The organism is Rhizobium esperanzae, assembly GCF_002204185.1.
GTDB lineage: Bacteria > Pseudomonadota > Alphaproteobacteria > Rhizobiales > Rhizobiaceae > Rhizobium > Rhizobium esperanzae.
On the sequence record NZ_MXPU01000017.1, the window covers coordinates 1 to 57671 of the forward strand.

Below are 57671 nucleotides of genomic sequence, written 5' to 3' on the forward strand. Positions count from 1 at the left end.
GCGCACCAACTGCCGCTCGGAGCGGATGCCGAACAGGTAGCCGATGAACAACGCCTTGAACATCAAGGTTGGATCGAGCGGTGGTCGGCCGTTGTCGGCGCAATACAATCCCGCAACGCGGTCGTGGATGAAGGAGAAGTCAATCACCGCCTCGATCTTGCGAAGCAGGTGATCCTTTGGCACCAGACTATCGAGCGTCACCATCTCGAGAGCTGTCTGTTCAGGGCTGGGTTTCTTCAACATGTCCCAGTGAATCACAAACCCCCAGCTCTCGCCAGGGGTTTGTCAGCAATCTGACGGCGCGGCGAAAGCCGCGCCGTTTTCCTTGCAAGTCGCAATCTCACGGTTCTCATCACTGTCCGCTTCGTCTCGACTCGCGCCGATTCCATTGCTGCCTCGAAAAAGCTAAGCTTTTGAAAGCATGCCGGGGCGCGAGCCGTAATCCCGGCCGTCCATTGACAGCGGAGGCGCGACCATGGCCGATTATCGTCTGGAAACAAGCTGGCGCCCGGTCGAAAGCAGTTTCGGGCGCTTGACCTTCACCCTCTTCAATCTTTCGGCCGAGCCGCTTTCCGGTTTCTCGCTCGCCTATACGTCGGAAACGCGGCTTGCCGACAAACACGTCTGCGCTGGCGGCAGCCTGAAGCGACAAGTCGCACATCTCCATGAATTCCGGCCGCCCGACGGGCTGAGTGTGCCGCCGGGCGGCCACTGGCGGTTCACCGTCGAGGGGCTGACCCGAGAGCCGAAACATGTGACATCAGGGGTCAAATCGGCCTATCTGACACTTGGCGACGGGCGCCATGTTCCTGTCGGTTTCGGCGATCTCCTTCTCGAAGGCCGGGATGGCGGCATTGCGCCGCCGCTTCTGCCGCCCGGCCGGGTAGAGGAGCCCTATTCGCTGCTGCCCTGGCCGCTGGCGCTCGCGCTGAAGGCGGGAGAGCTACCGGTCGTTCTTTATCCGGCCGAGGGCGCACGACCTGAAGCGGTCAAAGCGTTGTCTCTGGTTCTTTCGCTTTACCAGCGGCTCTATCCGGCTGAAAATCTGTTGTTCTCGCTCTGCGCCGTAAAGGGCGGGCGCGCTATTCGTTTCGTCACCGAATCATCGATCGCTGCGCTCGCCTATGAAATACGATTTACCGCGCATGAGGTCGTGCTTTCCAGCGCGGATGCGACGGGTCGGCACTATGGCCTGATCAGTCTGGCGCAAATCATGCACGGCGCGCGTGCCAATCGGGAGAGTTTCAGATTTCCTAATTTCGGCACGATCGCTGACCAGCCTCGTTATGACTGGCGCGGCTGCCATCTCGATGTGGCCAGGCAGTTCTACCCGGTGGCTGATGTTATGCGGCTGATCGATATCCTCGCCTGGAACAAGCTCAATATTTTCCATTGGCACCTGACCGACGACGAAGCCTGGCGGCTGGAGATCAAGGCCTATCCTCAGCTTACGGAAATCGGGGCGCGGCGTGGCCCGGACGAGGTGCTCGCGCCGCAGCTTGGTGACGGGGCGGAACCGCGCTCCGGCCATTACACGCAGGAGGATGTCAGGCGAATCGTCGCCCATGCCGCCTCTCTGCATATCGAGGTGGTGCCGGAAATCGATGTTCCAGGCCATAGCACCGCGACGCTGTTGTCGCTGCCCGCGCTCGTCGACGGGCAGGAGGCGCCGGACAGCTATCGCGCCGTGCAGGGTTATGCCAACAATGCCCTCAACCCGGCGATCGAATTCACCTATGAATTTCTCAGCAACGTGTTCGACGAGATGGTCACGATGTTCCCCGGTGAATATATTCATATCGGCGGCGACGAGGTGGCAAGCGGCGCCTGGCTTTCGTCGCCGCTTTGCAAGGCATTGATGCAGCGGGAGAAAATTGCCGGCACGGCCGAGCTGCAGTCCTATTTCCTGAAACGGATCAAAACCATGTTGTCGGCGCACGGCAAGAAGATCGCCGGCTGGAACGAAGTCTCGCATGGTGGCGGCGTCGACCGCGACGGCACTTTGCTGATGGCCTGGGAGAAGCCCGCTGTCGGCATCGCGCTGGCGCAGCAAGGTTACGATGTGGTGATGACGCCGGGCCAGGCCTATTATCTCGACATGGCGCAGGCGGAAGCCTGGGACGAGCCAGGCGCGAGCTGGGCGGGCCACGCACCGCCGGAATATACCTATGCTTACGAGGCCGAAGGCGAGTTGTCGAAGCGCTACGGGACAGAGTGCGTGGGGTTCAGGCTTGCATCTGGACCGAAAATTTCCTTTCTCGCGCCTACTTCAATCGGCTGGTCTTCCCGCGCCTTCCTGCAGTCGCCGAAGCCGCATGGACCCCATTGGAACGCAAAGACTGGAACCGGTTCGCAGCGATCGTGCGGATGTGGCCGGTGCTTTAGGATGCAGCGGCATCGGCTTTCAGTCCCAGTAGCGCTGCGCCGATCAGGCCCGGTTCGATGCGGCATTCGCTCGGCACCACCAGCGGCCGGTCGAACTCGCGCAGGGTGCGGCCACGCACCGCCTGGTCGAGCTTGACCAGCAGCGGCGCGACATTGGAAAGCCCGCCGCCGACGGGCACGATGGTGGCGCCTGTTATGTTGACCGTCAGGGCGAGCGGCGAGGCGACGAGATCGACATAGACGTCGATGGTGCGCATCGCCTTCTTCTCGCCGCGCCGCCACTGATCGATGATCTCTTCGCTCGCAAGGCCGAGATCATGCAGCGTCTTGTGCAGGCGCTCCAGCCCGCGGGCGCCGCCGACGGTGTCGACACAGCCTTTCTGTCCGCAGCCGCAGGCATAGGCGGGAATGGCGACGGGCGGATTGCCGGCCGCCGATGCGATGATCGGGCCATGACCCCATTCGCCGGCAAAACCTCCGGCCTCGTTGACGAGGCGCCCATCGGCGACCAGGCCGCCACCGACGCCGGTGCCGAGGATGGCGCCGAAGACGATACGATGGCCGCGGCCGGCGCCGAGACCGGCTTCAGCCATGGCGAAACAGTCAGCGTCATTGGCGATCAAAACAGGCAGAGCAAGTTCGGCTTCGAGGTCGGCTGCGAGCGTGCGGCCGTGAATGCAGGGAATGTTGGCGCAGGTCAGCCGCTGGGTATCGGGATCGACGACGCCGGCGATCGACAGAGCCACGCGGCTCGGCTGTTCGCCGATTTCGGCGATGATGTCGCGCAGGGTCTCGACGAAAGCGGCAAAATCATCCTTCGGCGTCGGCCGGCGGCCGAGGGGGACGATGTCTGTCTCGGAGCGGGCGATGCCGCCCTTGATGGCGGAGCCGCCGATGTCGAATGAAATAATCATTGCCTGCCTGCCGTTTCTCTGGCTTTCAGCGTCTGCTCGCACTGTTGGCCAAGAATTACAAGCCTTGATGCATCTGCCTGCCATGGGCTGGCGGCGCAAAGGAGCGATGGTCGAACGCAAATAGCCGCCGACAGGCCTTCTCATTGATTTCCTGTCCCTTAAGTCATTCAATTGGCATATTGCGCGGCCAAACTCGGACCCTGCATTTCCATCATCTACCGGTATCATGAGCATCGAAAACGCCGATTCCAACAGACGCAGAAGACCCCGTCCGCCACGTCCCAAAGGCCGCCGCCTCTCAGCGGTCCTGCGGCAGCTGGCAGGCGACCGAAGCCGGGAGTGGATTTCGATCGGCGATCTGTTCGAGACGATGGGTGACAGGGCGATCAGTGCTCTGATGCTGATCTTCGCGCTGCCGAACGCCTTTCCCACCCCGCCCGGCACCTCGGCCGTGCTCGGCGCGCCGCTGGTTTTTCTGGCGGTGCAATTGACCTTCGGGCTGAAACCATGGCTGCCGAAGGCGATCGCAAACCGCTCGATGCGGCGGGAAGACTTCGAGACCATCGTCGGCCGCATCCACCGCTGGCTCGCCTGGGCGGAGCGCATGCTGAAGCCGCGGCTTGCGATCTTCGCCGAGCCGCCGGCGGAATATTTCGCCGGCCTTGCCTGTCTTCTGCTTTCGATCGTGTTGGTTCTGCCGGTTCCGCTCGGCAACATCCTGCCGGCGATCACCATCTCGGTCTTCGCTTTCGGCATTATGGGGCGTGACGGGCTCTTCGCCCTCATCGGCTTTATCATGACGACCGTGTCGCTCGTCATTGCCGGCAGTGTGATTTACGGTCTCGCCAAGGCGTCGATTTATTTCGTCATGCAATGGTTCGCCTGAGCGGTGGCGTCAACAGGCTCGACATTTTCGGGAATTTTGTTTTGATCTGGCGCATAGAGACTCACATCAAGCCGGCGGCGACAAGCCGGCTCATTTTGCGCGGTAAGCAGTAGATGGCAAAAAGATCAGAGACCCCTGCACGGCTCGACGATGCAGCCCGTGCCGGCTGGCTTTATTACGTCGCCGGACGCACGCAGGATGAAATCGCCGCCGCGATGGGCATTTCACGGCAATCGGCGCAGCGGCTGGTGTCGCTTGCGGTCGCCGAGCGTCTGATCAAAGTGCGGCTCGACCATCCGATCGCTGCCTGCCTCGAGCTTGCCAACCAGCTGCGGCGAAAATTCGGGCTGAAACATGTGGAGGTGGTGCCGAGCGATGCGGGTTCCTCGTCGACCACCGTCGGCATCGCGGAGGCGGGTGCGGCCGAGATCGAGCGCTGGCTGAAGCGGCCGGAACCGATCGTGCTGGCGGTCGGCACCGGCCGCACGCTGAAGGCGGCGGTCGATCAGCTTCCGGCGATCGAATGTCCCAATCACCGGATCGTCTCGTTGACCGGCAATATCGCGCCGGACGGTTCGGCCGCCTATTACAACGTCATCTTCAGCATGGCGGATGCGGTCAAGGCGCGGCACTATCCGATGCCGCTGCCGGTGCTCGTCACCTCGGCCGAAGAACGGGAGCTGCTGCATGGCCAGCAACTGGTGCGCTCGACGCTCGACATGAGCGCGCAGGCAGATGTCACCTTCGTCGGCATCGGCGAGCTCGGCATCGACGGGCCCCTCTGCGTCGACGGATTCCTCGAGAAGGACGAAATGATGGAGCTTATGCGTGGGGGCGCCGTCGGTGAAATCTGCGGCTGGATCTTCGATGTCGACGGCAAGCTGCTCGACAACCCGATCAACGAGCGCGTCGCCTCGGCGCCGATCCCGTCCCGCGAGGCATCGATGGTCATCGGGCTCGCCAAAGGCAAACGCAAATTCAAGGCGATCAGAGCCGCCGTCGTCGGCCATCAAATAAACGCGCTGATCACCGACGAAGAGACGGCCGAATTTTTGCTCAAAAGCTGAGCAAAAAATATTGCAATTAAATCAAAGAGAAGACTGTGGTCTTCGGCATCGCAGCAACGATTGCCGATTGACTTTCTTTATGGAGTGATGAGTAATTGCTCATGAGCAAAGCGAATGCTCACATCTCGTCTTCTGGGAGGAAGATATGACATTGAGAACTTTTCTGCTGGGCGCCTGCTCAGCACTGGCGTTTGCCGGCATGGCTTCGGCCGAAACGCTGACAATCGCGACCGTCAACAACGGCGACATGATCCGGATGCAGAAGCTGACGGATGATTTCAAGGCGAAGAATCCCGGCATCGACCTCGAATGGGTCACCCTCGAAGAGAACGTGCTGCGCCAGAAGGTCACGACCGACATCGCGACCAAGGGCGGCCAGTACGACGTTCTGACGATCGGTACCTATGAAGTTCCGATCTGGGCAAAGCAGGGCTGGCTGCTGCCGCTCGACAATCTCGGTGCCAATTATGACGTCGACGACCTGCTGCCGGCGATCCGCAGCGGCCTGACCGTGGACGGCAAGCTTTATGCGGCGCCATTCTACGGCGAAAGCTCGATGGTGATGTACCGCAAGGACCTGTTCGACGCCGCCGGGCTAAAGATGCCCGACGCCCCGACCTGGGATTTCATCGCGGACGCAGCCCGCAAGGTTACCAACAAGGACAAGGAAATCTACGGCATCTGCCTGCGTGGAAAGGCCGGCTGGGGCGAGAACATGGCGTTCTTGACGGCCATGTCTAATTCCTTCGGCGCGCGCTGGTTCGACGAGAAGTGGAAGCCGCAGTTCGATCAGCCTGAGTGGAAGGACACGTTGGACTTCTACGTCAAGCTGATGAAGGATGCCGGCCCTCCGGGCGCCTCCTCCAACGGCTTCAACGAGAACCTGGCGCTCTTCCAGACCGGCAAGTGCGGCATGTGGATCGACGCAACGGTTGCCGCTTCCTTCGTCGCCGATCCGAAGCAGTCGCAGGTCGCCGATAAGGTCGGCTTTGCGCTCGCCCCGGACAAGGGCCTCGGCAAGCGCGGCAACTGGCTCTGGGCCTGGAGCCTCGCCGTCCCGGCAGGCTCGCAGAAGGTCGAAGCTGCCGAGAAGTTCGTCGCCTGGGCCACGAGCAAGGAATACACCAATCTCGTCGCCGAGAAGGAAGGCTGGCTGAACGCACCTCCGGGCACCCGCAAGTCGCTCTATGCGAATGCGGACTACCAGAAGGCGGCTTCGTTCGCCAAGATGACGCTCGACTCGATCAACTCGGCCGATCCGACCAAGCCGACCGTCAAGCCGGTCCCCTATGTCGGCGTCCAGTTCGTGGCGATCCCGGAATTCCAGGGCATCGGCACGGCGGTGGGCCAGCAGTTCTCGGCAGCCCTTGCCGGCCAGATTTCGGTCGACCAGGCGTTGAAGAGCGCACAGCAACTGGCAACCCGGGAAATGACCAAAGCGGGCTACATTAAATAAAACCTCCTGAGAAGAGGCGGATCCTTGACAATCCGCCCCTCTGGGCCGCCGATTGCCCGAACCGCATCGGCGGCCTCTTTTCCAGATTAAAGCTGCCTTGCGGCCGCTCCCTGCATCAGATCAGATCGGTGATTGCCATGGCAACAACACATACTCGCTCCGCGGCGCGCCTGATGATTGCGCCCTCCGTGCTGTTCCTCTTTGCGTGGATGATCGTCCCGCTCGCGATGACGATCTATTTCTCGCTGCTGAACTACAATCTGCTCAGCCCCGGCATGGAGAGCTTTGTCGGCCTGCTGAACTACGAATATTTCCTGTCCGATCCGGCCTTCATCGCCGCGCTGATCAATACGCTGCTGCTTGTTGCCGGCGTTCTTGTCGTCACCGTCGTCGGCGGCATCGCCTTTGCACTGCTGCTCGACCAGCCGATGTACGGCCAGGGCATCGTGCGCATCCTTGTCATCGCGCCGTTCTTCGTCATGCCGACAGTGGCTGCACTCGTCTGGAAGAACATGTTCATGAACCCGGTCAACGGCCTGTTTGCGCATCTTGCGAAGGCGCTGGGCCTGCAGCCGATCGACTGGCTGGCGAACGCGCCGCTGGTTTCCGTCATCCTCATCGTCGCCTGGCAATGGCTGCCCTTCGCCACCCTTATCCTGTTGACGGCGCTGCAGTCGCTGGACGAGGAGCAGAAGGAGGCGGCTGAAATGGACGGCGCCGGCGCGATCTCGAAATTCATTTACATCATCCTGCCGCACATGGCGCGCGCCATCACCGTGGTGATCCTGATCCAGACGATCTTCCTGCTTTCGGTCTTCGCCGAAATCCTTGTCACCACCAATGGCGGACCCGGCACCGACAGCACCAACCTCACCTATCTCGTCTATGCGCAGGCGCTCTTGCAGTTCGATATCGGCGGCGCTTCGGCGGGCGGCATCGTCGCGGTCGTGCTTGCCAATATCGTCGCGATCTTCCTCGTGCGCCTCGTCGGCAAGAATCTGGAGGCTTGAGATGGCCAGAAAAGTCACAACGCAGCACAAGGTCATCGTCACCGCGATTGCCTGGACGCTCGGCATCCTGATCTTCTTCCCGATCCTGTGGACCTTCCTGACGAGCTTCAAGTCGGAAGCCGACGCCATCGCCTCGCCGCCGCAGTTCCTGTTCTTCCACTGGACGACGGAGAACTACGCCGAGGTGCAGAGCCGGTCGAACTATCTCAGTCACTTCATGAACTCGGTGATCATATCCTTCGGCTCGACGCTGATCGGCCTGATTATCGCGATCCCGGCCGCCTGGGCGATGGCGTTTTCGCCGACCAAGCGGACCAAGGACGTGCTGATGTGGATGCTCTCGACCAAGATGATGCCGCCTGTGGGCGCGCTGATCCCGATCTATCTGATGTTCCGCAATTCGGGCCTGCTCGACACACGTATCGGGCTGGTGATCGTGCTGACGCTGATCAATCTGCCGATCATCGTCTGGATGCTCTACACCTATTTCAAGGAAATCCCTGGCGAGATCCTCGAGGCGGCCCGCATGGACGGGGCGTCGCTGATGAAGGAGATCGTCTACGTGCTGACGCCGATGGCGGTGCCCGGCATCGCCTCGACACTGCTTCTCAACATCATCCTTGCCTGGAACGAGGCTTTCTGGACGCTCAACCTCACCGCCTCCAAGGCGGCGCCGCTGACCGCCTTCATCGCCTCCTATTCCAGCCCGGAAGGCCTGTTCTACGCCAAGCTCTCGGCGGCATCGACGATGGCGATCGCGCCGATCCTGATCCTTGGCTGGTTCAGCCAGAAACAACTCGTCCGCGGCCTGACCTTCGGCGCAGTGAAATAAGAAAAGGGAGACAAACATGGGCAGCATTACCCTTCAGAAGGTTTCCAAGGTCTTCGGCGAAGCCAAGGTCATCCCCTCGATCGATCTCGACATCAGGGACGGCGAATTCGTCGTCTTCGTCGGTCCATCCGGCTGCGGCAAGTCCACGCTGCTGAGGTTGATCGCCGGTCTCGAGGACGTCTCCGGCGGCAAGATCGTCATCGACGGCAGGGACGCCACCGAAAAGGCGCCGTCGGAGCGCGGCCTTGCCATGGTGTTCCAGTCCTACGCGCTCTACCCGCATATGAGCGTGCGCAACAACATCGCCTTTCCGCTGAAGATGGCGGGCGTCGACAAGGCGGAGATCGACCGCAAGGTGGCGGATGCCGCCCGCGTACTCAATCTTACCGACTATTTGGAGCGCAAGCCGCGCCAGCTTTCCGGCGGTCAGCGCCAGCGCGTCGCCATCGGCCGCGCCATCGTGCGCCAGCCTTCGGCCTTCCTCTTCGACGAACCGTTGTCGAACCTCGATGCGGCGCTGCGCGTCAACATGCGCCTCGAAATCAGCGAACTGCATCAGCAGCTGAAGACGACGATGATCTACGTCACCCACGACCAGGTCGAGGCCATGACCATGGCCGACAAGATCGTCGTCTTGAACAGGGGCAATATCGAGCAGGTCGGCTCGCCGCTCGAGCTTTACAGCCGCCCGCGCAACCTTTTCGTCGCCGGCTTCATCGGTTCGCCGAAGATGAATTTCATCAAGGGCCAGAACGCGGCCGAGCTCGGCGCGCATACGATCGGCATCCGCCCAGAACATATCCTGCTGTCGATGGAGAGTGGCGACTGGAAGGGCAGGGTCGTGGTCGCCGAACATCTCGGCTCCGACACCTTCCTGCATATCGATGTCGAGGGGATCGGCATGCTGACGGCGCGCGGCAGCGGCGATTTTGCCGCCAAGGCGGGCGATACCGTCTACCTGACGCCGGACCGTTCGCGCATTCACAAATTCAACGAGGGCGGCCTTGCGATCTGAGCAGGCGGCCGGCTGGGGGCAGGCATGCGAGCCGGGCGATGGCGCCCGGCCGTCTCGGCAAGACCTTCAAGAGGACTGAAACATGACGTGCAAATTATCGCTGGCAACGCTTTCGGACGCGGCGCGCACTGCCGCAATCCCTTCCTATGACAGGGCGTCGCTGAAAGCCGGCATCGTGCACTTCGGCGTCGGCAACTTCCACCGCGCGCATCAGGCGATCTATCTCGACGATCTCTTCAATCAGGGCGCCGATCACGACTGGGCAATTATCGGTGCCGGCGTTCTGCCATCGGATGCCGCCATGCGCGAGAAGCTTGCGGCGCAGGATTTCCTGACGACGGTGGTGGAGCAGGACAACAACAAGACGGCGGCGCGGGTCACCGCCCCGATGATCGACATTCTGCCGGTCGGCAATCCCGCCGCCGTCATCGCCAGGCTTGCCGATCCCGAGATCCGCATCGTCTCGCTGACCATCACCGAGGGCGGTTATTTCATCGATGCCTCAGGCACGTTCAATCCGGCCCATCCTGCTATCGCCGCCGATGGACAAAATCCCGGTGCGCCGAAGACGGTCTTCGGTCTGATCGTTGCCGGCCTGAAGGCGCGCAAGAACAAGGGCATCGGACCCTTCACCGTGATGTCCTGCGATAACATTCCCCATAACGGCGTCGTCACCGCCAATGCCGTGATCGGCACGGCAGCCCTTTCGGATGCCGCCCTTGCCGACTGGATCAGGGCTAACGTCGCCTTTCCCAACGCGATGGTCGACCGTATTACGCCGGCGACCGGCCAGCGGGAGATCGATTTCCTCAGGGACAATTTCGGTATTGAGGACAACTGGCCGGTTTATTGCGAAGAATTCAAGCAGTGGGTGCTCGAAGACAAGTTCACGGCCGGCCGCCCGGCCTTGGAAAAGGTCGGCGTAACCTTTGTTCCGGATGTCACGCCCTACGAGCATATGAAGATCCGCATCCTCAACGGCGGGCATGCCGCGATCGCTTATCCGGCGGCGCTGATGGACATTCATTTCGTGCATGATGCGATGGAAGATCCGCTGATCCGAGCTTTCCTGGCCAAGCTCGAGAAGGACGAGATCATCCCGATCGTGCCGCCGGTGCCGAATACGTCGCTGCCGGATTATTTTGCCCTCATCGAGCATCGGCTTCTCAATCCGAAGATCGCCGACACCATCCCGCGTCTGGCGCAGGACGGCTCGAACCGCCAGCCGAAATTCATCCTGCCGTCGACGCTCGACAATCTGCGCCAGGGCAGGGATGTCATCGGCCTGGCGCTGGTCTCGGCGCTCTGGTGCCGTTATTTCGCCGGCAAGACCGACAGCGGCAAGGATATCGTCTTCAACGACGCCAGCGCCGAGCGCCTGCACGCGGCGGCGCTGGAGGCAAAGGACGATCCGTCGGCCTTCCTCGTCTTCGATGATATTTTCGGCGAGGTGGCGAAATCGGACCTTTTCCGAAAACGTTTCGCTCGTGCTCTTAAAACCTTGTGGGAAAAGGGCACGCGGGAAACGCTGCAGCTCTATCTCGACGGCAAGCTCGCAGTGTAAGGGAATGCGGGTGGCGGCATCGGCCGGCCATCCAATCACGTCTTGCGGACGAAGCGGGACAATCATGCGTCCGAATTGAAGTCAGGTTGGGTCTTTCATGGCTGATGCTGAACCACGGCTGGTCATTTTCGATTGCGACGGCGTGCTCGTCGACAGCGAACCGATCTCGATCAGCGTACTCGTCCGGGCAATGAGCGATCTCGGCGTTTCGATCACCGAAGACCAGGCCTATGAGCGTTTTCTCGGCCGCAGCCTGGCAACCCTCATCGATACGCTCGAAATCGAGTTCAATATTCACGCCGGCGAGGAATTCCTCGAGCGCATCCGCACCGATCTCTACGCGCGGTTCCGCACCGAGCTGAAGCCGATAGACGGCATCGCGGCGACGATAGACGGGCTCGGCATTCCCTGTTGTGTCGCTTCTTCAAGCCAGATGGAGCGAATCCGGCTGTCGCTTTCTGTCACCGGACTTCTCGACAAACTGCCCGACATCTTCAGCGCGACAATGGTCAAGCGCGGCAAACCGGCCCCCGATCTCTTCCTCCACGCGGCGCGGCAGATGCATGTCGAGCCCGGATCCTGCGTTGTCATCGAGGACAGTCCGGCCGGCATTGCCGCCGCCAAGGCGGCGGGCATGACGGTCTTTGCCTTCACCGGCGGATCGCATGCGAATTTCGCTGGATACCGCGCCGAACTCGACCGACTTTCGCCTGATGTGGTGTTTGACGCCATGCCGGATTTGATACACCTTGTCCGCAACCATAAGCTGGACGGGACTGCGATTTGATGCGTGATCATGTGGTTGCGGTGGATGTCGGCACCGGCAGTGCGCGCGCCGGCGTCTTCGATGGCAGCGGCCGTCTGCTGGCCAAGGCCGAACATCCGATCGTCATGAACCGGCCGCGTGAAAACCACGCCGAGCACGATTCCGAAGACATCTGGTCGGCCGCCTGCACCGCGGCGCGCAGGGCGATGGAGCAATCCGGTATCGCTGCCGCCTCGGTCGGAGCAATCGGCTTCGATGCGACTTGCTCGCTCGTCGTCCGCGACGTCGAGGGCCGGCAGATCAGTGTGTCCACAACAGGCGAGCGGCGTTTCGACACCATCGTGTGGCTCGATCATCGGGCGCTTAAGGAAGCCGACTTCTGCACGGCGACGGAGCACAGGGTGCTCGAACATTCCGGCCGCGTCATGTCGCCGGAAATGGAAATGCCGAAGCTGATGTGGCTGAAGAAGAAGCTGCCGGCGACGTGGGAAAAGGCGGGCTATTTCTTCGATCTCGCCGATTTCATGACCTGGAAATCAACTGGGTCGACTGCTCGTTCTCGTTGCACGCTGACGGCAAAATGGAACTATCTCGCCCATCTCGAAAAGGGATGGCAGAAGGATTTCCTGCAGCGGATCGGGCTCGACGATCTTCAGGCCCGCGGCGGGCTGCCGGACGAGACTGTGCCGGTCGGCGGCAGTATAGGCCGGCTGACGGCTGATGCGGCCGAGGCGCTGGGGCTGACAACGGAGTGCCATGTCTCCGCGGGAATGATCGACGCCTATGCCGGGGCACTCGGGGCGCTCGGCGGTTATGCCGCCGATCCTGTAGCACGTGAGCGCCAGCTGGCACTGATCGCCGGCACGTCGAGCTGCATCGTCGCCTTCTCGCAGGAGTGCAAGCCGAGCCACGGAATGTGGGGACCTTATTACGAGGTTGTCTTCCCGCGGTCCTGGCTGGTGGAGGCCGGGCAATCTGCGACCGGTGCGCTGCTCGACCATATCGTGCGCATGCATGCGGCCGGCGGTGAGCCGACGGCGGCGCTGCACCAGAAGATCGTCGCGCGCATCGCCGAATTGCGGGCAGAGGAGGGCGATGTTTTCGGCGAGCGCATTTTTGTGCTGCCGGATTTTCACGGCAATCGCTCGCCGCTTGCCGATCCGCATGCCGTCGGTGTGATCAGCGGGCTGACGCTCGACACCTCCTTCGACGGGCTCTGCGCACTCTATTGGCGGTCGGCGGTGGCGATCGCTCTCGGCATCCGCCATATCCTGGAGACGATGACGGAATATGGCTACGTGCCCGATACGCTGCATATCGCCGGCGGACACGTCAAGAACCCGGTGCTGATGGAACTCTATAGCGACGCCACCGGCTGCAAGGTCGTGGTGCCGAAGATGAACGAGGCGGTGTTGCTCGGCACGGCGATTGCGGCATCCGTGGCTTGCGGCCTGCACGAGGATCTGGCGGCAGCCGGCGAGGCGATGTATCCGGGCGGCGACGAACGGCTTCCCGACAAGGCGAAACAGGCGCTTTACGACCGCGACTATCGCCGTCTTCTGGCCATGCATCGGCACCGTGCCGAACTGGAAGCGATGTTCTGAAAGCTCACATCTAGTGGTTTGCGGTTTCACCGAGCACGGTCGCAAATTCCAGCATGCGGCGGCGGCGGAGGGCTGCCTCCTCTCCGACTTCGAGAATGACGGATTCGGACAGGCAATCGAGCAGCGCGATCAGCGGCGGAAGGTTGTCGAGATCGGGAGCGCGTGCCGGCGGCAAGGACAGCATGACGTTTGACTGATCCGCCATCCAGTCTGCTTGCTGAGGCGAAATCAGCACGACCTTGTAGCCGTAGCGCCGGGCGGTTCTGGCAAGCAGCCGTGCCTTGGCGAAACGGCGGCAGTCGATGATGACGAGCAAAGCGTCGTCGACGGCCTGCCGGGCGAAGAGTTCGGCAAAACGATTGTCGGTGGCATCGAGCGTGCGAACACCATCACGGGCTTGCGTCAGCCGCTGGCAGAAATGATTGGCAAGGCTTGCGAGCCGCGCATGCGTGGCGATCGATACTTCGCGGGCCGTGCTGATCAGGCGGACGGCTTCGGCCCAAAGCGGCTGCGCCGTCAGATGATAGATATGATGCAGGGCCTGGATCTGCTCGGCAACCAGCACGGCAAGCGGCTTGCCCTCCGCGGCGTCCGCGTGGAGTTCGCTCATGGCGCTCTGCAGCTGCGCCGGCGATGTGGTCACGGTCTCGCGAATTTCCACCTTGACGCTGTCCAAACCCTGGTAGCCGAGCGCGCGCAGGAAGCGCCCGACGGTCATCGGCGAGAGATCCAGCCTGTCGGCGACAGATGCTGCCGTCTCAAACGGCAGGTCGTTCAGGTGCTCGGAGAAATATTTCGCAATGCGACGCTCGGCCGGTGTGCCGCTTTTTACGTATTGCCTGAGTTTGTGCACAAAGTCTTCCACATCAGCCTCCCCGTATTTCCTCAGAGGCGTTCCGTGGATGCGCTAACGCGCCCCTTTGTCTTTGCAACTATTTTCGGAAGCTGCTTCTCAGGCTCGTATTTCTGCGTCTGATAATATTATATTCGTTCTAATATTGCGACAAGTTTCTATTAAAGCCTGCAATTTTATTCTCTCTTGTCGGTAGCATTCGCCTTTCCTACATCTTCTGCGTAACCGGAGACGCTGAAGAAATGATTCTTGATGCCGCACGCCTTTCGCTCGCCAATCTGTTCGCGCCGGAGACACGCTCGGTCTTCTGGAAAGTGCTCGGCCTGACGCTTCTCGTGCTCGTCGGCCTCTGGTTCGCGCTACGCGGGGCCTTCATGGCCTTTCTCTTTCCCTGGCTCACCAGCTTCTTTCCCGATATGCCGGATTGGGCCGGATGGTTTGCTCTGATCTTCGCAATCCTGGCCGGGATCGGCCTTGCGCTCGTGCTGGCGCTGCTGCTTTCTCCGGTCACGGCGCTGATAGCAGGCCTTTTCCTCGACGATGTCGCCGACGTTATCGAAAAACGTGACTATCCCGCCGACGCGCCGGGCGCCGCCATGCCGATCCGCCCGGCGATGGCGAGCTCGATCAAATTCCTCGGAGTGGTGATCCTTGGCAATATCGTGGCGTTGTTGCTGCTGTTCATTCCCGGCGTCAATCTGGTCGCTTTCTTTCTGGTGAACGGCTACCTGCTCGGGCGGGAATTCTTCGAATTCGCCGCCATGCGCTTCCGTCCGCCTCATGAGGCACGGCTCTTCCGCACCAAACATGCGCCGACGGTCTTTCTCGGCGGGTTGGTGATCGCCCTTTTTCTGGCCATCCCTGTGGTCAACCTGCTGACGCCCCTCTTTGCGGCGGGCATGATGGTGCATCTGCACAAGCTGATTTCGGCAAAGGACGCCGGTTTCCGCGCCTGAGGCCCGGGCAGCTAAGGCTTGATGTCTCGTACATTAGCGCGAACTTGGCGCGCTGTGGGATCGGCGTGATGATGTCGATCGAGGCGGGCGCGGAGCGGCGCAGTTACGAGCAGGCGATCACTGTTCTACTCGACAGCCTCGCCGATCACCTGCGGTGGCAGCTCGACGAGCGGGGCCGGCACGTCCGAGCTCTTCTCCGGCGATTTGCAAATATCGGCGATGATGCAGCGCTCGCATTCGGGGCGGCGTGCCTTGCAGGTGTAGCGCCCGTGCAGGATCAGCCAGTGATGAGCATGGTAGAGGTAGTGTTTCGGTACCACTTTCATCAGGCGCGCTTCGACCTCATCAGCCGTCTTGCCGGGAGCAAGCCTGATGCGATTGGCGATCCGGAAGATGTGGGTGTCGACGGCCATGGTGGCCTGGCCAAAGGCCATGGACAGCACCACATTGGCAGTCTTGCGGCCGACGCCGGGCAGGCGAACCAGTTCCTCGCGCGTTTCCGGCACCTTGCCGGCGAAGTCGTCGACCAGCATTTGCGAGAGCGCGATGACGTTTTTCGCCTTGTTGCGGTAAAGGCCGATCGTCTTGATGTAATCGCGAAGCTTGTCCTCGCCGAGATCGAGCATTTTCTGCGGCGTATCAGCCACCTTGAAGAGCGCCCGCGTCGCCTTGTTGACACCGGCATCGGTGGCCTGGGCGGAGAGAGCTACCGCCACGACAAGGGTGAAAGGGTTGGTGTGCTCCAGCTCGCCCCGCGGCTCCGGCCGCTGCACCGAAAAGCGACGGAAGATTTCCTCGCGTTCAGCCGGCGAATAGGCGGTCTTGATCGCCGCCGCCGGTTTGCGGCGGGGGATCACATTCGTGGCTTGCGGCAGGGATTTGAGTTTCGGATTCGCCATAGAAACTCTATACTCAGCGGTCATGACGGAAAGCAACGCCAACAGCTCCAATGAGCAGCCTGTTTTCGCCGCCGAGCTCTTCCCACATCGGTCGCTCGGCCGCCGGGGCTTCAAGGTGCTGCTCATTCTGTCCGGCGCCGTCTGCTTCCTTTATGGGATGTTCTTCATCGCCACCGGCGCCTGGCCGATTGGCTTCTTCTTCGGATTGGATTTCGCGCTTCTCTACGGCGCCTTCTGGCTGAATTACCGCTCCGGACGGGTGCACGAACAGGTCACCGTGTCGCGTACGGACGTATCGGTGCGCAAGTTTGCCCCATCGGGGCGGATGGTGGAGCATCATTTCAACCCGTTCTGGGCGCGGTTCCTCGTCCGAAGGCACCAGGAGATCGGGATCCTCTCCATGCATATTTTCGGCGAGGGCCGGCGCACGGATATCGGCTCCTTCCTCAATCCTGACGACCGCGAAAGTTTCGCCAAGGCCTTCAAGGGCGCGCTCGCCACCGTCAAGCAGCGTATCTGAGCCTATCAGGCGAGCGCGCAAGAATCGGGTGGTTTAGCCCGGGCCTATTGATTATCTCCTTGTTACAAGGAGAAAGACCATGGATATGATCGCGAACCAGCAGACCGACATCACGCCTGACGGCCCTGATTACGATATCGTCCGTCGGGTCATCGAACTCATCACCGAAGATTATCGCGACCAGCCGTCGCTGGAGGCGATCGCCGCTAGGCTCAACCAGTCGCCGACGCAGCTGCAGAAGACCTTCACCCGCTGGGCTGGCCTCTCGCCGAAAGGTTTCCTTCAGGCGGTGACGCTCGACCACGCCAAGCGGCTGCTGCGCAAGGAAGACATGCCGTTGCTCGAGACGTCGATCGAAGTCGGCCTCTCCGGGCCGAGCCGCCTGCACGACCTTTTCGTGACCCATGAGGCGATGTCACCCGGCGAATGGAAGGCAAAAGGCGGCGGCCTCACCATCCGCTACGGCTTTCACATCTGCCCCTTCGGCGTGGCGCTGATCATGGTGACCGATCGCGGTCTTGCCGGCCTTGCCTTCAGCGATTCCGGCGGTGAACGGGCTTGCCTCGAGGACATGACCTGCCGCTGGCCGAATGCCGAATACATCGAAGACCTGCAGGCGACGATGCCCTATGCCGCCCGCATCTTCCAACCCGGAAAATGGTCGTCCGAGCAGCCGCTCCGCGTCGTGCTGATCGGCACGGACTTTCAGGTGCGTGTCTGGCAGAGCCTCATGAAGATACCGTTCGGCAAGGCGGTCACCTATTCCGACATCGCCAATGATATCGGCCGGCCGACGGCGCAGCGCGCCGTGGGCGCTGCGGTCGGGGCAAATCCGATCTCCTTCGTGGTGCCTTGCCACCGGGCGCTTGGCAAGAACGGTGCGCTGACGGGCTACCACTGGGGCCTCACCCGCAAACGGGCGATGCTCGGCTGGGAATCGGCGCATGCGTAAGGCATGCCGTGCAAAAAGCACGGCATGAGGCACGACAAGCCAATCTGAAAGATCACGGCGCGCTTCAGGCCTGTTCGGCCAGATCAAGCAATGCTTGCGCGGCACCTTCATCGGTGATCAGGGTGTTGCAGCCGATGCGCTTGATCGTGGCGCGGATGGCGGTGGCCCGGTGGGCGCCGCCGGAGGAAAGCACGATGTGCTTGGCCTCTTTCAACATATCGAGGTCGACGGACATCACGCGCCGGTTGATCGAGTGATCGACCGAATTGCCGTCCTTGTCGAGGAAGTTGAACATGGTGTCGCAGACGCAGCCGGCATTGATCAGTTCCTGCAGCTCGGCCTTTGATATCCAGCCTTCCGATAGAGAGGTCGAGTGCGGCCCGATATCACCGCAGCTGACGATCGCGAGATCGAGGTTCTCGGCGAGACGGTAGATCGTGTCGAGCCCGCATTTGTCGATCAGGTTGCGTTTGGTTTCGATGGAATCGACGAGAAGCGGCGCCAGGAACATGTAGCATTCGGCGCCGAGCTGATTTGCCAGCCGCCAGGTGTAATCGATCGGATTCGTCTGGTGCACGGCAACGATACCGCCGAGCAGCGAGACGACCTTACAATTGGCGCGGCGTGGCGGCCGGAAGCTTGCCAGCGAAGCGGTCATGGTGCGGCCCCAGCCGACACCGATCGTATAGTCGTCGGGAATGGCTTCGGAGAGGAACTGGCCAAGCGCCAGACCGACGTTTTTTGCCAGCGAATCGACATCGCAATGAACCGGCGCAGGCACGACGATCGCCTCGTCGAGGCCATAGGCCCGCTCCAGCTTGACCGAAAGCTCGACGCAATCGCCGATCGAATCGTTGATCCAGATCTGGACTTCGCTGCGTTTCATCGACTCGTCGAGCAGGCGGATCACCGTCGTCCGGCTGATGCCGAGCTGTTCGGCGACGTCTTTCTGGGTCAGGCCTTCATTGTAATAGAGCCATGCGGCCCTCAGCCGCAGCGAGGATGCCTCGGAATAGGCGGTATGGGTGCCGCGTTTGAGCTTGACCACGTCTCCTCCCGCAGGATTTCGCCTAAATCCCTGGTGGGACGAAAGGCTGCGCCTGTGCGCTTGTCGCCGGGATAATGACGGGTGTGACACTTATGTCAATCAGAATGCACAAATGTCCTTGACTTTTCCTTGCGCGAACGGCGATAGTCCTCGCGACACGAAGTCGTCTCTGTTCCGTCCGAGGAGGACATAGTGCGGGCATGCCGAAAGTCACGATCGCTCTCCGAGCCGCAGGCGGCACCGCTTGCGTTCGAGGAGCCGTTCGACTGCATCAGGAACATGGCCAGTGTGCTTCACGTTTATGAATCATCCGTGACGGATGCGTCTGTTGTTCACTGAATGCAGGCGGTCTGTCCCTAGATCACCTTTGCCGGGCTGAACGCGCCGGCCCGCAGCCCAAGTTCAAACAAGGATTATTGACCATGACATCCAAGCTTGACCAACTTCGCGAGATCACCACCGTCGTCGCCGATACCGGTGACATCGAAGCCGTCGCGCGCCTGAAGCCGGTCGATTGCACGACGAACCCGAGCATCGTGCTGAAGGCGCTCGGCACGCCGATGTTTGCCGACGCCATCAAGGAAGCCGTCGTCTGGGGCAAGAAGCAGGGCGGCAATCCGGAATCCGTTTCCTCGGCTGTCGCCGATCGCCTCGCCATCTCCGTCGGCGCCGCGCTGGTGAAGCTCGTCCCAGGCCGCGTCTCGACCGAGGTCGACGCCGATCTCTCCTTCGATACCGAGGCTTCGCTTGCCAAGGCACGTTCGATCATCGCCGCCTACAAGGACCGCGGCATCGATCGGGACCGCATCCTCATCAAGCTCGCTTCCACCTGGGAAGGCATCCGCGCCGCGGAAGTGCTGCAGAAGGAAGGCATCGACTGCAATCTGACGCTTCTGTTCAGCAAGGCCCAGGCGATTGCTTGCGCCGACGCCAAGGTGTTCCTGATCTCGCCCTTCGTCGGCCGCATCCTCGACTGGTACAAGAAGTCGACCGGTAAGGACTACACTGCCGAGGAAGATCCGGGCGTCATCTCCGTCCGCGAGATCTACAATTACTACAAGGCGAACGATATCAAGACGATCGTCATGGGCGCCTCCTTCCGCAACGCCGGCGAAATTGAAGCCCTTGCCGGCTGCGACCGGCTGACCATCAGCCCGGCGCTGCTCGACGAACTTTCCAAGGATAGCGGCAAACTGGAGCGGAAGCTCTCGCCGGAAAGCCGCAAGCCCGATGCAAAGGTCTCCGTCGACGAAAAGACCTTCCGCTGGATGATGAACGAAGATGCGATGGCGACGGAAAAGCTCGCGGAAGGCATCCGCGCCTTCGCCAAGGACCTGTCGACGCTGCGCACCATGGTGCAGAAGGAACTGCAGCTCGCTGCCGCCTGATAGAGCACGCCAACAATCGAAGGCGCGGATGCCGGCTGGCAACCGCGCCTTTTTCATGCTCTTATCAATGACATATGCTGTCGGAGACCGATATGGCGGATGAGGAACCGGCAAGTTCGCTTGTGGCACTTGCACTTGCCCGCAAGCACGCAAGCTTCATCATTGCCGCTGTTGCCGGACTGGTGGTCTTCCTGTTTCTGACCTCGCGGGAGGTCAGCGCCGGCAATATCCTGTTCGGCTGGAATGTCAGCGCCATTGTTTTTGTCGCGCTCAGCTGGCGCAAGATGCTGCGGGCGACGGTCGAAACGATCCGGAAACGCTCCGCCGATCTCGATTTTTCCGATACCGTTTTGCTGGCCCTTTCGATCGGTGCTGCGCTTGCGAGCATTGCCGGCATCGGCACCGAGCTTCATTCGATCAAGGAGGCACCACCTGACGTCGCGCTGACGCGGGCGGGTGCCGCGGTGCTGACGATCCTGATTTCCTGGATTTTTCTGCATACGCTTTTCACCATCCACTATGCCCATTACTTTTATGGCGGGGCGGACGAAGGAAGCGGCCTCAAATTTCCCGACGGAATCGAAGAGCCCGGCTATTGGGACTTCCTCTATTTCTCCTTCACCATCGGCGTTGCCGCGCAGACCGCGGATGTCGCGGTCAGTTCGACCAGCATGCGCAAGCTAACACTGCTGCATGCCGTGCTGTCGTTCCTGTTCAACACGACGATCCTGGCGCTGGCGATTAATGTCGGCGCAAGCCTGCTATAATGCGCCGTAGCCGGCGACCGGGAGGTCTAGCCGATGGCATCCAGGAGACGACGGATATCAACGCAGGGGCCACACCGGTCCACCTGCTCTGCAAAGCGGAGGGTATGATGAAAAGCATCGCAAGCCGGTTTCGACCAGCCGACCTCGTGCTGCTTCTGGGCAGGCTGCTGCTGGCGCTGATTTTTCTGCACGAAGGCTCGTCTCTTGCGGCAGATCTCGCGACGACCATCGACACCTTCGCGAAATTAGGGCTGTCGGCGCCGGTAGCCTTCGCCACCATTGCTCTTCAAATCGGCGCCGGCATTTCCGTCGCGGCGGGGTTCCTCGGTCGGCTGGGTGCCACGGCGCTGGCGCTCTTCTGCCTTGCGACCGCCTTTCTCTTTCATACGAACTTTGCCAGCCAAAATGAACTCTTGCATTTCGAGAAGGACTTGGCGATTGCCGGCGGCATGTTCGTCCTCGCCGCTTCCGGAGCGGGTGCGATATCGGTGGACAATCTGCTGAAAAGCCGGGCTAGCAGCCTTCATCCCTGGCTGAGGGCGATAATGTAGCCAATTGGTTCGAAGCTTTTGCGCGCCATAAACACTCCGCGGCTTTCCCGAGCCGCGGAATTGCTTCGGCTAGTGCGGCGCTCGCTTACAAGACCGCCTGGCCGGCCATCAGCGCCAGAACCAGGAAGATCAGGAAGATCACCAGCGCGATACCGAAGAGCACGCGGGCGATGGTCGCGGTGGCGGCGGAAACGCCGGAGAAGCCGAAGAAGCCGGCGATGATCGAAATAACGAAGAATATCAGAGCCCATTTCAGCATGACACATCATCCTTTGCGTTTGTCTGAAAAGACGCGGCAACCGGGAAATTGTTCCACGTCGCGCGAAATTGGACGGCGTTATCTGCTGTCGGCGTTCTAAATCCTGCCGGTTTAACGGTCAGCCATGATTGATCATCACGTGACGCACGGCGGTATAATCTTCCAGCGCATAGACCGACATGTCCTTGCCGTAGCCCGACTGTTTGAGGCCGCCATGCGGCATCTCGTTGACCAGCATGAAATGGGTGTTGATCCAGGTGCAGCCATATTGCAGGCGGGCGGCGGTCTTCATGCCGCGGCCGATATCCCTGGTCCAGACCGAGGAGGCGAGGCCGTAATCGCTGTCGTTCGCCCAGGCGATGGCGTCATCTACTTCAGAGAAGCGGGTGACCGAGACGACCGGGCCGAAGACCTCACGGCGGACGATCTCGTCGTCCTGCAGGGCACCTGATATGACGGTCGGGGTGAAGAAGAAGCCCTTGTCGCCGGAGACCTTGCCGCCGGTGGTGATTTCCATGTGCTTGTGCTCGGAAGCGCGGGCGACGAAGCTTTCGACGCGGTCACGTTGGCGCCTGGAGATCAGCGGACCGATCTCGTTTTCGGTATCGTCGGCCTGGTTGAAGCGGATGCTGGCGACGGCCGAAGAGAGATCGGCAACGAAATTGTCGTAGACCTTGGCGTCGGCATAGATGCGGCAGGCCGCGGTGCAGTCCTGACCGGCATTGTAATAGCCGAAGGTGCGGATGCCGGCGACGACGGCATCGATATCGGCGTCGTCGAAGACGATGACCGGAGCCTTGCCGCCGAGTTCCAGATGAGTGCGCTTGACGGTCTTGGCGGCGGCCTGCAGCACCTTCTTGCCGGTGGCGACATCGCCTGTTATCGAGACCATGTTGACCTTGGCGTGGTTGATCAGCGCATTGCCGACGCTTTCGCCGCGGCCGAGGATGACGTTGACGACGCCTTCGGGAAGGATGTCGGAGAGCAGTTTCGCCATCTTCAGCGCCGTCAGCGGCGTCTGCTCCGAAGGCTTGAAGACGACGGTATTGCCGCCGGCGATTGCCGGCGCCAATTTCCAGGCCATCATCATCAACGGATAGTTCCACGGCGCGATCGAGCCGACGATGCCGATTGGATCACGGCGGATCATCGAGGTGTGGCCGGGCAGGTATTCGCCGGCGGCCGGTCCGTGCAGGTTGCGCACTGCCCCCGCGAAGAAGCGGTAACAATCGACGATCGCCGGGATTTCATCGTTCAGCACTGAATTGATCGGCTTGCCGCAGTTCAGCGCTTCCAGCGCGGCGAAAGCGGCGGCATCCTTCTCGATAGCGTCGGCGATCCTCAGCAGGTAACTCGAGCGTTCGGCGGGTGTCGTCTGCGACCAGCTCTTGAAGGCTTTTTCGGCGGCATCGACAGCGGCGTCGACCTGAGATAGCGAGGCTTCGGGAAGGTCGGTGACCGTCTCGCCGGTCTTCGGGTTCAGGATGTGCTCTTCCGTCTCCGTGCCTTTTTCGAAGCGGGAACCGATCAGCATTTGCGTATCCATGATGTTCTCCCTGTTATTTGCCGGCGCCGGCGATCTGGTCGCCATCGCGGGTGAGGTAATAGGCTGCCAGGATCGGCAGGAAGGTGACGAGCACCACGACCATGGCGACCACATTGGTGACGGGGCGCTGGCGCGGGCGGATAAGCTCTTCGAGCATCCAGATCGGCAGGGTCGATTGCTGGCCGCCGGTGAAGGTGGTGACGATGACCTCGTCGAAGGAAAGGGCAAAAGCGAGCATGCCGCCGGCAAGCAGGGCGGTGCCGATATTGGGCAGGATGACATGACGGAAGGTCTGGAAGCCGTCGGCGCCGAGATCCATCGAGGCCTCGATCAGCGAGCCGGAGGTGCGGCGGAAGCGTGCGACCGCATTGTTGTAAACGACCACCACGCAGAAGGTGGCGTGGCCGAGCACGATGGTCCAGACCGAGAACGGGATGTCGAAGAGACTGAAGGCGGAGCGCAGCGCAATGCCGGTGATGATGCCGGGAAGTGCGATCGGCAGGATGACCAGCAGCGAAATCGCCTCGCGGCCGAAGAATTTCGTCTGGCTGACGGCGGCCGCGCAGAGCGTGCCGAGAACCAGCGCGATCGCGGTGGCGATGACGGCGACCTGCACGGAGAGGCCGAGCGCCGACCAGACATCAGGCCGGTTCCAGGCAACGGTGAACCATTGCAGTGTCAGGCCGGGCGGCGGCCATTGATAGCTCTTCTCCTCCGTTGTGAAGGCATAGACGAAGATCAGCAGGATCGGCAGGTGCAGGAAGAACAGCCCGCCTGCGGCGGCAATCTTCAGGGGCAGCGGCGATGTCTTGAGGTCAGAGCGCATCGAAGGCCCCCAGTCTTTTGGCGAGCGACAGATAAAGCGCCATGATGACGATCGGCACGACCGAGAAGGCGGCCGCCAGCGGCACATTGCCGGCGGTTCCCTGCTGCGCATAGACCGCCTGGCCGATGAAGAGCCTGGAAGAGCCGATGATCTGCGGGATGATGTAATCGCCGAGTGTCAGCGAAAAAGTGAAAATCGAACCGGCGACGATGCCCGGGAGCGCCAGGGGCAGCAGCACGGTGCGGAAGGTCTGGCGCGGGGTGGCGCCGAGATCCGCCGAGGCCTCGATGAGGTTGCCGGGCACACGCTCGAGGGCCGCCTGCGTCGGCAGGATCATGTAGGGCAGCCAGATGTAGACGAAGACGATGAAGGTGCCGAGGTAGCTGACTGAAAGCGAATTGCCGCCGACGACGGGCAGGTTCAGGACGCCCTGGAGAAGCCAGGAGAGATGGAGCTGTTCGAAAATCCAGGTCAGGATGCCTTCCTTGGCGAGGATCAGCTTCCAGGCGTAGATCTTGACGAGATAGCTTGACCAGAGTGGCAGCATGACGCCGAGATAGAACAGCACTTTCCATTTGCCCTGCGCATAACGCGCCGCGTAGTAGGCGATCGGGAAGGCGATCAATGCAGAAGCGATGGTGACGAGCGCGGCCATGACGACAGTGCGGATGATGATGTCGAAATTCGTCGGGCTCAGAAGCTGGGCGTAGGTCGCAAGGGTGAATTCGTAGTTCACCAGTCCGGAAAAATCGTCGATCGAGAAGAAACTCTGCAGAAGCAGGGCGACCAGCGAGCCGATATAGATGATGCCGAGCCAGAGCAGGGGCGGTGTCAGCATCAGAAAGAGTAAGAGCTTCGGGTGCCGCCAGAAGGCATCCGACAGCCGGCCGAAGACGCCGCTGCGTCCCGGAAGGATCGATGTCTTGCCGTCGGAGATGATGAGTGCCGTCATGCCGCATCGTCCATGTAGTGGATATCGGCGGGCTGCCAGGCAAGGCGGACGCCGGCGCCGACATCCGGCACGGGCGCGCCTGCCGGCAGCGTGACATGCAGCCGGCTGCCCCTGAGGTCAACGCTGAGACGGGTCGCGGCGCCGAGGAAGCTCGCATGCTCGACCTTCGCCTCGATGCCGTCGCTTGTCAGCCGGATCGCTTCGGGGCGCAGGCTCGCCCAGCGTTTCTCGCCGCCGAGCGCGGCCATCAGATCAGGCGCGATCACATTGGACGAGCCGACAAAGTCGGCGACGAAGCGGGTCTTCGGGCAGCGATAGATATCCTGCGGCGTGCCGTGCTGGACGATATTGCCATTGTTGAAGACCGCGACGCGATCGGCCATCGACAGCGCTTCGCCCTGATCATGGGTGACGAAGACAAAGGTGATGCCGAGCGCGCGCTGCAGGCTCTTCAACTCCTCCTGCATCTGCTCACGCAGCTTCAGGTCCAGCGCACCGAGCGGCTCGTCGAGCAGCAGCACTTTCGGCTTATTGACGAGGGCGCGGGCGAGCGCCACGCGCTGCCGCTGGCCGCCGGAGAGCTGGCTGGGGCGGCGGCCGCCATAACCCGGCAGTTTGACGAGCTCGAGGGCATCGCCCGCCGCCTTCATCCGCTCCGCCCTGCCGACGCCCTTGACCATCAGCCCATAAGCGACGTTGTCGAGAATGTTCAGATGCGGGAAGAGTGCATAATCCTGGAATACGGTGTTGACGTTGCGGCGGTATGGCGGAACGCCGTCGGCCGTGTCGCCGAAGATCTGGATGTGGCCTGATGTCGGCTGTTCGAAACCGGCTATCAATCTGAGGCATGTCGTCTTGCCGGAACCGGACGGCCCGAGCATGGCGAAGAACTCGCCCGGCGCGATCTCGAGATCGACTCCGTCGACGGCGCGCACCTGGCCGAAATGGCGCGATACCTGCTGGAAACGGACGGCTGACGTCATTGGAGCGCTCCGGTCTTGCAATGTTTTGAGAGGGCTTCGGTTTTGGTTGATGAAGACCCCGCCCCAACCCCTCCCCACAAAGGGGAGGGGTTTAACCTGCCGCGCTCCAGGATACACATTACTGCAGGATGCGGCCTGGTTAGGCGCTGCCTCTTAAGCCCCTCCCCCTTGTAGGGAGGGGTTGGGGAGGGGATTTTACCCTCCAGGGCGAGTCGGCTCACCGCCCGCCGATCACGCCGATGTAATCCGATACCCAGCGATGATAGGGCACACATTCGCTTTGAGTGGCGCATTTGGCGACCGGGGTTTTCCAGAACTTGATCTTGTCGAAGTGATCGAAGCCGTTGGTGGCGCAGCCGGTATCGCCCATCAGCTCGTTGCCCTTGCAGGCGGTGGGAACCGAGGGAACGGCGCCGAACCAGGCGGCGGCATCGCCCTGGACCTTGGCCTGCAGCGAATGTTCCATCCACATATAGGCGCAGTTCGGGTGTTCGCTGTCGGCGTGCAGCATTGTCGTGTCGGCCCAGCCGGTGACGCCTTCATCCGGGAAGGTGGAGGCGATCTTCTGCTTGTCGGCCTGCAGCAGGTTCACCTGGAAGGGCCAGGAGCCGGAGGCAACGACGCCTTCGTTCTTGAAGTCGTCGATCTGGATCATCGCGTCGTGCCAGTAGCGCGAGACGAGCTTGCGCTGGCCGCGCAACAGATCGAGGGCCGCCTTGTACTGGTCTTCGGTGAGTTCGTACGGGTCTTTGATGCCGAGATCCGGCTTGTGGGCCATCAGATACATGGCCGCATCGGCGATATAGATCGCGCCGTCATAGGCCTGGACGCGGCCCTTGTTTGACTTGCCGTCCGGCAGGGTCTGCTCCTCGAAGACGACGCCCCAACTGGTCGGCGCCTTGTCCTTGAAGGCATCGGTATTGTACATCAGCACGTTCGGTCCCCAGAGATAGGGCACGCCGTAATGCACGCCGCCGACCGTGTACCACGGGCCGTCCTGCAGGCGCTTGTCGACATTTTTGAAACTCGGAATCAGATCGGTATTGATCGGCTGGACGCGCTTGCCGGCGATGAGGCGGAGCGATGCGTCGCCGGATGCGGTGACGAGATCGAAACCGCCCTCGTTCATCAGCGACACCATTTCATCGGACGTGGCGGCAGTCTTGACGGAAACCTTGCAGCCGGTCTCCTTTTCGAAGCCGGTGACCCAGTCGTAGTTCTTGTCGGTTTCACCGCGTTCGATGTAGCCGGCCCAGGCGACGATGCTGACTGCACCCTCGCCCTTGCCGAGCGCCTTCAGCGGTTCGGCGGCGCCCCCCTGTGTCGCGAAGCTCAGGCAGGCGATCGCTGCCGTGCAAGATTTCAAGAGATTCGTCATCATCCGTCTCCCGGTTTGGTGCCACTTCTGTGGCAATTTGTTCCCGGCTGAAAAGGTGACGCGAAAAGCCCGGTTTCGCAAATTCATTTATCAGAAAGGCGATATCGGAAATTCCGATATCAGCGAAGCCGGCCGGACCGCATGGTTTCGGCAATGCCGACGAAATCGCGCGCCGCCTGCGGCAGGCTGGAGCCCTTGCGCCAGACCATGCCCACCTGGACGACCGGCAGCGACCCGGAGACATCGCGGCTCTCGATGCGGTCGCCTTCGAGTGACCACGGCCGGTAGACGAGATCGGGAAGCAGCGCCACGCCGGCGCCCGTGGCCACCAGGCTGCGCACCGCTTCCACCGAACGGGTGCGGAAGGCGACATGCGGGCGGGCACCGAGTGCGGAGAGCAGTTTGCCGGTGTTCTCCTCGATCTCGTCGACCGTCAGCATGATCAGCGGTTCGCGGGCGATATCGGCGACGGAGATGATATCGGCCGACACCAGCGGGTGACCCATCGGCAGCCAGAGGCGATAGGGCGAGGTTTCGAGGATTTCCGCCTGCAGCGCCATGCGGTCGCGCAGATTGGATATCACCATCACCGCCACATCGAGTTCGCCGCCGACCAGGAGATGTTCGAGGTAGCCGCCATTGTCCTCGATGGCACTGACCTCGATGCCCGGACAGGCGCGCCGGTATCGCGCCAGCAGATCGGAGAGAACGTAGCCGGCGACAAGCGAGGTGACGCCGATGTTCAAGGTGCCGGAGAGAGCACTCTGCTGGCCCGCGAAGCTGGTTCGCGCATCGGAGACGGAGGCGAGAATCTTGGTCGCGTGACGGAGGAACTGATGTCCGTTGTGGGTGATCGTCAGGCCGCGCGGGTGGCGCTCGAAGAGTTCGACGCCAAGATCGGTTTCCAGCTCTTTCAGCGCTTCCGTCACCGAGGATTGCGAGATCGACAGGTTCTGTGCGGCGCGTGTCACCGAACCTTGTTCGGCGACGGCCACGAAATATTGGATCTGGCGGAGCGTGAAGGCCATGGGCGTATAGAGCATGGCGGGATGCGCCGTGGCAAGCGGTTGAAAAAGGCGGACCTTTTTTGGACTTTTTCAAAATGGGGCGGGCTTGGCTTGTTCACTTAAACTTTCGGAAACGTCATTTCCCTAGCATTCTCGGCACCTGTCCTGCGTTGGAGTTTGAGATGGCGGAGCAGTTGGCGTGAAGGCCTTACTGCGCATGTTCCGGCCTTCCCGGAAATTGGCAATGATCATCGGCGGAGTCGCGCTTCTGGCGGGCGTTTCCGGCGGTGCGGCCGTCTATGTCGGCAAGGACAGACTGATGGGTGTGGCCGGTGGCGGCTACGGGCTCGAATGCAGCGACGTCAACCTGGTGACGATCCGGAAGCAGGATCACGTCTGGGTGCGCAAATACATCAAGACCGAACCGACCGACGGGATGACACGCGTCAAGACTGCGCTTCGGGTCGCCCAGGCCGTTTATGCCGCGCAGAAGCCGGATCTGGTGCAGGTGGTGGTGCTCGACGAGAACGGTCCGACCCTCCGCTCCGACATTCGCGGCCGGGCGATCGGCGCCGACGTCGTCTATATCCCGCATCCCGACAAGGCCGTTCCCGGCCTCGACGACAAGCCCTATACGGCGCGCTACTATGACGGCAAGGCCAGCGAAAACGGACTGTTCTTCGGCGAGCGGATAGAGTTGCCTCTCGACGAAATCGCCACGATCAGCAGCGCATTCAAGGATCCTGAGGATTGCGTCGACCCGGTCGCCGTGGGCTCGACGAAGAACGGCGAAAAGGGCAAGGAAACGAAGGCTGCGGGCGGCGCGCACGGCGCAGCGCCGGCGGCCGAAAGCGAAACCGCGCCCGCTCATGAACCTGCCCCAGCCAAAGAAGGCGTGAGTGCCGATGTGGTAGCGGAGGCTCCGGCCGAAGAGCCACCGGCGGAAGGCGCCGAGACCCGCTGAATTGCCGGCATGAAAAAAGCGGAGCGCCGGCCGGCACTCCGCTTCGTTTTTCTCACGTTCTGTCTGTCAGTCTGCCTTGTTGCGGCGGGCCGGGAAGAGAATGACATCGCGGATCGACGGAGCGTTGGTCAGAAGCATGATCAGGCGGTCGACGCCGATGCCGAGGCCACCGGCCGGCGGCATGCCCTGGTCAATCGCGTCGAGGAATTCGTCGTCCAGCTGCTTTTCCTTTTCGCCGCGGGCATGCGCCTGTTCCAACTGCTCGACCATGCGGCGCCGCTGTTCCTCGGGATCGTTGAGTTCCGAGAAAGCGTTGCCGAGTTCCCAGGCGTTGCAATAGGTCTCGAAGCGCTCGACCAAACGCGGTTCGCCCGGCACTTCCTTGGCGAAGGGCGAGATGTCCTTCGGGAAATGTGTGACGTGCGACGGCTGGATCAGGGTGGATTCAACTTTTTCTTCGAAGATGAAGGCAAGGCACTCGCCCCAGGTCCAATCCTTCTCCACCGCGAAGCCGGCGGCCTTGGCGGCGGTGCGCGCTTCCTCATCGGTCTTGATGGCGAGGAAATCGATGCCGGTGGCTTCCTTGACGGCATCGGGCATCGGCACGCGCTTGAACGGCCCCTTGAAGGACAACCGCTTGTCGCCGAAGTCGAATTCCGTCGTGCCGTGAATGGAGAGAGCCAGGGTCTCGAACAGCCGCTCGACGAGGTCCATCATGTCCTCGTAATCCGCATAGGCCCAGTAACACTCCATCATCGTAAATTCGGGATTGTGCCGGGTGGAGACGCCTTCGTTGCGGAAGTTGCGGTTGATTTCAAAGACTTTGTCGGTGAGGCCGGAGACCAGCGTGCGCTTCAGGAACAGTTCCGGCGCGATGCGCAGATACATGTCGAGCTTCAGCGTGTTGTGATGCGTCTTGAACGGCTCGGCGGTGGCGCCGCCATAGATCGATTGCAGCATCGGCGTCTCGACTTCCATGAAGCCGTCATTTTCCATGAAGCGGCGGATGCCGGAGACGATCTTCGAGCGCTGCTGGAAGCGCAGCTTCGAATCCTCGTTGGTCATGATATCGAGATGGCGCTTGCGGTAGCGCAGCTCGATGTCGGAGAGGCCGTGCCACTTCTCGGGCATCGGCAGCAGCGACTTGGTCAACATCTCGATCTTCTGGGCGTTGATCGTCAGTTCGCCGCGCTTGGTGCGGCGCACGATGCCGGTGACGCCGATGATGTCGCCAATGTCGATCATCGGCAGCAGGGCGCGGGCTTCCTCGCCTGTTACATCCTTATGCGAAAAGATCTGGATCTTGCCGGAGGCGTCATGGATATCCATGAACATGCCCGAGTTGCGCGAGGAATAGACCCGGCCAGCGACGGTGACGATGTCCTGCGTCTCGACATCGGGTTCCAGACCCTCGTATTTCGTCGCAAGCTCGGTATTGGTCAGGCTCCGGTGAAAATGCGCCGGATAGACATCGCCGATCTGCTCGCGCAGCAGCTTCAGCTTCTGGGCGCGCACCTCGGTCGCGTCGGAGGAAAGGGTGTTTTCGGTCTTGTTGTCAGCCACTGTCGAAATCCTCTGACTATGCTTACTTAGAGCCGACGAGGGCGGCGACCGCCTGGGCCGCGAGCTTCAGGCGCTGGCGCACAACGGAGCGGCCGAGGAGCGCCATGGAATCGAAGAGCGGCAGCGAACGCGACGAGCCGGAGACGGCGACGAAGAGCGGTGCCACCACGACCTTCAGCTTCTTGCCCATGCGGTCGGCTATGGCGCGCAGCTCCGCCTCGATCGTCTCGACATTCCATTCCAGGATTTTTTCGAGATCCGGCTGGACGGTGTTGAGGATCTCCAGGATCTCTTCCGGCGGCGATTTGATCTTGGCGAAGTCGGACGGCTGCAGGCCGAGATCGGACTTCAGCAGGAAGCTGGCGAGATCGGGTAGCTCGCCGAGCTTGGAGATGCGCGTCTGAGACAGGCGTAGTCCCGCCATCAGGCGGTCGTTTTCCATCGCCCAAGTCAGTACGCGCGCCCGGAATTCCTCTTCGGAGAGCTTTTCACGGATCCAGCGGCCGTTCAGCCAATCGAGCTTCTGGACATCGAAGATCGCGCCTGCCTTGGAGAGATTATCCGGATCGAACTTTTCGGACAGTTCTTCCATCGTCAGAAGCTCTTCGCCCTCGGCGATCTGCATGAAGAACAGGCCGAGGAAATTCATCAGCGCTTCGGGGATATAACCGAGCGCGGAATAGTAGGAGATCGAGGTCGGGTTCTTGCGCTTCGACAGCTTCGATTTGTCGGCGTTGCGCATCAGCGACAGATGCATGAAGACCGGCTGCTCCCAGCCGAAATAGCGATAGAGCAGGATGTGCTTGGGCACCGAAGCCAGCCATTCCTCGCCGCGCGCCACATGGGTGATCTTCATCAGATGGTCGTCGATGACATTGGCCATGTGATAGGTCGGCATGCCGTCGGCCTTGATCAGCACCTGCATGTCGACGGAATCCCACGGGATGGAGACATCGCCATAGACGCCGTCAGTGAAGTCGCAGGAGCCTTCGGCAGGGATCTTCATGCGGATGACGGTCGTCTCGCCGGCTGCCACGCGCGAGGTGACTTCCTCGGCCGTCAGATTGAGGCAGAGGCCGTCGTATTTCGGCGGCTTGCCGGCGGCGCGCTGCGTCTCGCGCATCTGTTCGAGGCGGGCTGGCGTGCAGAAACAGCGGAAGGCATGGCCATTGTCCAGCAGTTCCTCAGCATAGGGCTGATACATCGGCTTGCGGTCGGACTGGCGATAGGGGCCGTAGGGGCCGCCGATATCGGGGCCTTCCTTCCATTCCAGCCCGCACCATTTCAGCGCATCCAGGACCTTCGTCTCGAATTCCGGCGTCGAGCGCGTCGCATCGGTATCCTCGATGCGCAGAATGAACTCGCCACCGTGCTTCTTGGCGAAGAGGTAGTTGAAGAGAGCGATGTAAGCGGTGCCGACATGCGGCTCGCCGGTCGGCGAGGGAGCGATGCGGACGCGGACGCCGGAAGCTGTCCCGGAATTTGTCATTGTATGTGCCCGTCAATGGATGCCGGACTGCTTTCACGGGAAAGCGAGGTTCGGCCGGAAGGATGCAGATATCTTCATCGGCAAACCGGCCGAAAAAGGGCATTCGCCCGCACCATTCGCCGATCGTCCGTTCGGCTGGCCTTAGGCCATATTCAACCGGGCGCGTCAAGAAAAACCGCGTCCGCAACGGCTTGCCGGCGCTTGAGAGGGTGCGCCGGTTGCGGCGCGCCCTCCCGCATCAGCCTCAATGCGCTGCTTCGCGTTTCCGCTTGCGGGCGTTGCGCGCGAACATGTTCAGCACCTCGACCAGCGCCGAGAAGGCCATGGCGGCGTAGACGTAGCCCTTCGGCACGTGGAAGCCCATGCCTTCGGCGATCAGCGTCGTGCCGATCATCAGCAGGAAGGCGAGCGCCAGCATGACGATCGTCGGATTTCGCTCGATGAAGTTGGCGAGCGGGGTCGCGGCAACGAGCATGACGGTCACCGCGGCGACGACGGCGATCACCATGATCGGCAGATGCGGCGTCATGCCGACGGCGGTGATGATGCTGTCGACGGAGAAGACCAGGTCAAGCAGCAGGATCTGGCCGATGGCCGATGCAAAGCCCGTCGTGACGGACTTCGCGATGAAATCCTCCTGATGATCCACTGGGTCGACCGTGTGGTGAATTTCCTTGGTGGCTTTCCAGACGAGGAATAGGCCGCCGGCGATCAGGATCAGGTCCTTCCAGGAGAAGCCGTGTCCGAAGGCCGTAAACAGCGGTTCGGTCAGCTGCACGATCCAGGCGACGGTGCCGAGTAGCGCCAGGCGCATGACGAGGGCAAGGCCGATGCCGATCCGGCGGGCTTTCTCGCGATGCTCGGGCGGCAGTTTGTTGGTGAGAATGGAAATGAAGATCAGGTTGTCGATGCCGAGAACGACCTCCATCACCACCAGTGTGATGAGCGCCACCCAGGCGGCCGGGTCCTGAATGAGCGTCATGATTTCCTGCATCAGCCTATACCCTCTTTGCGTCACATGATGAAACGACGCGCGCAATGTAATGGCGCCTGCCTGCCAGACAAGCGCCACAAGCCGGTATACGAAACTGATATGACTTTTATTCCCTAGAACAGGATGATTTAAGGCCGGGTCGGCCTTAAATTTGAATCCCATTCTAAATGAAGAGTTGGAGCATGACGTCGTCCGAAAACCGCTTACACGTTTCGGCATCATGCTCTAATCGGCAGCCAGATTTCGGTGACGCCCATGCCGGTATAGGGATCGAAGCGCTCGTCGTAGCGTTCGAACATGTCAGGGGTCTCGCCATGTTCCAGGCCTGACGTTGGCCACCATGTGCCGAAAATCCGGTGCATGGTCAGGGAAATGCCGGAGACATGGCCGCGATGGGTGAAGACGGCGTAGCGCTGTCCCGGAAGCTTGAGCGTCGTAAAATCCGCGGGCAAGTCGCCGGCGTCGGAAATCTCGGCTGCGGCCATGTAGCGGAATTTCTCCTCCTCGCCGATATGCCTGCAGATGCCATAGGCGACATTGCCTTTCTGGCCGGGAATATGCCCGAAATGGCTATTGAACTTCTGCCAAAGCGAGGGGATGGCGGCATTGTCGCCATAAGGGTAGGTCTCCTGCAGGCCGGCAAAGAGCATTGGTTGAAGAGTCTCGAAACGGGGTGGTTCGAGATCGTTGAGGTGGTCGGTATCCATTCGGATCGGCTCCAGTAAAACAAGGTTGCGGGCGTGTCCCTGTCTGCGCACGGCATCCGGCGTCATGCCGAACTGGTCGCGGAAGGCACGTGTGAAAGCTTCGTGCGAGCCGTAGCCCGCGCAAAGGGCAACCTCGAGAATGGTGGATGAGCCGCTTACCAATGCGGGCACGGCGCGACTGAGGCGCCGCCCTCTCATATAGCTGCTGATCGAGTGGCCGGTCACGAGCCCGAAGACGCGCGACAGATGGTAGCGCGACAATCCGGCTGCTTCCGATATCTCTTCCAGCGATATATCGCTTTCGAAATGGCTCTCTATGAACCAGATCGCCCGTGCGATGGCGTTCATCTTCATTTCCCTGGTTGCGGCTTCTTCTTTAGAGAAAAGCCGGCAGCCGGGTTTGATCGTTTTTGCGGAGTTTTGGCCGAAGGAGAGCGGCGGTCAAGGATGCGGGTTAGGCAGTCTCGTGCCGGCGCACGCCGTAGGCTGCCATGAAGACCTTGATCGCACCGCGGATGACGCGGTCGATTTCCTCGCGAGTCGGCGGTTCTTCCATGCTGCCGAACAGGCGGAGCTTGAAGAAGCTGCCGCTGGCAAGATCGAGAAACTGGCCGGCGGCAAGATCGATGTCGTCGATCTCGAGCCGGCCTTCGGCGATATGCTGTTCCAAAAAGTCGCGCATGATGGTGCGCAGGTTTACTGGGCCTTTGAAGAAGCGTTGACAGAGCACCGGCATGCGGTCGCGAACGCCGAGAACGGTGCGCATCGCGCTGATGACCTTTTCATCGGTCATGTGGGTGACGAAGCTTATCCCGAATTCGTACAGGCCGGATTCCGGGTCGTCATGCTCGGCAAGCGCTGTGCGCACGGCCGCCATGAAAGCGGCGCGCTCGTTCTCGATCATCGCCGAAAACAGCTCTTCCTTGTTGGTGAAATAGACGTAGAGCGTCCCCTTGGAGACTCCGGCTTCGCGCGTCACGTCGTTCATGCTGGCAGCGTCGAAACCCATCTTCATGAAGACGCGCTTGGCGCCGGCGAGGATTTGCTGGCGTTTTGCCGGATCTTCGCCAGCGGCAAATCGGCCTCCTCCAACGGGTGGGCTGAAGACGGCGGCATGGTCGGGCTTTAGCGTCATATCTCCTTAACCGTGTTCACGGTTTCGTACTTTCTTTAAAGAAATCGAACCGATTGGTTCTATACATCTTGATATGACGATAAAACAGGTTTATGTCAACTGAACCGAACCGTTCAGTTCGATTATTACTCCAAGATCGGTAAAGTGGCCATGTCGAGCAACCAGAAGAGCAACGTCGCGCGTATCGTCAGCGAAAACGCCGAAGCCGAAGAGGCAAAGGTCACGGTCATTGCCGAGGCGCCGACGGCGGAAGCCCTGGAAAAGCCGGCTGCTCCTGCACAATCTGCGCCGGCCCAGGCCCCGGTTGCTCCTCCTGCGGCGAAGAAGCGCCGCAGCCCGGTGCTGCCGATCGTCGTGCTTGCCCTGCTTGCGGGCGGCGGCTGGTATGGATACGAATGGTGGATGAACGGCCGGTTCATGGTGTCGACCGACGACGCCTATGTCGAAGGCGATATCGCGACCATCTCACCGAAGGTGACCGGCTATGTCGCGAAGGTGAATGTTGTCGCCAACCAGGAAGTCAAGGCAGGCGACGTTCTCGCCACCCTTGATAACGGCGACTACCAGAATGCCCTCGATCAGGCGAATGCCCAGATCGCGACCGAGCAGCTTTCGCTAAGCCGTATTGATGCGCAGATTGAAGGCGCCAAGGCGAGCCTCGTGCAGGCCCAGGCTCAGAAGACTGCCCTCGAAGCCACGGTTCGGGGCGCGGAAATCAAGCAGAAACGCCAGAGCGATCTGCAGGCAAAGTCGGTCGGCACCACCGCGGATCTCGATGATGCCAATACCGCACTCGATCAGGCCAAGGCCAATCTTGCCGGCGGCGACGCCAATATCGTGGCGGCGCAAGCCAATATCGCCATCCTCGAAGCCCAGCGCAGGGAAGCGGAAGGTTCCGTCCGCACGCTGGAAATCCAGCGCGACAAGGCCGCCCGCGACCTCTCCTTCACCGTGCTCAAGGCGCCATATGACGGCATCGTCGGCAACCGATCTGTCCAGGAAGGCGATCTGGTATCGCCCGGCCAGCGCCTGATGGCGCTCGTTCCGGTGCGCCAACTTTATATCGACGCCAATTTCAAGGAAACGCAGATTCAGCATCTCGTGCCGGGCTCGAAGGTCAACGTCCATGTCGATGCCTATGACGACCATCCGATCGTCGGCACCGTCGAATCGATCTCGCCGGCTTCCGGTTCGGTCTTTTCGCTGCTGCCGCCGGAAAATGCCACGGGCAACTTCACCAAGGTGATCCAGCGCGTGCCGGTGCGCATTGCGCTGCCGCAGGATGCGCTCGACACCGGGCGTCTGCGCGCGGGCCTCAGCGTCGTCGTCGACGTCGATACCCGCACGGCACCGAACAAGTAAACCTTCGGAGCGATTCCAGCAAAAGGAAAGGCGGAGGTGGTCCGATGGCCGGGAGCGCGACAGCAACAGCGGGAACGATGCCGGCGACGCCTGCCCACGCCGCGGATCGCATGGATCCGAGGAAGCTCATCGCCTTCTTCGCGATGGTGCTCGGCATGTTCATGTCGATTCTCGACATTCAGATCGTCTCTGCTTCGCTTGCCGAAATCCAGGCCGGCCTGTCGGCCGGTTCCGACGAAATCGGCTGGGTGCAGACGGCCTATCTGATCGCTGAAGTGATCATGATCCCGCTTTCGGGAACACTGGCGCGCATCATCTCGACGCGCTACCTCTTCGCGATCTCGGCCGCCGGCTTCACCATGGCGAGTGCGCTAGCGGCTACGGCGACGAATATCGACCAGATGATCGTCTACCGCGCCATCCAGGGTTTCATCGGCGGCGGCATGATCCCATCGGTCTTCGCGGCCGCCTTCACCATCTTCCCGCCGTCGAAGCGCAGCATCGTCTCGCCGATCATCGGCCTGATCGCCACGCTTGCGCCGACCATCGGCCCGACCGTCGGCGGCTATCTCAGCCACGCCTTCTCCTGGCACTGGCTGTTCCTCGTCAATATCGTTCCGGGCATCATCGTCACGCTGGTTACCTGGAACTTCATCGACTTCGACAAGCCGGAACTGTCGCTCTTCAAGAAGTTCGACTGGTGGGGGCTGATCTCGATGGGCGTCTTCCTCGGCGCGCTGGAATATGTACTCGAAGAGGGCAACTCAAACGATTGGTTCAACGACAATTCCATCGCGCTGGCTGCCGTCGCCTCCGGCGCCGCGGCCATCGTCTTCTTCTATCGCGCCTTCACGGTGGAGTTTCCCGTTGTCGACCTGAAGGCCTTTGCGAACCGGAATTTCTCCTTCGGCTCGGTCTTTTCCTTCGTCATGGGGATCGGGCTCTACGGCCTTACCTATATCTACCCAGTCTATCTCGGGCGTATCCGCGGCTATGATTCGCTGATGATCGGCGAGACGATGTTCGTCTCCGGGCTTGCGATGTTCTTCACCGCGCCGATCGCCGGGCGGCTGTCGACCAAGATGGACCTGCGCCTGATGATGGTGATCGGTTTTATCAGCTTCGCCGCCGGCACATACATCATGATCCACCTGACGGCGGATTGGGATTTCTACGAACTCTTCATTCCGCAGATCCTGCGTGGCTTCGGCCTGATGATGTGCATGGTGCCGATCAACAACATCGCGCTTGGCACGATGCCGCCGTCGCGCATCCGCGGCGCGTCCGGTCTGTTCAACCTGACCAGAAACCTCGGCGGCGCCGTCGGCCTCGCGGTCATCAACACCGTGCTCACCAGCCGGCAGGATGTGCACTACGAGCGGCTGCGGGAGAATGTGGACTGGGGCAATCCGGCGGCGATAGACCAGATGAACAACATGGCCGCCAATTTCAACAGCTACGGCATGGACGGCGCCTCTGTCGCCATCAAACAGATGGTCGGCCTCGCCACCAAGCAGGCGGTTATCCTCTCGTTCAGCGATGTCTTCTTGATCCTGACCGCGCTGTTCGTTGCGATGATCCTCGGTGTCGCGATGATCAAGAAACCCGCGCCGCAAGGCGGCGGAGGAGGTGGCGGCGGCCACTGACCTCCGGCCCCGTCCCTCGAAAAGGCCCTCTCCGGAGGGCCTTTTTGTTGTGGTTTCCCAGCCTCTGTGTCATCAGATGGGTGATCGCTCATCGAATCGGCGTCAGCGGACCAATGGCGGAAAAATAATGCCGCAATCGCCCCGCTGGTTTTTTTGATTTACGTACATCAGATTTGGCGCTAATGGTCTCGTCAGGAGGAATGATGAGGCCAACTGTTCACGATATCGCCGCTGCGGCGGGCGTTAGTCTCGCGACTGTCGACCGGGTTCTCAATCAGCGCCCTGGTGTGCGTCATGTCACGCGGGAGAAGGTCGAGACCGCAATCCGCGAGCTCGGCTATGTCAGGGACGTCGCCGCCGCCAATCTCGCCAAGGGTCGCACCTATCCGCTGGTCTTCATCCTGCCGGCCAGCGACAATTCCTTCATGCACGGGCTCAATGCCGAAATCCGGCAGGCGATCCTCCGCTCGCCGGCCGAACGCACCGATATTCGCACCATCGAGGTGCCTGCCTTCGATTCGGCCGCTCTCGTCGCCGTGCTCGAAGGGCTTTCCAGGGAAAAGCCTTGCGGCATCGCAATGGTTGCGACCGATGCGCCCGACGTGCGTGCCGTCGTCGACAGGCTGGTGCATGCGGGCTTTCCCATCGTCACGCTGGTGTCCGATCTTACCGGATCGCTGCGCCATCACTACGCCGGCGTCGACAATATCGCGGCAGGCCGCACGGCGGCCCGTCTGCTCGGCCGGTTCCTCGGGCCGCGAAAGGGCAAGATCGCCGTCCTCGCCGGCTCCATGCTGGTGCGCGACCATCGCGAGCGGCTGGAAGGGTTTACCTCGGTCATGACAGAGGAGTTTCCCGATCTTGCGATCCTTCCGGTTCTGGAAGGTCGCGACGATCCGGAGCTCGCCCATATGCTCGTCGCAGAGGCACTCGGGAATGCCGACATTATCGGCATCTATAGTCTCGGCGCCGGCAATCGCGGCCTTATCCGGGCGCTGAAGGAGAAGGCCGTCGATCGGACGCTGACAGTCATTGCCCACGAACTGACCGCCCACACGCGGGCGGCGCTCATCGACAACACGATCGATGCGATTCTCAATCAGAATGCCGGTCATGAGGTGCGCAGCGCCATCCGGGTGCTGAAGGCCAAGGCGGACGGGCTCGCCGTCATCGAAGCGCAGGAACGCATCCGCCTCGACATATTCCTGAAGGACAATCTGCCGTAACGGCAAAGGGAGAATGCCACATGTATCTCGGTCTCGATCTCGGTACCTCCGGCGTCAAGGCGATGCTGATCGACGACGACCAGAAGATCGTCGGTTCGGCCAACGGTGCGCTCGACGTCTCGCGCCCGCATTCCGGGTGGTCGGAACAGGAACCGGCTCACTGGGTGCGCGCGACCGAGGAGGCCGTCGCCGGGCTCAAGGCAAAACATTCAAAGGAGTTCGCTGCAGTCAAGGGCATCGGCCTTTCCGGCCAGATGCACGGCGCCACGCTGATCGATGCGAGCGACAAGGTATTGCGGCCCTGCATTCTTTGGAACGATACACGCAGCCACGTCGAAGCCGCCGCACTCGACGCCGACCCCCGTTTCCGGGCGCTGACCGGCAATATCGTGTTTCCCGGCTTTACGGCGCCCAAGCTCGCCTGGGTCAGGAAGCATGAGCCTGAGATTTTCGCGAAGGTTGCCAAGGTACTGCTGCCGAAGGATTATCTGCGTCTCTGGCTGACCGGCGAATATATTTCCGAAATGTCGGATTCCGCAGGCACCTCCTGGCTCGATACCGGCAAGCGCGGATGGTCGTCGGAACTGCTTGCCGCCACCGGCCTTTCGAGAGAGCAGATGCCTGCGCTTGTCGAAGGGACCGATCAGGCCGGCAGACTGCGATCCGACCTCGCGGCCCAGTGGGGCATATCAGGCTCGGTCGTCGTTGCCGGCGGCGCGGGCGATAATGCAGCCTCGGCCTGCGGCATGGGCACGGTCAGCGATGGCGCAGCCTTCGTCTCGCTCGGCACCTCGGGCGTGCTTTTTGCCGCCAACGGCTCCTATCTGCCGAAGCCGGAAAGCGCCGTACATGCCTTCTGCCATGCGCTGCCCAACACCTGGCATCAGATGGGCGTCATCCTCTCGGCCACCGATGCGCTCAACTGGCATTCCGGTGTGACCGGCAAATCGGCCGCCGATCTCACAGGCGAACTCGGCGAGACGCTGAAGGCGCCGACCGGCATCACCTTCCTGCCCTATCTCTCAGGCGAGCGTACGCCGCACAATGACGCTGTCATCCGCGGCGCCTTCATCGGCCTCGGACATGAGAGCAGCCGCGCGGTGCTAACCCAGGCCGTGCTCGAAGGTGTGGCTTTCGCCATCCGCGACAACCTCGAAGCGTTGCGTTCGGCCGGCACCGGCATCGCGCGCGTGACCGCAATCGGCGGCGGTTCGCGCTCGCACTATTGGCTGGCGTCGATCGCCACCGCGCTCGGCGTTCCGGTCGACCTGCCGGCTGACGGCGATTTCGGCGCGGCCTTCGGCGCTGCCCGTCTCGGTCTGATCGCGGCGACGGGTGCCGCTCCGATCGCCGTCTGCACGCCGCCGATGACAGCAGGCACGATCGAACCGGTCGCGGCGCTGAAGGACGCTTACGAGGACGCTTACAAGCGCTATCGGGCGCTCTATCCGGCGATCAAGTCGCTGGCGCGTTGAGAACTGGAGCCGGCGGCCCCCTCATCCGCCTGCCGGCACCCTCTCCCCCAGGGGAGAAGAGACTCGCTGGAGCGCCCCATTCCCCTTCTCCCCTCGGGGAGAAGGTGGCCCGAAGGGTCGGATGAGGGGGCTGGTGGCACGAACGATAAGACTGAACGACGAACCCAAGGAGACCCCAACATGAGCACCGGATTTTTCGGCGATATCCAGAAGATCAAATATGAGGGCCCGGACAGCACCAATCCGCTGGCCTTCCGCTATTACAAGCCGGACGAGATCGTCCTCGGCAAGCGCATGGAAGACCATTTGCGTTTTGCGGTGGCCTACTGGCACACCTTCACCTGGCCGGGCGGCGACCCCTTCGGCGGCCAGACCTTCCTGCGTCCCTGGTTCGAAGATACGATGAAGGCGGCCAAACTCAAAGCCGATGTCGCTTTCGAATTCTTTTCGCTGCTGGGCGCACCCTACTATTGCTTCCATGACGCCGATGTGCGCCCGGAGGGCAAGAATTTTGCCGAGAACACCAGGAACCTCAATGAGATCGTCGATTATTTCGCCGAGAAGCAGGCGGCGACCGGCGCCAAGCTGCTCTGGGGTACGGCGAACCTGTTCTCCAACCGCCGCTACATGTCGGGTGCGGCGACCAACCCCGATCCAGACGTCTTTGCCTTCGCCGCTGCAACGGTCAAGACCTGCATCGACGCCACGCAGAAGCTCGGCGGCGAGAACTACGTGCTCTGGGGCGGCCGCGAAGGTTACGAGACGCTGCTCAACACCGATCTCAAACGCGAGCTCGACCAGCTCGGCCGCTTCCTCAACCTCGTCGTCGAATACAAGCACAAGATCGGCTTCAAGGGCACGATCCTGATCGAGCCGAAGCCGCAGGAGCCGACCAAGCACCAGTATGATTACGACGTCGCGACCGTCTATGGCTTCCTCAAGAAGCACGGTCTCGAAAACGAAGTGAAGGTCAATATCGAGCAGGGCCATGCAATCCTTGCCGGCCATTCCTTCGAGCACGAGCTGGCGCTTGCCAATGCGCTTGGCATCTTCGGCTCGATCGACATGAACCGCAACGACTACCAGTCCGGCTGGGACACCGACCAGTTCCCGAACAATGTTCCGGAAATGGCGCTTGCCTATTATCACGTTCTGGCAGGCGGCGGCTTCAAGACCGGCGGCACCAACTTCGATGCGAAGCTGCGCCGCCAGTCACTCGACCCGGCAGACCTCCTGATCGGTCATATCGGCGGCATGGATTGCTGCGCCCGCGGCCTCAAGGCGGCTGCCAAGATGATCGAGGACAAGGCCCTGTCGCAGCCGCTCGCCGATCGTTACGCCGGCTGGGAATCGGCCGAGGCGCAGAAGCTCTTCCGCGGTGAGTATTCGCTGGATGAGATCACCAACTGGGTCGAGAGCCACGACGTCAACCCGCAGCCGAGATCCGGCAAGCAGGAACTGCTCGAAAACGTCGTCAACCGTTACGTTTGATAAAGCGCGCCGGCGGCCAGCGGTCGCCGGCGTCACCCTTCTAGATTATTCTCGGCTCATCGCTTCAACCAGTTGCGTGAGGGCGCGGAGACGGAGTTTCGCACCACCAGATCCGGCCTCAGCAGGATTTCCGTCTCGGCCGGGCGTCCGTCGGACAGAAGCTCCAATAGCAGCGCCATCGCCTGTTTGCCGATCGCGGTTCTCGGCTGGCGGATCGTCGTCAGCGATGGCGATATGAAGACGGCCTGCGGCACGTCGTCGAAGCCGGTCACCGAGAAATCTCGCGGAATATCATAGCCTCGCGCGCCGAGCCCGATCATGACGCCGATCGCCGTCTGGTCGTTCACGCACATGAAGGCTGTGGGAAGCGTGTCGCGCATGAAAAGCTGTTCGACCGCGTGCCGGCCGCTTTCGATCGTGCCGTCGCCCTCGAGCACGATCCGTAAGTCGGGCGGGACGCCAGCAGCGTCGAGACCGGCATCATAACCCATGCGGCGCCTGGTATAGGCGAGCCGGGTTCGGGAATCGCCGATGAAGGCGATCTTGCGATGCCCTTCGGCCAGCAGCAGGTCCACCGCTTTCCTGGCGCCCTCGGTATCGTCGACGCCGACATAGGGAATGCCGCCGTTGAAGACCGGTTCGAAAACCCCGACGCTCGGCGGCAGCCGCGCCGTCATGGTCTGATGACCGAAGGGGAGGATGCCGGTGAAGAGGATGAGCCCGGCCGCCTGGTTCGAGTTGAAGAATTTCAGATATTCCAGGCCGCGCTGGGCATCGTTCTGGGTGTGGCCGATCAGGACGCCGTAGCCGTGAGCGCGGGCCTCGTTCTCCAGTCCGACGAGAATATTGGAAAAATTGGGATCGCCGATATCGGGCGCCACCACGAGGATCATGTTGGAGCGGCCGAGCCTCAGGCTGCGCGCCATGGCATTGGTCGTATAACCGGTGATGGCGATCGCCTGATTGACCTTGAGCCGCGTCGAGTTGGCGACCTTTTCCGGCGTGTGGATTGCCCGGGAAACCGTGGCGATGGAGACCTCGGCGATCCGGGCGACGTCTTCGATGGTTGCGGGCGTGGAATTCGACACTGCGCTCTGCCTTGGGGCTGTCTTCGCCGCGACACTACACAGACTTGCCGAGAGGTCAAAGGCAAGCGTCAACTGATCTGTGTTAATCCACGATGTAAACCTTTACATGCCTCATGTAAAGGTTTACATAAGGCTCGAAGCGGACGGGAGCCGCGTGCGCGTGCCTGTTTGAGGGCCTGAGGCGGTTTTCAGAAGGAAAATGTGCGCAGTTCAAAACGCCGGAGTGCGGCGCTCTAGGGGGAGGGCATAATGACCGTGGAGATCGCCGACACCGCACCCGTGGTGCTGTCCGCCAGGCGCATATGCAAATCCTTCAGCGGCGTGCAGGTCCTCTTCAGCGTCAACTTCGATCTCCGCGCCGGCGAAATCCATGCGCTGATGGGTGAAAACGGCGCTGGCAAATCGACGCTCGTCAAGGTGCTCTCAGGTTTCGAACAGCCGAGTTCCGGCGAGATCCTGCTCGACGGCAAGCCTGTGGTGCTGCCGCCGAATGGTGCTGCGGAAGCGCTCGGCATCGTCATCATTCACCAGGAATTCAACCTCGCCGACCATCTGACCGTGACGGAGAGCCTTTTCCTCGGTCGCGAAGTGACGCGTCTCGGCGTGCTCGATCGCAAATATATGCGCGTCGAGACGCGCAAGGTTCTCGACGTGCTCGGTTCGCATGTCGATGAGAATGCTTTGATCAGCACGCTTTCCATCGCCGACAAACAAATGGTCGAGATCGCCAAGGCGATCAGCCGCGATGCGCGCGTCGTGTTCATGGACGAGCCGACCGCCGTGTTGTCGCGGGAAGAGACCAATATGCTGTTCAAGCAGGTCCGCAAGCTGCGCGACCAGGGCACAAGCTTCGTCTTCGTGTCCCACAAGCTCGACGAGGTGATGGAACTGACCGATCGGGTGACGGTGCTGCGCGACGGTCAGTGGATCAAGACGTCGCCGACCTCCATTCTGGACGGGGAATCGATTGCACAGTTGATGGTCGGCCGCGAACTTTCCAGCCTCTATCCTGCCAAGGTAGAGCCTGATGTCGACGAGGAGATCGTCTTGAGCGTCGCCTCGGTGTCAACCGGCTATGTCAGGGATGCGAGCTTCGAAGTACGCAAGGGCGAGATCATCGGGTTTTCCGGCCTGATCGGCTCCGGCCGTACCGAGTTGATGGAGGCGATTGCCGGGCTGCGGCCCCGCCTCGAGGGCGAGGTGGTCATCAAGGGGCAAGCGGTCCCCTCCGGCGACGTGCACGCGGCCAATCGCTGCGGTCTTGCCTATATGACCAAGGATCGCAAGTCGAAGGGTCTATTGCTGCGCTCCGGCATGGCGACCAATCTGACGCTGCAATCGCTCGGAAGACATTCGCGCCACGGCTATCTCAGCCCGAGCAGCGAGGCGGCCGCACTGGCGAAAGCCAAGCGTCGTTTCGACATTAGAGTTCGCGACACCAATATCGTCGCCGGTCGCATGTCGGGCGGAAACCAGCAGAAGCTGCTGCTCGCCAAAGTCATGGAGACGGATCCTGACATCATCATCATCGACGAGCCGACGCGCGGCATCGATGTCGGCACCAAGCAGCAGATCTATCATTTCATTTCGGCGCTCGCCCGGGACGGCCGGTCAATCATCGTCGTTTCGTCGGAAATGCCCGAAGTTATCGGTCTCTGCACAAGAGTGGCCGTGATGCGCGAAGGACGGATTGTCGGCGTGCTCGAGGGCGACGAGATTTCCGAGCAGGAGATCATGCGTTACGCCGCCGGGCTCAAAAAGAAGGTGGCTGCGTGAGGCCGGAGCGAGACTTCGCCGACGCGGACAATAGATAGGATGCCCAGACGAACTGGGACGGGAGGTTGGTTTTGGACATGAGCATTAACGAGGAGACCAGGGCGATCCGGCGCAGGTCCTGGCGTGACGTTGATCTGCGCGCGGTTGCACCGTTTGCCGCCTTGGCCTTGCTCCTGATCGTCGGCGCACTGGTCAACCCGAATTTCATCGGCATCACCAATCTTGCCAACGTCGCGACACGCTGCGCTTTCATCGCCATTATAGCGGTCGGCGCCACCTTCGTGATCTCGGCCGGAGATCTCGACCTTTCCGTTGGCTCGATGGTCGCCTTCGTCGCCAGCCTGATGATCCTGCTCATCAATTCGGGCGTCATTGCCGATCCGGTGCTGATGCTGACGGCCGCGGTGGTGTTTACGGTGATTGCGGGGGCTCTTTGCGGCCTCGCAAACGGCCTCATCACCACCGTCGGCAAGATCGAGCCTTTCATCGCCACACTCGGCACAATGGGCATTTATCGCGGCTTGACCACCTGGCTGTCGCAGGGGGGTGCGATCACCTTGCGCTCCACTGAAATCCAGACGCTCTACCGTCCGGCCTATTTCGGCAATATTCTCGCTATTCCCGTGCCGATCGTGGTGATCCTCGTCGTCACCGCGATTGCAGCCTTCATCCTCTACCGCACCCGTTACGGTCGCCATGTCGTGGCTGTCGGTTCGAACAGTGACGTCGCGCGCTATTCGGGCATTGCCGTCAACCGCGTGCGCACCATTGCCTTCGTCATCCAGGGCCTCTGTGTAGCGATTGCCGTGCTGCTCTATGTGCCGCGTCTCGGATCCACCTCGGCGACGACCGGCATCCTGTGGGAGTTGCAGGCCATTACCGCCGTCGTCGTCGGCGGCACGGCTCTCAAGGGTGGCGCCGGCCGGGTCTGGGGTACCATCTGCGGCGCCTTCATTCTCGAACTCGTCGGCAACATCATGCTGCTTTCGAACTTCATCAGCGAATATCTCATCGGTGCGATCCAGGGTGCAATCATCATCATCGCCATGCTGGTGCAGCGGTCGCTGGTTCGCAAATCCTAACGCAAAAAACTTCTCGGATCGGCCGGGCTTGACAGGGCACCCGGCTCGGATTGGACAAGTCCCTGATATTTTTGGGAGGAAATAGCATGCGCAAGCTCATGTTGGGTCTGGCGGTTGCGGGGGTGGCTTTTGCCGGTGCAGCCTACGCCCAGGACAAGAACTACACGATCGGTGTGTCCATTCCGGCCGCCGATCACGGCTGGACCTCCGGCGTCGTGTTCCATGCCGAGCGTATTGCCAAGAAGCTGATGGCCGAGCATCCGGGCCTGAACGTCATCGTCAAGACCTCGCCGGATGCCGCGACGCAGGCAAACGCCGTGCAGGACCTCGATACGCAAGGCATCGATGCACTCGTCATCCTGCCGTCGGATCCGGATCCGCTCGTCAACGCCATCAAGGAAGTCAAGGACAAGGGCAAGTTCGTCGCGCTTGTCGACCGCGCCCCGTCGAATAACGACAATTCCGTGCGCGATCTTTACGTTGCCGGCAACAACCCGGCGCTCGGCGAAGTCGCCGGCAAATATATTGCCGAAAAGACGCCAGAAGCCGAAGTTGTCGTTATCCGCGGTCTGCCGATCCCGATCGATCAGCAGCGCCAGGACGGTTTCGACAAGGGTATTGCCGGCTCCAAGGTCAAGGTTCTCGACCGCCAGTATGGCAACTGGAACCGCGACGACGCCTTCAAGGTGATGCAGGACTATCTGACGAAGTACCCGAAGATCGACGTCGTCTGGTGCCAGGACGATGATATGGCCGTCGGCGTTCTTCAGGCGATCGAGCAGGCCAAGCGCACCGACATTCAGTATGTCGTCGCCGGCGCCGGCTCCAAGGACATGGTCAAGAAGGTCATGGATGGCGACAAGCTGATCCCGGTCGACGTTCTCTATCCGCCGGCAATGGTCGGCACGGCAATGGAGTTGACGGCGGCGGCACTCTACGACCAGGTCCCGGTTCACGGCAACTACATCCTTGACGCGACGCTCGTTACCAAGGAGAATGCCAAGAACTTCTACTTCCCGGATTCTCCGTTCTGATCACCCATCAAGAGGGTGCGCCCATTCGCAAGGATGGGCGCATTTTTTATGCCCTCACGTGGCGGACGGCGAAAATGCTGCACGTACCTCTTGCCCGCCACAGCCCATCATGATTAGGTCGCAGCCATACCGCATCTGGACTCGCGCCAAATCCGGCGGCAAGGGCGAGGAGGCACCTTGCTCCCGCAGAAATGCGTGCTACAAGTTCTTCAGAAACGTTTACGGTCGATATTCAGGGAGGAATCTGACATGAAGACGATCAAGGGTCCCGGCCTTTTCCTTGGCCAGTTCGCGGGCGATACCGCGCCTTTCAATTCTTGGGACGCGATCACCAAATGGGCGGCCGACATCGGTTACAAGGGCGTTCAGGTTCCGACCTGGGCGAGCCAGCTGATCGATCTGAAGAAGGCCGCAACCTCCAAGGATTATTGTGACGAGTTCGCCGGCAAGGCCCGCGAAAACGGCATCGAAATCACCGAGCTTTCGACCCATCTGCAAGGCCAGCTGGTTGCCGTTCACCCCGCCTATGACGAAGCATTCGACGGCTTTGCGGCGCCCGAGGTGCGCGGCAATCCGAAAGCCCGTCAGGAATGGGCGGTCGAGCAGGTCAAGATGGCGCTGACAGCATCGAAAAACCTCGGCCTCAAGGCGCATGCGACCTTCTCCGGCGCGCTTGCCTGGCCCTTCATCTATCCCTGGCCGCAGCGTCCCGCCGGTCTGGTCGAGACCGCCTTCGACGAGCTTGCCCGCCGCTGGACGCCGATCCTCAACCATGCCGATGAGAACGGCATCGATGTCTGCTACGAGATCCATCCGGGCGAGGACCTGCATGACGGCATCACCTTCGAGATGTTCCTGGAGCGCGTGAAGAACCATCCGCGCGCTAACATGCTCTACGATCCCTCGCATTACATCCTGCAATGCCTCGACTATCTCGAGAACATCGATATCTACAAGGACCGCATCAAGATGTTCCACGTCAAGGATGCTGAGTTCAATCCCACCGGGCGCCAAGGCGTCTACGGTGGTTACCAGGGCTGGGTGGAACGCGCCGGCCGCTTCCGATCGCTCGGTGACGGTCAGGTCGATTTCGGTGCGGTCTTCTCGAAGATGACGGCCAATAATTTCGACGGCTGGGCCGTGGTCGAATGGGAATGCGCGCTGAAACATCCGGAGGACGGCGCCCGCGAAGGAGCAGAATTCGTCGCCGCCCATATCATCCGCGTCACGGAAAAGGCTTTCGACGATTTTGCCGGCAGCGGCACCGATCAGGCGGCCAATCGGCGGATGCTCGGGCTTTAAATAAAAGGCCTGCCGTGAGGCTGCCCCTCACCCTAACCCTCTCCCCGTTTTGACGGGGAGAGGGGACTTGCCACGCCGGGCGACGGAGTTGGCATCGACGTCGCCGCATATGCCTTCTCCCCGCGAGCGAGGGTCTGAAAGACGGGTCGAGACCCGTGGCTCGACCCAGGCAAAGGTGGTGGCAGCCGGATGAGGGGCGCATCCGCGCCAAGATCAAATTCCAGGAGGACAAAAATGGCAATCGAAGCATCATCCGAACAGACCCGCGAGCCGCGCATTCGGCTCGGCATGGTGGGCGGCGGCGCGGGCGCGTTCATCGGTGCGGTGCACCGCATCGCGGCCCGCATCGACGATCAGTACGATCTTATTGCAGGCGCGCTGTCGTCGACACCTGAGAAGGCGGTTCAGTCCGGACGCGATCTCGGGCTCGACCCGTCGCGGACCTATTCCAGCTATCGCGAGATGGCGATCCGGGAGGCGAAGCTGAAGAACGGCATCGAGGCGGTGGCGATCGTTACCCCGAACCATGTGCATTACGACGCGGCCAAGGAATTCCTGAAGCGCGGCATTCATGTCATCTGCGACAAGCCGCTGACGTCAAACCTGGCGGATGCGAAGAAGCTGAAAAAGGTGGCCGACGAGAGCGGCGCGCTGTTCGTGTTGACGCATAATTACACCGGTTACCCGATGGTTCGTCAGGCGCGCGAGATGATCGCGAACGGCGAACTCGGCGATATAAGAGTCGTCCAGGCTGAATATCCGCAGGATTGGCTGACGGAAGCGGTCGAGCAGACCGGCCAGAAACAGGCTGCCTGGCGCACTGATCCGGCCCAGTCCGGCGTCGGCGGGTCCACAGGCGATATCGGCACGCATGCGTATAATCTCGCCTCCTTCATCACCGGGCTGGAACTCGACAGCCTGGCCGCCGATCTCGACAGTTTCGTTCCCGGCCGCCGGCTGGATGATAATGCCCATGTCATGCTGCGCTTCAAGGCGAAGGGTTCGGAGAAGCCGGCCAAGGGCATGCTGTGGTGCAGCCAGGTGGCGCCGGGCCATGAGAACGGCCTGATGGTGCGTGTCTACGGCAGCAAGGGCGGGCTGGAATGGACCCAGAAGGACCCGAACTACCTCTGGTACACGCCGTTCGGCGAGCCGAAGCGGCTGATCACCCGCGGCGGCGCCGGCGCCGGAGCGGCAGCCGGTCGTGTCTCGCGGGTGCCGTCGGGGCATCCGGAAGGTTACCTCGAGGCGTTCGCGACGATTTATACGGAAGCTGCGCATGCGATCAACGCCCGCAAGAAGTGTAAGGACGTGGACAAGGCAGTGGTCTATCCCACGGTCGACGATGGCGTGAAGGGCGTGGCCTTCGTCGAGGCCTGTGTTGCCTCGTCCAAGAAAAACGGCGCCTGGGTCAAGCTCTGAGCTTTGGCGATCGCGCCTCGATGGCGCGGAGTCGCGAGAAATGCCGAGGCAGTTTTGGGCCGCCTCGGCTTGTCCGTCATGCGTCAGGCCGCATCGCGGTTGCGCTGCATGAGCGCGTCGACGCTGAGCGGCCCGGCGCCTGCCGCCACCAAATAGAGAAACACGAAGCAGAACAGGATCGCGGCGACGCCGCCGTTCTGCGCGGGATAAAAGCTCTTTCCCGCATGGCCGATGAAATAGGCGAAAGCCATCAGGCCCGAGAGCACGAAGGCTGCGATGCGCGTCTGGAATCCCACCAGGACGAGAAAGCCGAGAGTGAGTTCGATCAATCCGGCAATCCAGGAGAGCGAGCCCATCGGCGGCACGCTTGCCGCTGCCGGAAAGTGCAGGATCTTCTGCGTTCCATAGCTGAAAAGCACGAGCGACGAGACGAAGCGCAGCAGGCTCAGCAGATGCGGCTGCAGCAGATGGATCGAAGACAGCATTGGGATTCCTTTCATGCTTGCGAATATCTCCGCTGTGTAGTGATCATGGCCCCTGCAGCAAATCACGACTGCTGACATTCGCGTTATGAGAGCAATTGGAGGCGAAAAATGCTGCAGGTCGAGGCGGCTGACCTGCGCCGTCGCCGCTCGGCCGCCCATACTGTAACGTTGCAGTTTTCTCCTGCCGGGCCTGTACTTTGCTTGCCGGCTTGGCTAAATCCGACCCCTATGGTCAATTCAGATGCTGAGAGACGGGATTTACAGATGATCGACGCGAAGACGCTTGCAAGCCGCTTTCCCGGTGATTTCACCTTCGGCGTTGCCACCGCCGCCTTCCAGATCGAAGGCGCCGGCAAGGCCGATGGTCGCAAGCCGTCCATCTGGGATGCCTTCTGTAATATGCCCGGCCGCGTCCATAACCGCGACAACGGCGACATTGCCTGCGACCACTATAACCGCCTGGAGCAGGACCTCGATCTCATCAAGGATATGGGAGTCGAGGCCTACCGTTTTTCCATTGCCTGGCCACGCATCATCCCTGAGGGCGCTGGCCCGGTAAACGAGGCGGGCCTCGATTTCTATGATCGGCTCGTTGATGGCTGCAAGGCGCGCGGGATCAAGACCTTCGCGACGCTCTACCACTGGGACCTGCCCCTGCTGCTCGCCGGCGACGGCGGCTGGACGGCGCGTTCGACCGCTTATGCCTACCAGCGTTACGCCAAGACTGTCATGAGCCGCCTCGGCGATCGCCTCGACGCCATCGCGACTTTCAACGAGCCCTGGTGCATCGTCTGGCTGAGCCATCTCTACGGTATCCATGCTCCCGGTGAGCGCAACATGCAGGCTGCCCTTCACGCCATGCATTATATGAACCTTGCCCATGGCCTCGGGGTTGAGGCAATCCGTTCGGAAGCTCCCAATGTGCCGGTCGGGCTCGTGCTCAACGCCGCCTCGGTCATCCCGGGCTCCGACAGCCCGGCCGATATGGCAGCCGCCGAACGGGCGCATCAGTTCCACAACGGCGCCTTCTTCGATCCTGTCTTCAAGGGCGAATATCCGAAGGAATTCGTCGAGGCGCTCGGTGACCGCATGCCCGTCATCAAGGACGGCGACCTGAAGCTGATCAGCCAGAAACTCGACTGGTGGGGCCTGAATTACTACACGCCCGAGCGCGTCACCGACGATGCCGAACGAAAGGGCGATTTCCCCTGGACGATGAAAGCTCCGCCGGCAAGTGACGTCAAGACCGATATCGGCTGGGAAATCTATGCGCCGGGCTTGAAGCTCCTGGTCGAGAACCTCTACCGCCGCTATGACCTGCCGGAATGCTACATCACCGAGAACGGCGCCTGCGACAATAGCGGTGTTGTCGATGGCGAGGTCGATGATACGATGCGCCTCGATTATCTCGGCGATCATCTCGATGTCGTGGCCGACCTCATCAAGAATGGTTACCCCATGCGCGGCTATTTTGCCTGGAGCCTGATGGACAACTTCGAATGGGCGGAAGGCTATCGCATGCGCTTCGGTCTCGTCCATGTCGATTATGAGACGCAGCGGCGCACGGTGAAGAAGAGCGGCAAATGGTATCGCGAACTGGCGGCTGAATTTCCGAAAGGCAATCACATGCCGGCTCAGCATAGCAAGCTCAAAAAATAGACCCGCGGAAAGCTGCAACAGGCGGTTGCTTAAACGTTTCTGAACCCTTGACTGGCAAACTCCGCTGGTCAGGGAGCCGGAATGCAAATACTCCAAAAATTGCAGGGCAGGGGATCGGGCATAGGCCGTCACATCACCGTCACAGGTGTGCTGTTCTCCTTTGCCGTCATCGTCGCCGTCGCCACCATCATGGTGTTGACGGCAATCGAACGCGTGGCTGAGAACGCCAATGTGCTTGATGACGAGCGCTCGCGTGAAACGACGATCGGCGCGTTGAAGACCTTCGAGGATCAGCTCGGTGCGACTCTCGACGATTACGCCGCCTGGGACGACGCCGCCGCCAACGTCTATGCGCCCGATGGCATGGCATGGACGGTCAGCAACTACGGCGAAATGTCGGTCAACAGTTCGCTGTTCGACATGGCGATTGTGATCGATGATGCGAAGAATTCGATCATCGCCTATCGCGACGGCAAGCCGATGGAGGAGCCGCTCGCGGATTTCTTCTCGCCGTCGCTCTGGAAATTGCTCGACGCGGTGAAGGCGGCCGGCCCGGCCGATACTCCGCAGGCGGTTGGTTTCATCACTACCAAACGCGGCATTGCCGCTGTCGGCGTGGCATTGGTGCGGAAGAAATCCGGCGCGCTTGATGCACCCGCGGGCCAGCACCGTTATCTCATTTTCGCCCGGCATCTCGATGACGACAGGGTGGCCGGACTCGGCCAGACCTATGTGATCGGCGGACTGAGGCTGGCGCCGCCGAGTTTCGCGGCCGAATATCTCGTCTCGATCGACGATCCGACGGGGGCAACGATCGGCAAGCTCGTCTGGAATTCGCGCTCACCCGGCAATATTGCCTACGCGCAGGTGCGGCCGATGGTCATTCAGGCACTCGGTCTCGTCGGGCTTTTCTTCGTGGTTCTGCTGGCCATCGGCTGGTTGGCCGGCCGACGCCTGAAGGCGGAGGAAAACAGCGCACGCGAAGAGGCGCTGCGCGACAGGCTGAGCGGCCTTTCCAATCGCGACGGCCTCGGGCTCGCCGTCGATCGTTATGTCCTAGAAGCGCGCCAGAGCAAGCGCAACGTGCTGCTCCTCTATCTCGACCTCGACGGTTTCAAGGAAGTCAATGACAGCTATGGACATGGCACGGGCGATCAGTTGATCCGCGCGGTCGCGGCGGGCCTCAAGGTATTGATTCCACAAGGCGCGGTTCTCGCCCGAATCGGCGGAGATGAATTTGCGATCGCCTTTCTCTCCGATGGCGAGAACGCCGCCGCCCTGCAGCTTGCCGAGCAGATCCTCGATTTTCTCGTCGAGCCGCTGGAGATCGGTCGCCGTGTCGTCGTCGTCGGCGCCAGCATCGGCATCGCCATGTCGCCCGCCGGCGCGATCGACCGCGAAGAGCTGGTGCGCCGTTCCGATCTGGCCATGTACAAGGCGAAGGAGGCCGGTCGCGCGCGCATGACGCTCTACGATCCGTCGATGGATACGGACCGGGAGCAGCGCAATGCGCTGGAGCTCGATCTCAGAATCGCCATCGAAAGCGGCGACCTGACGCTTGCCTATCAGCCACTGGTCGATGCGGGCACGCATGCGCTGATCGGCGTCGAGGCGCTGGTGCGCTGGAACCGTCCGGGCCACGGCCCGGTTTCCCCCGAGCTGTTCATTCCGATCGCCGAGACCAGCGGCCTCATTGAATCGCTCGGCCTGTTCGTGCTGCGCAAGGCCTGCGAGACTGCCAAGCAGTGGCCGGAACTGAACGTCTCTGTCAATGTCTCGCCCGGCCAGTTCCGCAATCCCGCCTTCACCGACTATGTGCGCTACGTGTTGAAGCAGACGGAGATCGAGGCCAGCCGCATCACTCTCGAGATCACCGAAGGTTATATGATCCAGAATCCGCAGCGCACCCGCCAATCGATCGAACGGCTGAAGGGGTTGGGGGTCAAGGTGGCGCTCGACGACTTCGGTTCCGGCTTCTCCTCGATCGGTTATCTCAGGCAGTTCGGCTTCGATCGCATCAAGATCGACCGCTCGCTGGTCATGGGCGTCAACGAGGACAAGCGCCAGCGCGAAATGCTGCAGGCGACGGTGGCGCTCGCCCGCTCGCTCGATATCCCGGTGACGGCGGAAGGCATAGAGACCGAGGGGCAGGCGGTCGCCATGCGCCTGTTCGGCTGCGACTGTCTGCAGGGCTATTTGTTCGGAAAGCCTCTAACGGCCGAGCGAATTACCGAGATGCTCGACGAGATTCGTACTGCGGAGCAATCAACCCGGCGCCGCCTTGGCGCGGCCTGACGGCGAGATCCCCGGGGCGCGAGCTCATCAGCTGCCGATATGCCGTTGGCCGCGCTTTTTCGCCAGCGCGATCTGATGCTGCCGCTGACGGTAGCGCAGCCGGTCTTCCTCTGTCCGCATGTCATAACAGTGGCTGCAGGAAACGCCTTCCTCATAAAGCGGCGAGGCAATTTCCTCTGATGTGATCGGGTTGCGGCAGGCGTTGCACAGCCGGTGCTCACCTTCCTTCAGGCCGTGTTCGACGGATACACGCTCATCGAACACGAAGCAGGCGCCCTCCCAGAGGCTTTCTTCCTGCGGCACTTCCTCCAGATATTTCAGGATGCCGCCCTTCAGATGATAGACCTCGTCGAAACCTTCAGCCTTCATGAAGGCCGTGGCCTTCTCGCAGCGTATGCCGCCGGTGCAATACATGGCGACTTTCGGCTTGTTGTGCAGCCCGGTATTCCGGCGCACCCAATCCGGAAATTCGCGGAATGTCTTGGTCTTTGGGTCGAGCGCGCCGCGAAAGGTACCGATTGCCGTCTCATAGTCGTTGCGGGTGTCGATGACGATCGTATCGGGATCGGAGATCAGCGCATTCCAGTCCTTGGGCGCGACATAGGTGCCAACCACTTTGTTGGGGTCGATGTCGTCGACGCCCATGGTGACGATTTCCTTCTTCAGCTTCACCTTCATGCGCAGGAAGGGCATTTTCGAGGCGCGGCTTTCCTTGTGCTCCAGGCGCGCAAATTCCGGTTGGGCATGCAGGAAGGCGAGCACCGCGTGAATGCCGGCGTCCGATCCCGCGATCGTACCGTTAATGCCCTCATGCGCCAGAAGCAGCGTTCCCTTGACGCCGTTTTCCTCGCACAGCGCCTGCAGCGGGGCCCGCAAGCTGGCAAAGCGCGGCACGGATACGAAATGGTAGAGCGCCGCTACGAGGAACGGGCCGGTGTGGGTCAGGCTGTCGGTCATGGGCGGGAAATACAGAAAATTGACCGGCCGCGCAATTGCCTTCCGCGCAGGCGGCCGGCCGTCTCCAGGATCGCCCTGCTATCGCTCAATTTGCAGCCATCAGCCAGAGAAGCTCGATACGCTCCGATTCCTCGTCGGGATCATCGGCGAAGACGGTGTCGGCTTTGAGGAGGGCTTGCCGCCGGTCTTCCTGCTGGCGGAAGATGATCGCGTCAAGAAGATGCGCCAGATCGTCGTTGCGGGTGAAGAGCTGCGGCTCGGCTTCGACCAGTTCACAGAGCACGGCGAGGTCATGGATGTGGCCGAGATCCTCGACGAGCTCCTTGGCCGCACCGCGCTTGGCCCTCATCGCGCCCGGCCAGATGTCCCGCAAAAGAGCGTGGTAGAGCCGATAATCATAGGCGCGTTTGCGCAGATCATGGAAATCCCCGGCCGATGCATCGCCGTGGCACCTGGCAAGTGCAGCCTTGGCCTTGCGCGCGGTGCGTCGCCAGCTCTTCGCCAGCATGCGGGCATTCTTGCGATGACTGCCATCGAAGGAAATGCCATCCAAAGCGGCGATCGCCTCCTTCAGTAGGCCAGGGGTTTCCATCAGCCGCTGTTGCAGGCCGCTCTCGGCCTCCGCCATCCAGTCGCGGCGCCCCTCGAGAATGGTGACGATCCGGCCGAGCGCCTCGCTTTCCTCTTTCCCGCGGGCTGAATGCTGCAGATATTGCGCGGTGCCGATAAGCGCGGCTGCGTCGCGGATGGCCGAAAGCGAGCGCGCGGCATCTCGCAACCTTGCATTTTCCTGCTCCTGGAAATCCGGCACCTCGCGCGCGACGAGCCGGTAGAGCGAGCGCAATCGCTTCAGGTTTTTTCGGAAGGAATGGATCGCCTCGTGCGTACCGTCCAGCCGCTCTTCGAGAAAGGTAATGGCGCCTTCCAGCTGCTCGGTCGCGATGTTCCGGAATGCCTCGGTGAAATCGGCGTCAGGCCGAATGCGATAGGCCATGCCTGTCGTGCCCGTATTCTGTGGCAAGGGCCTGGTTGGAGTAGCGGAAATCGCCGGTCACTTCGCGGCCAAGCCAGGTGGGCAGGACGGGTTTGTCGGTTTCCGCCGTCATCTCCACTTCGGCAATCACCAGCCCGCGATGCTCGCCGGCAAAGACGTCGACTTCCCAGACGAAGCCTTGATGCGGAACGCGGTAGCGCGTCTTCTCGATGACGACGCCGATCGCGCTCTGCAACAGCTCCTCGGCATCGGCAATCGGGATGTCATATTCGAATTCGTCACGGGTGATGGCACTGCGGCCGATCTTGATCGTCAGCTTCGCTTTCCTGCCGTCGAGGGTGCGAACGCGGACGGAACGGTCGTCCATCGAGGCGATGTAACCTTGCCTCAGGACAGACTTGCTCTCGACGGCGGAACGCCATCCATCGCCGCGTACAAGAAACTTCCGCTCGATCTCTTTCGCCATGTCGGTGAACCTTTTGTGACGATCGCCGCACGGTAGACCAATTTCCAGGCATTTCATACCCTTCTTCTCACGCAGCCGGGTTTTATCTCGACAAGGTTCGGCGAGGGCGTTATTCGGGATGCAAATTTCAATCGTTTCAAGGAGGTCGTGCGACCATGGGTGAGAAAACAGAGAAGCTCCTTTCCATCCTGAAGCTCCAGCCGGTCGTTCCGGTCCTGATCGTTGACGATGCCAGGTCGGCGGTGCCGCTGGCCCGCGCCCTCGTCGCAGGCGGCCTGAAAGCAATCGAGATCACCATGCGCACGCCGGCGGCACTCGAGGCCGTGCGCGCCGTCGCCGCCGAGGTCGAGGGCGCCGAAGTCGGCGCCGGCACCATCCTGAATGCCGCCCATTGGGAAGCGGCTGTCGAGGCCGGCTCGAAGTTCATCGTCAGCCCGGGAACGACGCAGGAGCTGCTTGATGCCGCTGCCGATTCCGACGTGCCGCTGCTTCCGGGAGCTGCGACCGCCAGCGAAGTCATGGCGCTGCGTGAGGAAGGCTATCAGGTGTTGAAGTTCTTTCCGGCCGAGCAGGCCGGTGGCGCTGCTTATCTCAAGGCGCTCGCCTCGCCGCTCGCCGGCACGCTGTTCTGCCCGACCGGCAGCATTTCGCTGAAGAACGCCGGGGATTATCTTT

At 61.4% G+C, this 57671-nt stretch carries 51 protein-coding genes and 2 pseudogenes (1 of these 53 running past the window's edge); 31 read left to right on the top strand and 22 right to left on the bottom strand.

All coding sequences use genetic code 11. From position 1 onward, the window contains the following. A partial coding sequence (locus B5E41_RS22715; RefSeq protein WP_176439322.1) for a transposase occupies nt 1-243 on the bottom strand: 243 nt, incomplete at its 3' end. A gap of 232 nt (nt 244-475) precedes the next feature. Here B5E41_RS22715 and B5E41_RS22720 point away from each other — a divergent pair. Continuing rightward, a pseudogene (locus B5E41_RS22720) lies at nt 476-2385 on the top strand (beta-N-acetylhexosaminidase). On the opposite strand, the gene B5E41_RS22725 reads toward B5E41_RS22720, so the two are convergent. Further along, the gene (locus B5E41_RS22725; RefSeq protein ID WP_088396157.1) at nt 2382-3299 is read right to left on the bottom strand and encodes an ROK family protein; all 918 of its coding nucleotides are present in this window, start codon (nt 3297-3299) and stop codon (nt 2382-2384) included. The pseudogene B5E41_RS22720 and the gene B5E41_RS22725 sit on opposite strands and share 4 nt — an antisense overlap. A 307-nt stretch (nt 3300-3606) precedes the next feature. Here B5E41_RS22725 and B5E41_RS22730 point away from each other — a divergent pair, with 307 nt between their 5' ends. The 9 genes from B5E41_RS22730 (at nt 3607) to B5E41_RS22770 (ending at nt 13499) form a co-directional block, all read left to right on the top strand. Continuing rightward, the gene (locus B5E41_RS22730; protein WP_170965855.1) at nt 3607-4185 is read left to right on the top strand and encodes an exopolysaccharide biosynthesis protein; all 579 of its coding nucleotides are present in this window, start codon (nt 3607-3609) and stop codon (nt 4183-4185) included. Nucleotides 4186-4298: 113 nt separating this feature from the next. Further along, on the top strand, nt 4299-5252 hold the full coding sequence (locus B5E41_RS22735) for a sugar-binding transcriptional regulator (RefSeq protein WP_064805109.1): 954 nt from the start codon (nt 4299-4301) through the stop codon (nt 5250-5252). 145 nt (nt 5253-5397) lie between these two features. After that, nucleotides 5398-6708, top strand: coding sequence for an ABC transporter substrate-binding protein (locus B5E41_RS22740; protein WP_011426894.1), 1311 nt, complete (start codon nt 5398-5400; stop codon nt 6706-6708). A gap of 137 nt (nt 6709-6845) precedes the next feature. Next, nucleotides 6846-7718, top strand: coding sequence for a carbohydrate ABC transporter permease (locus tag B5E41_RS22745; protein ID WP_020922334.1), 873 nt, complete (start codon nt 6846-6848; stop codon nt 7716-7718). 1 nt (nt 7719) lies between these two features. After that, entirely contained in the window at nt 7720-8550 is an 831-nt protein-coding gene (locus tag B5E41_RS22750) for a carbohydrate ABC transporter permease (RefSeq protein ID WP_004668736.1), read from the top strand. 16 nt (nt 8551-8566) lie between these two features. Next, entirely contained in the window at nt 8567-9565 is a 999-nt protein-coding gene (locus tag B5E41_RS22755; protein WP_011426892.1) for an ABC transporter ATP-binding protein, read from the top strand. Between the two features lie 82 nt (nt 9566-9647). Further along, nucleotides 9648-11129 carry a mannitol dehydrogenase family protein gene (locus B5E41_RS22760; RefSeq protein WP_088396158.1) on the top strand — a complete coding sequence of 494 codons (1482 nt, stop codon included), beginning with the start codon at nt 9648-9650 and terminating at the stop codon, nt 11127-11129. Between the two features lie 97 nt (nt 11130-11226). Further along, nucleotides 11227-11916 (top strand): HAD family hydrolase, encoded by a 690-nt coding sequence (locus tag B5E41_RS22765; protein WP_088396159.1) that lies wholly within the window; start codon nt 11227-11229, stop codon nt 11914-11916. Beyond that, entirely contained in the window at nt 11916-13499 is a 1584-nt protein-coding gene (locus B5E41_RS22770) for an FGGY-family carbohydrate kinase (RefSeq protein WP_088396160.1), read from the top strand. Before B5E41_RS22765 ends, B5E41_RS22770 begins: the two co-directional genes overlap by 1 nt. Nucleotides 13500-13509: 10 nt before the next feature. On the opposite strand, the gene B5E41_RS22775 is transcribed toward B5E41_RS22770, so the two are convergent. Continuing rightward, nucleotides 13510-14364: a MurR/RpiR family transcriptional regulator gene (locus B5E41_RS22775; protein ID WP_011426888.1), complete on the bottom strand. Its 855-nt coding sequence runs from the start codon at nt 14362-14364 to the stop codon at nt 13510-13512. A gap of 230 nt (nt 14365-14594) precedes the next feature. On the opposite strand from B5E41_RS22775, the gene B5E41_RS22780 reads away from it, so the two are divergent. Together B5E41_RS22780 and B5E41_RS32795 are read left to right on the top strand one after the other, a co-directional pair. After that, the gene (locus B5E41_RS22780; protein WP_088396161.1) at nt 14595-15308 is read left to right on the top strand and encodes a sulfate transporter family protein; all 714 of its coding nucleotides are present in this window, start codon (nt 14595-14597) and stop codon (nt 15306-15308) included. A gap of 26 nt (nt 15309-15334) precedes the next feature. Next, nucleotides 15335-15463: pseudogene (locus B5E41_RS32795) on the top strand (TetR/AcrR family transcriptional regulator); the annotation flags it as partial. On the opposite strand, the gene nth reads toward B5E41_RS32795, so the two are convergent. After that, entirely contained in the window at nt 15434-16231 is a 798-nt protein-coding gene (gene nth / locus B5E41_RS22785; RefSeq protein ID WP_176439466.1) for an endonuclease III, read from the bottom strand. The pseudogene B5E41_RS32795 and the gene nth sit on opposite strands and share 30 nt — an antisense overlap. Between nth and B5E41_RS22790 the strand changes: the two genes are divergently transcribed. Next, nucleotides 16230-16727 (top strand): DUF2244 domain-containing protein, encoded by a 498-nt coding sequence (locus tag B5E41_RS22790; RefSeq protein ID WP_088396163.1) that lies wholly within the window; start codon nt 16230-16232, stop codon nt 16725-16727. The two genes, nth and B5E41_RS22790, sit on opposite strands and share 2 nt — an antisense overlap. Nucleotides 16728-16806: 79 nt before the next feature. Beyond that, the gene (locus B5E41_RS22795; protein ID WP_088396164.1) at nt 16807-17679 is read left to right on the top strand and encodes a methylated-DNA--[protein]-cysteine S-methyltransferase; all 873 of its coding nucleotides are present in this window, start codon (nt 16807-16809) and stop codon (nt 17677-17679) included. 64 nt (nt 17680-17743) lie between these two features. On the opposite strand, the gene B5E41_RS22800 is transcribed toward B5E41_RS22795, so the two are convergent. Continuing rightward, on the bottom strand, nt 17744-18727 hold the full coding sequence (locus B5E41_RS22800; RefSeq protein ID WP_088396165.1) for a sugar-binding transcriptional regulator: 984 nt from the start codon (nt 18725-18727) through the stop codon (nt 17744-17746). A gap of 422 nt (nt 18728-19149) precedes the next feature. On the opposite strand from B5E41_RS22800, the gene tal reads away from it, so the two are divergent. The 3 genes from tal to B5E41_RS22815 all read left to right on the top strand — a co-directional run bounded on the left by tal (nt 19150) and on the right by B5E41_RS22815 (nt 21433). Then, nucleotides 19150-20115, top strand: coding sequence for a transaldolase (tal, locus tag B5E41_RS22805; protein ID WP_088396166.1), 966 nt, complete (start codon nt 19150-19152; stop codon nt 20113-20115). 92 nt (nt 20116-20207) lie between these two features. Further along, complete coding sequence (locus B5E41_RS22810; protein ID WP_088396167.1) at nt 20208-20882, top strand: DUF1345 domain-containing protein; 675 nt, start codon at nt 20208-20210, stop codon at nt 20880-20882. 107 nt (nt 20883-20989) lie between these two features. Continuing rightward, complete coding sequence (locus tag B5E41_RS22815; protein ID WP_088396168.1) at nt 20990-21433, top strand: DoxX family protein; 444 nt, start codon at nt 20990-20992, stop codon at nt 21431-21433. Nucleotides 21434-21518: 85 nt separating this feature from the next. Here the strand turns inward: B5E41_RS22815 and B5E41_RS22820 are convergent, their stop codons facing one another. The 7 genes from B5E41_RS22820 to B5E41_RS22850 all read right to left on the bottom strand — a co-directional run bounded on the left by B5E41_RS22820 (nt 21519) and on the right by B5E41_RS22850 (nt 28405). Continuing rightward, nucleotides 21519-21692, bottom strand: a complete 174-nt coding sequence (locus B5E41_RS22820; RefSeq protein WP_004678026.1) for a DUF1328 domain-containing protein — start codon at nt 21690-21692, stop codon at nt 21519-21521. Between the two features lie 118 nt (nt 21693-21810). Next, entirely contained in the window at nt 21811-23238 is a 1428-nt protein-coding gene (locus B5E41_RS22825) for a gamma-aminobutyraldehyde dehydrogenase (protein WP_088396169.1), read from the bottom strand. Between the two features lie 13 nt (nt 23239-23251). Continuing rightward, entirely contained in the window at nt 23252-24064 is an 813-nt protein-coding gene (locus B5E41_RS22830) for an ABC transporter permease (RefSeq protein ID WP_088396170.1), read from the bottom strand. After that, nucleotides 24054-25016 carry an ABC transporter permease gene (locus tag B5E41_RS22835; protein ID WP_088396171.1) on the bottom strand — a complete coding sequence of 321 codons (963 nt, stop codon included), beginning with the start codon at nt 25014-25016 and terminating at the stop codon, nt 24054-24056. The genes B5E41_RS22830 and B5E41_RS22835 overlap by 11 nt, the downstream gene beginning before the upstream one ends. Next, nucleotides 25013-25999 carry an ABC transporter ATP-binding protein gene (locus B5E41_RS22840; protein ID WP_088396172.1) on the bottom strand — a complete coding sequence of 329 codons (987 nt, stop codon included), beginning with the start codon at nt 25997-25999 and terminating at the stop codon, nt 25013-25015. Before B5E41_RS22840 ends, B5E41_RS22835 begins: the two co-directional genes overlap by 4 nt. Nucleotides 26000-26216: 217 nt before the next feature. Continuing rightward, entirely contained in the window at nt 26217-27377 is a 1161-nt protein-coding gene (locus B5E41_RS22845) for an ABC transporter substrate-binding protein (protein ID WP_088396173.1), read from the bottom strand. Between the two features lie 119 nt (nt 27378-27496). Further along, entirely contained in the window at nt 27497-28405 is a 909-nt protein-coding gene (locus B5E41_RS22850; RefSeq protein WP_088396246.1) for a LysR family transcriptional regulator, read from the bottom strand. A 178-nt stretch (nt 28406-28583) separates the two neighbouring features. Between B5E41_RS22850 and B5E41_RS22855 the strand changes: the two genes are divergently transcribed. After that, complete coding sequence (locus B5E41_RS22855) at nt 28584-29348, top strand: hypothetical protein (RefSeq protein ID WP_088396174.1); 765 nt, start codon at nt 28584-28586, stop codon at nt 29346-29348. A gap of 66 nt (nt 29349-29414) precedes the next feature. Here B5E41_RS22855 and lysS read toward each other — a convergent pair whose 3' ends face one another. The 5 genes from lysS to B5E41_RS22880 all read right to left on the bottom strand — a co-directional run bounded on the left by lysS (nt 29415) and on the right by B5E41_RS22880 (nt 35236). Then, nucleotides 29415-30911, bottom strand: coding sequence for a lysine--tRNA ligase (lysS, locus tag B5E41_RS22860; RefSeq protein WP_088396175.1), 1497 nt, complete (start codon nt 30909-30911; stop codon nt 29415-29417). 22 nt (nt 30912-30933) lie between these two features. Next, complete coding sequence (gltX, locus tag B5E41_RS22865; RefSeq protein WP_088396176.1) at nt 30934-32400, bottom strand: glutamate--tRNA ligase; 1467 nt, start codon at nt 32398-32400, stop codon at nt 30934-30936. A gap of 244 nt (nt 32401-32644) precedes the next feature. Continuing rightward, nucleotides 32645-33394 (bottom strand): TerC family protein, encoded by a 750-nt coding sequence (locus tag B5E41_RS22870; RefSeq protein WP_088396177.1) that lies wholly within the window; start codon nt 33392-33394, stop codon nt 32645-32647. Between the two features lie 218 nt (nt 33395-33612). Continuing rightward, nucleotides 33613-34449, bottom strand: a complete 837-nt coding sequence (locus tag B5E41_RS22875; protein WP_088396178.1) for an AraC family transcriptional regulator — start codon at nt 34447-34449, stop codon at nt 33613-33615. Nucleotides 34450-34555: 106 nt separating this feature from the next. Next, nucleotides 34556-35236: a TetR/AcrR family transcriptional regulator gene (locus tag B5E41_RS22880; RefSeq protein ID WP_088396179.1), complete on the bottom strand. Its 681-nt coding sequence runs from the start codon at nt 35234-35236 to the stop codon at nt 34556-34558. 150 nt (nt 35237-35386) lie between these two features. On the opposite strand from B5E41_RS22880, the gene B5E41_RS22885 reads away from it, so the two are divergent. The 5 genes from B5E41_RS22885 (at nt 35387) to xylA (ending at nt 42436) form a co-directional block, all read left to right on the top strand. Then, complete coding sequence (locus tag B5E41_RS22885) at nt 35387-36598, top strand: HlyD family secretion protein (protein WP_088396180.1); 1212 nt, start codon at nt 35387-35389, stop codon at nt 36596-36598. A 44-nt stretch (nt 36599-36642) separates the two neighbouring features. Then, on the top strand, nt 36643-38244 hold the full coding sequence (locus tag B5E41_RS22890) for a DHA2 family efflux MFS transporter permease subunit (protein ID WP_088396181.1): 1602 nt from the start codon (nt 36643-36645) through the stop codon (nt 38242-38244). 203 nt (nt 38245-38447) lie between these two features. Further along, nucleotides 38448-39470: a LacI family DNA-binding transcriptional regulator gene (locus tag B5E41_RS22895; protein ID WP_088396182.1), complete on the top strand. Its 1023-nt coding sequence runs from the start codon at nt 38448-38450 to the stop codon at nt 39468-39470. Nucleotides 39471-39490: 20 nt separating this feature from the next. Further along, nucleotides 39491-40945 (top strand): xylulokinase, encoded by a 1455-nt coding sequence (gene xylB / locus B5E41_RS22900; RefSeq protein WP_088396183.1) that lies wholly within the window; start codon nt 39491-39493, stop codon nt 40943-40945. Between the two features lie 180 nt (nt 40946-41125). Continuing rightward, nucleotides 41126-42436 (top strand): xylose isomerase, encoded by a 1311-nt coding sequence (gene xylA, locus B5E41_RS22905; protein ID WP_088396184.1) that lies wholly within the window; start codon nt 41126-41128, stop codon nt 42434-42436. Nucleotides 42437-42492: 56 nt separating this feature from the next. Here xylA and B5E41_RS22910 read toward each other — a convergent pair whose 3' ends face one another. After that, nucleotides 42493-43524: a LacI family DNA-binding transcriptional regulator gene (locus tag B5E41_RS22910; RefSeq protein ID WP_085779519.1), complete on the bottom strand. Its 1032-nt coding sequence runs from the start codon at nt 43522-43524 to the stop codon at nt 42493-42495. A 249-nt stretch (nt 43525-43773) separates the two neighbouring features. Between B5E41_RS22910 and B5E41_RS22915 the strand changes: the two genes are divergently transcribed. The 5 genes from B5E41_RS22915 to B5E41_RS22935 all read left to right on the top strand — a co-directional run bounded on the left by B5E41_RS22915 (nt 43774) and on the right by B5E41_RS22935 (nt 50140). Then, on the top strand, nt 43774-45300 hold the full coding sequence (locus B5E41_RS22915; protein WP_088396185.1) for a sugar ABC transporter ATP-binding protein: 1527 nt from the start codon (nt 43774-43776) through the stop codon (nt 45298-45300). A gap of 77 nt (nt 45301-45377) precedes the next feature. Then, complete coding sequence (locus tag B5E41_RS22920) at nt 45378-46382, top strand: ABC transporter permease (protein ID WP_088396186.1); 1005 nt, start codon at nt 45378-45380, stop codon at nt 46380-46382. Nucleotides 46383-46468: 86 nt separating this feature from the next. Continuing rightward, nucleotides 46469-47416: a substrate-binding domain-containing protein gene (locus B5E41_RS22925; RefSeq protein WP_011426857.1), complete on the top strand. Its 948-nt coding sequence runs from the start codon at nt 46469-46471 to the stop codon at nt 47414-47416. Between the two features lie 249 nt (nt 47417-47665). Beyond that, nucleotides 47666-48718, top strand: coding sequence for a sugar phosphate isomerase/epimerase family protein (locus tag B5E41_RS22930; protein ID WP_088396187.1), 1053 nt, complete (start codon nt 47666-47668; stop codon nt 48716-48718). A gap of 234 nt (nt 48719-48952) precedes the next feature. Then, nucleotides 48953-50140, top strand: coding sequence for a Gfo/Idh/MocA family protein (locus tag B5E41_RS22935; protein ID WP_088396188.1), 1188 nt, complete (start codon nt 48953-48955; stop codon nt 50138-50140). Nucleotides 50141-50223: 83 nt separating this feature from the next. Here the strand turns inward: B5E41_RS22935 and B5E41_RS22940 are convergent, their stop codons facing one another. Next, the gene (locus B5E41_RS22940) at nt 50224-50625 is read right to left on the bottom strand and encodes a DoxX family protein (protein WP_088396247.1); all 402 of its coding nucleotides are present in this window, start codon (nt 50623-50625) and stop codon (nt 50224-50226) included. A gap of 264 nt (nt 50626-50889) precedes the next feature. On the opposite strand from B5E41_RS22940, the gene B5E41_RS22945 reads away from it, so the two are divergent. Next, nucleotides 50890-52284, top strand: a complete 1395-nt coding sequence (locus tag B5E41_RS22945; protein ID WP_088396189.1) for a GH1 family beta-glucosidase — start codon at nt 50890-50892, stop codon at nt 52282-52284. 81 nt (nt 52285-52365) lie between these two features. Further along, nucleotides 52366-54579, top strand: coding sequence for a bifunctional diguanylate cyclase/phosphodiesterase (locus B5E41_RS22950; RefSeq protein WP_088396190.1), 2214 nt, complete (start codon nt 52366-52368; stop codon nt 54577-54579). Nucleotides 54580-54606: 27 nt separating this feature from the next. On the opposite strand, the gene trhO is transcribed toward B5E41_RS22950, so the two are convergent. The 3 genes from trhO to B5E41_RS22965 all read right to left on the bottom strand — a co-directional run bounded on the left by trhO (nt 54607) and on the right by B5E41_RS22965 (nt 56996). After that, a complete protein-coding gene (gene trhO / locus B5E41_RS22955; RefSeq protein ID WP_088396191.1) occupies nt 54607-55536 on the bottom strand; it encodes an oxygen-dependent tRNA uridine(34) hydroxylase TrhO in 930 nt (309 codons plus the stop codon). Between the two features lie 85 nt (nt 55537-55621). Beyond that, complete coding sequence (locus tag B5E41_RS22960; RefSeq protein ID WP_088396192.1) at nt 55622-56530, bottom strand: CHAD domain-containing protein; 909 nt, start codon at nt 56528-56530, stop codon at nt 55622-55624. Continuing rightward, nucleotides 56508-56996 carry a CYTH domain-containing protein gene (locus B5E41_RS22965; protein WP_088396248.1) on the bottom strand — a complete coding sequence of 163 codons (489 nt, stop codon included), beginning with the start codon at nt 56994-56996 and terminating at the stop codon, nt 56508-56510. Before B5E41_RS22965 ends, B5E41_RS22960 begins: the two co-directional genes overlap by 23 nt. A gap of 155 nt (nt 56997-57151) precedes the next feature. Here B5E41_RS22965 and B5E41_RS22970 point away from each other — a divergent pair, with 155 nt between their 5' ends. Next, a protein-coding gene (locus tag B5E41_RS22970) for a 2-dehydro-3-deoxy-phosphogluconate aldolase (RefSeq protein WP_088396193.1) crosses the window boundary here: on the top strand, nt 57152-57671 show its 5' portion. The gene runs 119 nt beyond the window's last position; 520 of the gene's 639 nt are visible here — the first part of the coding sequence; the start codon lies at nt 57152-57154; its stop codon lies off the right edge, out of view.

Coding starts and splice junctions, on each gene's coding strand:
- B5E41_RS22770 (WP_088396160.1), top strand. CDS start 11,916: ATGCGTGATCATGTGGTTGCGGTGGATGTCGGCACCGGCAGTGCGCGC.
- nth (WP_176439466.1), bottom strand. CDS start 16,231: ATGACCGCTGAGTATAGAGTTTCTATGGCGAATCCGAAACTCAAATCC.
- B5E41_RS22845 (WP_088396173.1), bottom strand. CDS start 27,377: ATGACGAATCTCTTGAAATCTTGCACGGCAGCGATCGCCTGCCTGAGC.
- B5E41_RS22925 (WP_011426857.1), top strand. CDS start 46,469: ATGCGCAAGCTCATGTTGGGTCTGGCGGTTGCGGGGGTGGCTTTTGCC.
- B5E41_RS22895 (WP_088396182.1), top strand. CDS start 38,448: ATGAGGCCAACTGTTCACGATATCGCCGCTGCGGCGGGCGTTAGTCTC.
- B5E41_RS22950 (WP_088396190.1), top strand. CDS start 52,366: ATGCAAATACTCCAAAAATTGCAGGGCAGGGGATCGGGCATAGGCCGT.
- B5E41_RS22735 (WP_064805109.1), top strand. CDS start 4,299: ATGGCAAAAAGATCAGAGACCCCTGCACGGCTCGACGATGCAGCCCGT.
- B5E41_RS22830 (WP_088396170.1), bottom strand. CDS start 24,064: ATGCGCTCTGACCTCAAGACATCGCCGCTGCCCCTGAAGATTGCCGCC.
- tal (WP_088396166.1), top strand. CDS start 19,150: ATGACATCCAAGCTTGACCAACTTCGCGAGATCACCACCGTCGTCGCC.
- B5E41_RS22840 (WP_088396172.1), bottom strand. CDS start 25,999: ATGACGTCAGCCGTCCGTTTCCAGCAGGTATCGCGCCATTTCGGCCAG.
- B5E41_RS22780 (WP_088396161.1), top strand. CDS start 14,595: ATGATTCTTGATGCCGCACGCCTTTCGCTCGCCAATCTGTTCGCGCCG.
- B5E41_RS22790 (WP_088396163.1), top strand. CDS start 16,230: ATGACGGAAAGCAACGCCAACAGCTCCAATGAGCAGCCTGTTTTCGCC.
- B5E41_RS22825 (WP_088396169.1), bottom strand. CDS start 23,238: ATGGATACGCAAATGCTGATCGGTTCCCGCTTCGAAAAAGGCACGGAG.
- B5E41_RS22760 (WP_088396158.1), top strand. CDS start 9,648: ATGACGTGCAAATTATCGCTGGCAACGCTTTCGGACGCGGCGCGCACT.
- B5E41_RS22850 (WP_088396246.1), bottom strand. CDS start 28,405: ATGGCCTTCACGCTCCGCCAGATCCAATATTTCGTGGCCGTCGCCGAA.
- B5E41_RS22960 (WP_088396192.1), bottom strand. CDS start 56,530: ATGGCCTATCGCATTCGGCCTGACGCCGATTTCACCGAGGCATTCCGG.
- B5E41_RS22810 (WP_088396167.1), top strand. CDS start 20,208: ATGGCGGATGAGGAACCGGCAAGTTCGCTTGTGGCACTTGCACTTGCC.
- B5E41_RS22890 (WP_088396181.1), top strand. CDS start 36,643: ATGGCCGGGAGCGCGACAGCAACAGCGGGAACGATGCCGGCGACGCCT.
- B5E41_RS22755 (WP_011426892.1), top strand. CDS start 8,567: ATGGGCAGCATTACCCTTCAGAAGGTTTCCAAGGTCTTCGGCGAAGCC.
- B5E41_RS22815 (WP_088396168.1), top strand. CDS start 20,990: ATGAAAAGCATCGCAAGCCGGTTTCGACCAGCCGACCTCGTGCTGCTT.
- B5E41_RS22875 (WP_088396178.1), bottom strand. CDS start 34,449: ATGAACGCCATCGCACGGGCGATCTGGTTCATAGAGAGCCATTTCGAA.
- B5E41_RS22725 (WP_088396157.1), bottom strand. CDS start 3,299: ATGATTATTTCATTCGACATCGGCGGCTCCGCCATCAAGGGCGGCATC.
- B5E41_RS22820 (WP_004678026.1), bottom strand. CDS start 21,692: ATGCTGAAATGGGCTCTGATATTCTTCGTTATTTCGATCATCGCCGGC.
- B5E41_RS22940 (WP_088396247.1), bottom strand. CDS start 50,625: ATGCTGTCTTCGATCCATCTGCTGCAGCCGCATCTGCTGAGCCTGCTG.
- B5E41_RS22930 (WP_088396187.1), top strand. CDS start 47,666: ATGAAGACGATCAAGGGTCCCGGCCTTTTCCTTGGCCAGTTCGCGGGC.
- B5E41_RS22915 (WP_088396185.1), top strand. CDS start 43,774: ATGACCGTGGAGATCGCCGACACCGCACCCGTGGTGCTGTCCGCCAGG.
- gltX (WP_088396176.1), bottom strand. CDS start 32,400: ATGACAAATTCCGGGACAGCTTCCGGCGTCCGCGTCCGCATCGCTCCC.
- B5E41_RS22945 (WP_088396189.1), top strand. CDS start 50,890: ATGATCGACGCGAAGACGCTTGCAAGCCGCTTTCCCGGTGATTTCACC.
- B5E41_RS22835 (WP_088396171.1), bottom strand. CDS start 25,016: ATGACGGCACTCATCATCTCCGACGGCAAGACATCGATCCTTCCGGGA.
- B5E41_RS22795 (WP_088396164.1), top strand. CDS start 16,807: ATGGATATGATCGCGAACCAGCAGACCGACATCACGCCTGACGGCCCT.
- B5E41_RS22765 (WP_088396159.1), top strand. CDS start 11,227: ATGGCTGATGCTGAACCACGGCTGGTCATTTTCGATTGCGACGGCGTG.
- B5E41_RS22750 (WP_004668736.1), top strand. CDS start 7,720: ATGGCCAGAAAAGTCACAACGCAGCACAAGGTCATCGTCACCGCGATT.
- B5E41_RS22885 (WP_088396180.1), top strand. CDS start 35,387: ATGTCGAGCAACCAGAAGAGCAACGTCGCGCGTATCGTCAGCGAAAAC.
- xylA (WP_088396184.1), top strand. CDS start 41,126: ATGAGCACCGGATTTTTCGGCGATATCCAGAAGATCAAATATGAGGGC.
- trhO (WP_088396191.1), bottom strand. CDS start 55,536: ATGACCGACAGCCTGACCCACACCGGCCCGTTCCTCGTAGCGGCGCTC.
- B5E41_RS22935 (WP_088396188.1), top strand. CDS start 48,953: ATGGCAATCGAAGCATCATCCGAACAGACCCGCGAGCCGCGCATTCGG.
- B5E41_RS22745 (WP_020922334.1), top strand. CDS start 6,846: ATGGCAACAACACATACTCGCTCCGCGGCGCGCCTGATGATTGCGCCC.
- B5E41_RS22870 (WP_088396177.1), bottom strand. CDS start 33,394: ATGCAGGAAATCATGACGCTCATTCAGGACCCGGCCGCCTGGGTGGCG.
- B5E41_RS22740 (WP_011426894.1), top strand. CDS start 5,398: ATGACATTGAGAACTTTTCTGCTGGGCGCCTGCTCAGCACTGGCGTTT.
- xylB (WP_088396183.1), top strand. CDS start 39,491: ATGTATCTCGGTCTCGATCTCGGTACCTCCGGCGTCAAGGCGATGCTG.
- B5E41_RS22920 (WP_088396186.1), top strand. CDS start 45,378: ATGAGCATTAACGAGGAGACCAGGGCGATCCGGCGCAGGTCCTGGCGT.
- B5E41_RS22965 (WP_088396248.1), bottom strand. CDS start 56,996: ATGGCGAAAGAGATCGAGCGGAAGTTTCTTGTACGCGGCGATGGATGG.
- B5E41_RS22880 (WP_088396179.1), bottom strand. CDS start 35,236: ATGACGCTAAAGCCCGACCATGCCGCCGTCTTCAGCCCACCCGTTGGA.